This is a genomic window from Leifsonia sp. EB41 (assembly GCF_041262565.1).
Lineage (GTDB): Bacteria > Actinomycetota > Actinomycetes > Actinomycetales > Microbacteriaceae > Leifsonia.
Window position 1 is genome coordinate 1,125,890 of sequence record NZ_JBGCCJ010000001.1, and the last position, 57,278, is coordinate 1,183,167.

A 57,278-nucleotide genomic window follows, 5' to 3' on the forward strand; every position below is an offset into this window, starting at 1 on the left:
AGGTGACGCTCATCCCGGTGTTCATCGAGCTGTTCCACTTCGGCTGGCTGAACACCTACCAGGGGCTGATCGTGCCGCGCGCGACGAGCGCGTTCGGCATCTTCCTGTTCCGGCAGTTCTTCATCAGCATCCCCACCGAGCTGGACGAGGCCGCCCGGATCGACGGCGCCGGCCACTTCCGCATCTACTGGAAGATCATCCTGCCGCTGGCCAAGCCCGCCATCGCGACCGTCGCGATCCTCAACTTCATGAACCTGTGGAACGACCTGCTCTGGCCGCTCGTCGTCACCAGCGACCCCAACATGCTCACGCTGCCCGCCGGACTCACCTTGTTCGGAGGCCAGCACGTGACCGACCATGCCGTCCTCCTCGCGGGCGCCACCATCTCGCTCATCCCGATCGCCGTCGCGTTCTTCTTCGCGCAGAAGTACTTCGTGGCCGGCGTCGCCACGACGGGGCTCAAGTGACGGCCGCGGGGCTGGGGCCGGGCGAGTTCGCCTGGGCCGCCGGGATCGAGGACACCTGCGTCTACCCGCCGGAGCACTTCGCGATGGCCGACCTGGACGAGTACGACCTCACCGACCACACCGGCAACTGGCGGGACGACCTCCGCGCGGTCCGCGACCTGGGCGCGACTGTGCTGCGCTACGGCGTGAACTGGCCGCTCGTCCACACCGCGCCGGGGGTGTTCGACTGGACGATGCTGGACGAGCGCCTGCGGTACGCCTCCGAGGAGCTCGGGCTGACCGTGATCGCGGACCTCGTGCACTACGGCACGCCCACCTGGCTGCGGGCGTCGTTCGCCGACGCGCGCTACCCGCAGACCGTCGCGGAGTTCGCCGGCGCGTTCGCCGCACGCTACCGCGGAGTCGTGGACCACGTGACGCCCCTCAACGAGCCGCTCACCACCGCGTCGTTCTGCGGCCTGCGCGGCGTGTGGCCGCCGTCGCTCACCGGCTGGGACGGCTGGACCGCCGTGACCCTCGGCGTCGTGGAGGGCATGGCCGAGACGATCCGCGCCGTCCGCGCCGCGAACCCGGACGCCGTGATCGTGCACGTGGAGGCGACCTCCCAGTACAGCACCGACGACGCGGGGCTCGCCGAGAATGCGGGGCTCGCCGAGCACGCGGCGCTGCTGGAGTCGGTGGGGATGCTGCCGACCGACCTCCTGCTCGGCCGCGTCCACCCGTCCCACCCGCTGCACGCCTGGCTGCTGGAGCAGGGCGCTTCGCCCGAGCGCCTCGAACGCCTCACCGTCACCCCGCCGACCGTCGACCTGCTGGGCGTCAACTACTATCCGGACCTATCGCCGCGCACCCTCGTGCAGCGCGCCGACGAGGTGGCGCAGGTGGCGACCAACCGCTGGAGCGACGGCCTCGCCGACAGCCTGCGCGCGTTCTCCGCCCGGTACGGCCTCCCGATGCTGATCACCGAGACGAGCATCGAGGGCGACGACGAGCTCCGGTCCGCGTGGCTGGACGACTCGGTCCGCTCGATCGGCGAACTGCGTGCGCAGGGTCTGGACATCCGCGGCTACACCTGGTGGCCGGTCTTCGACTTCGTGGACTGGTCGTACGCGTCCGGCGGCCGCAACGTCGAGGAGTTCGTGGTGGACGACGACATCGTCGCCGCCCGCCAGCACTCCGGCGACGGCGCGGAGGACGGGCGGCGCGCGAAGACGCCGTTCCTGCGGCGCATGGGCGTCATCCGGCTGGACGAGCAGGAGGACGGCCGGCTGGCCCGGGTGCCCACCGCGGCGGCGGAGCTCTACGCGCGGCTGGCCAACTCGTCCGCTGCCGATCGCACCGGGACGGAGGTCGCCGATGAGCTCGCGAGCTGAGCCAGTCTACGACGGCTACTTCGCCGACCCGTTCCTCGCCCGCTTCGGCGGTGAGTTCATCGCCTACGGCTCCGACGACGACCGGGTGCTCGACGGCACCGAGACGCGCGCGTTCGAGGCGCTCCGCTCCCCCGACCTCGTCCACTGGACGAGCGCCGGCGGCGTCCTGGAGCGGCTGGACCCCGCGCTCGGCGACGCCTACTGGGCGCCGGAGGTCGTGGCGGACGGCGGCGCCTACTGGATGTTCTTCTCCGTCGGCCACGGCATCGCCGGCCACCACCTGCGCGTCGCCCGTGCGGACTCCCCACTCGGCCCGTTCGTCGATCAGGGCGTGAACCTCACCCCGGACGAGTCGTTCGCGATCGACGCGCACCCGTTCCGGGACGTCGACGGCGGCTGGTACCTGTTCTTCGCGCGCGACGTGCTCACCGGCGAGAGGCCCGGCACGCACCTCGCGGTGATGCGCCTCGACTCCCCCACGCTCCGCGGCTCCGACCCGGTCGCGGTGCTCGCGCCGGACGCCGACTGGCAGGTCTTCGAGCGCGACCGCGCGATGTACGGCCGCGCCTTCGACTGGCACACCCTGGAGGGCCCGACCGTCGTGCGGCGCGGCGACCGGTACCACCTGTTCTTCTCCGGCGGCCGGTGGGAGGGCGACGGCTACGGCGTCTCAGTCGCGACCGCTCCGCACCCGCTCGGCCCGTGGACCCACGAGGTGCGGGAGGCCGCCGACGTGCTGAGCACGGAGCTGACCGGCCTCCTCGGCCCCCGGCCACAACTCGGTGCTGCGGCTGGACGACGACGCCGACCTGATCGCGTTCCACGCCTGGGACTCCGTAGGCGGCAAGCGGCAACTGTTCATCGAGCCGCTGTCGTGGGAGGCCGGGGCGCCGAAGGTGGTACTCCCCGGGCCTGGTTCTGTCGCGGCCACCGGCGCAGGATGGAGGGCGTGAACACCACCGCCCCCACTGCACTCGTCACCGGAGCCACCAGCGGAATCGGGAAGGAGATCGCTCGCCAGCTCGCAGCGCAGGGCTGGAACGTCCTGCTCGGCGCCCGCGACCTCGCGCGCGGCGAACAGGCCGCCGCCGAGGTCGGCGGCGCCGTCCTCCCGCTCGACGTCTTGGACGCCGACAGCATTGCTGCAGCCGCAGCAGCCGTGCCGGCCCTGGACGTGCTGATCAACAACGCCGGCATCTCGCTCGACATCGCCGAGGTCATCACCGACGTGGACGTGGACGTGTTCCGGCGCACCTACGAGACCAACGTGTTCGGAGTGGTCGCCGTCACGAACGCGTTTCTCCCGGCACTGCGCCACTCCGCGCATCCGCGGATCGTCAACATCTCCAGCGGCACCGGCTCGCTCACCTGGAGCACCGGGCCGAACCCGCAGTTCGACTACGTGGCCGCCTCGTCCGGCCGCGGGGCCGCCTACCGGTCGTCGAAGGCCGCGCTCGACGGCCTGACCGTCTTCTACTCGCATGCCCTCGCGGCCGACGGGATCAAGGTCAACGCCCTGGCGCCCGGCCTGCGCGCGACCAACCTCAACACGCGGGCAGCGGGCCTGGGTGGCGACCCGGCCGAGGCGGCGGAGGGCGCCGTCCGTCTCGCGACGCTGCCCGACGACGGACCGACCGGACAGCTGTTCTCGTGGGACGGCACCGTCGCGCCCTGGTGATCCGCGTGCGGTTCGTCAGCGCACGTCGTACTGGGACCGCCCGAACAGCGCCACCCACTCCGCGTACGTGTGGTCGTGACCGATCGGGCACCAGCAGCGGACGCTGATCGTGCGGCTGTCGCCGGAGCCCTGGATCGTCTCGACGTGCGCGACGGGCGCGGGCCTCCTGATGGGGGTAATCGCTGCACCCATGATCGTTTCCTGTCTCGTTCGGTTTCCCCCACCTCTCGAAGAAGAGTAGGTCGGCGACCTGAGATGGATGCCCTGGATCAGCGAACTCGAAGCCTGGCGGCCGCCCCAATTCTCGGGTAGACGGAGGCGCTCATCCTCGGGCGGGCGGCGTCCCGTCGGTGCGGCGCGCGTCGGCACGCCGCGGGTGGTCGCGGGGTGGCCCAGCGCGTACCATCCACACCATCACCCGTTCGCCGACCGAGACGAGTCCGTCATGGAAACGCGCACCATCCCAACGCCCGGAGCCGAGATCGTCTACGACGTCGCCGACGCGGAGGCCGGCGACGGAGGCCATCCCCCGCTCGTCATGATCGGCCAGCCGATGGACGCGAGCGGCTTCCGCGCCCTGGCCGCCTACCTCCCCGACCGCGTCGTGGTCACCTACGACCCGCGCGGCCTCGGCCGCAGCACGCGCAGCGACGGCGAGGTGACCAACACCCCCACGACGCAGGCCGAGGACGTCCACGCCGTCATCGAGGCGCTCGGCGCCGGCCCGGTCGACCTGTTCGCGAGCAGCGGCGGCGCCGTGACCGCGCTCGCCCTGGTGACCGCCCATCCCGGGGACGTGCGCACCCTCGTCGCCCACGAGCCCCCGCTGCCCGGCGTCCTCCCCGACGCGGAGGCCGCCGAGCGCGGCCTCGACGCGGTGCACGCCGCCTACGACGCCAACGGCTTCGGAGCGGGCATGGCCGCGTTCGTGATGATGACCTCGTGGCGCGGCGAGTTCACCGACGACTACTTCGCCCTCCCCGCACCCGACCCCGCGATGTTCGGGATGCCCACCGCCGACAATGGCGACCGCACCGATCCTCTGCTCTCGCAGCGCTCGGTCGCGATCACCGGTTACCGCCCCGACATCGACGCCCTGAAGGCCGCCCCGACCCGCGTCGTCGTCGCCGTCGGCGAGGAGTCGGAGGGCGTGTTCACCGGCCGCACCTCGACCGCTCTGGCCGGCCTGCTCGGGACGTCGCCCGTTGTCTTCCCGAGCCACCACGGCGGTTTCGCGGCCGAGGACTCCGGCTACCCCGGCAAGCCGCGGGAGTTCGCGGCCCGCCTCCGCGACGTGCTCGACGAGTCGTGAGAAGCGACTTCGCTGGCACCACCGCCCAGTTCTACGCCGAATTCCGCCGCGACCTCCCCTCCGACCAGGCCGACCGCCTCGTCGCGGCGGTCGGCCTGCGCCCCGACGACATCGCGCTGGACCTCGGCTGCGGCACCGGCCAGCTCGCGGTGCCCCTCGCGGAGCACTGCGCCGCCGTGGTCGCGATCGACCCGGAGCCCGACATGCTCGCGGGCCTGCGCGCCCGTCGCGCGGAGCGGGTCGTGTGCGTGCTGGGCGGCGACCGGGACCTGCCGACGCTGGCGGTCCCGTTCGCGGCCCCGCTCGGCCTCGTGACGATCGGGAACGCCCTCCACTGGATGGACGAGCGCTCGACCCTGCGGACCGCGGCCGCGCTGCTGCGCCCCGGCGGCGCGGTCGCCGTCGTGACGCAGGGCCCGCCGCTGTGGCTCGGTCCCGCGCCGTGGCAACGGACGGTGCGGCAGGCGCTCGAATCGCTGTACGGGCCGGTGACGGGCAACTGCCGCACGGATTCGTCGGCTCTGGAGGAGCGCCGCGCGATGGCGACGGAGTTGGGGCTCGCCACGGAGGTCCTGACCTGGACGGCGTCGTACCCGGTCACGGTGGACTGGGTGATCGGGCATCTGGGCAGCGCGCTGGGCTCCGACAAGCTGAGCAGGGTGGAGGAGCTTCGGCTGCTCCTGGAGCAGCTTCGGGACGAGTCCATGGTGGAGGAGGTCACGACGAGCGTGCTGGTCATTCGCCCCGGCGGGTGACGGGCGATGCCAACGCACCGGGTCGTGCGCCACACTGACAGCGTGACAACCTCCGAGCGCACCCTCATCCTGCTGCGCCACGCCAAATCCGACTGGTCCGGCGCGCTCCCCGACGTCGACCGCCCGCTGGCCGAGCGCGGCCACGCGCAGGCCCCCCTCGCGGGTCGCTGGCTCGCGAGCCACGCCGGCGTGATCGACCTCGCCGTGGTGTCGCCCGCGCGGCGCGCCCGCGAGACGTGGGAGCTGGTGTCCGCCGAGCTCGCTCCCCCGCCTCCCGTGCGATTCGACGAGCGCGTGTATGCCGCCTCCGCGGACCAGCTCCTCGCCATCGTGCGGGAGGCGCCGGCCGACATCCGCACGCTGATCCTCGTCGGCCACAATCCCGGCATGGAGCAGCTCGCGTCGCTGCTCGCCCGGCGGGACGTGATCCTGCCCACCTCGGGAATCGCCGAGCTCGGCGTCGACGGACCGTGGTCCGGGCTCGACGCCACGTCGGCGGTCCTGGTCGCTGCGGGACGCGCGGACGGCCGCGACCTGAGCTGATCGGACCGTCTCGCCGAACGTCGAGGGGCATTTCATGCATTGACCGGGCGGTCAATCAATTCTAAAATCAGATATGACCCCCAGATCGGGAGCCAACTGACGAAGGGATGTTGGTGTCGATGAACAAGTGGACTCGCTGGCAGGACTGGGTGGCCGTCGCCGCCGGTCTCTATGTCGCATTGTCGACGATCTGGATCGCCCACACGGGCGCGTCCTTGCCGATCATGCTCGTCCTCGGTGTGCTGCTGGTCGCCGCGGGACTGTGGAGCCTGGCCATGCCGGGCCTCGTCTCGATGGAGTGGATCCACGTCGCTCTCGGCGTCCTGCTCGTCGTCTCGCCGTGGGTGGGCAACTACACCTCCAACGCCGCCGCCGCCTGGACATCCTGGATCGCGGGCATCGTCGCCCTGGCCGCCGGCCTCCTGGCCGTGCAACCGGCGATGAAGATGCATCACCCGCAGGCGACGCACTAGATCAACCGAGCGCGAGGGGTCGGTCGCCGGCCCCTCGCGCACCAGTGGAAGGACACCTGTGGAACAGCCGACGGAAGCGCGCACCCGGATCCTCGACGCGGCCGAGACCCTCTTCGCCGAACGCGGCTTCGACGCGACCGCGACCTCCGCCATCGCCCATACTGCGGCCGTCCCCAAAGGCCTCCTGTTCTACTACTTCCCCACCAAGAAGGACATCCTCGCGTCCCTGGTCGGCGAACGCCTCGGTCCCGGCCGCATCGACCCGGACCCCCTGATCGAACCGGGCAACCCGGTCAGGTCGCTGCTGAACCTGAGCCAGAAACTCTTCCGCGTGCAGGCCGACTCCGACGTGCTCCGCGTGATCGTCTGGCGCGAGCAGCACTCCCACCCGGAGGTCAAGGCCAAGCTGGCCGCGCACCGGCGCGCGCTGCACGCGACCATCGAGAAGGTGCTGGCGGGGAGTCTGCGCATCCCGGTCGGGGGGACGCGGCTGCGTGCTGCGGCGCTTGCATGGGGTGCGATCGTGACGGCGCCACCGCTGGAGGATGAGCCGCTCGACGACCTCGCCACCCTCGCGGAGCTCCTCTGCGCCGGGTTGCAGCATGGTTCCGCCGAGCCGAGCAACGGCTGACCCCGGCGCCCGACGTCCGCGGCGTCGCGCCCTATCGCTGACATCGCCCGTCTGGGAGAATCCAGTTATGCCGTCCACAGCGGCGACCGATGCTCTGGCGATCGCACGGGCTGCCTTCGCCGATCGGCGCTGGGATGACGCCTTCGTTCTTCTCGCCGCTGAGGATCGTGAGCGACCGCTCGAGATCGGCGATCTGGAGCTTTACGCGATGTCGGCGTCGCTGACAGCCCGCGACGATGAAGCGTTCGCGATCCTCGCACGCAGTTACGACCGCTGCCTGATCGAGGGCGACGAACACCGTGCGGCCGGCTGCGCCTTCTGGATCGGCTTCCGGATGATGTCCCTGGGCGAGTCGGGGCGCGCCGGCGCGTGGCTCGGGCGGTCGACCGCGATCGTCGACCGGCTGGAGGACTGCGCCGAGCGCGGCTACCTTCTCATCCCGCGCATTCACCAGGAGCTCCGCGCCCATCGAACGGCGGCGGCCCATGCCCTCGCGTTGCTGGCCGCCGACTCGGGCGACCGGTTCGGGGAGGCCGACCTGTCCGCTCTCGCACGTCAGCTCGACGGGCGCGCGCTCATCGAGCAGGGTGACATCGCCGACGGGATGCGGCTGCTCGATGAAGCGATGCTCGTCGCCACGACCGGCGCCGTCACCGAGCTGGGCCGCGGGCTCGTGTACTGCTCGGTGATCGGATGCTGCCAGCGGGTGTTCGCCGTGGACCGGGCCCGGGAATGGTCGGACGTCCTCGAAGCGTGGTGTCGTTCGCAGGCGCAGCTCGGCATCTTCAACGGGACCTGTCGGGTGCACCGCGCGGAGCTGCTCCGCTTCGGCGGGGCGTGGGCGGCCGCCCTGGATGAAGCGCAACTCGTGGCGGCGGGGATGAAGGCCGACCAACGCGAGCGAGCGGCTGCGACGTACGAGGAGGCCGAGATCCACCGGCTCCGGGGCGAGCTCGAGAAGGCAGCCGACCTGTACGAGCAGACCAGCCGGCGCGGTGTGGATCCACAGCCGGGGCTGGCACTGCTGCGGCTCGCGCAGGGGGACGTCGCGCGCGCAGCCGGGGCGATCCGACGGGCGGCGGAAACGACGGGCAGCGACCTCGGGCGGGCACGGTTCCTGCCTGCGGCCGTCGAGATCCTGCTCGCTGCCGGCGAGTCCGTCGAGGCCGAGAGTGCCGCTGCCGACCTCTCGCGCATCGCGGCGACCCACGAGACTCCTGTCCTCGCCGCTCTCGCCGACGAAGCGACCGGGCGCGTGCTGCTCGACGCAGGGAACGCGGTGGACGCCGCACAGAGACTCTCGGCCGCCCTGGAGGCGTGGCTGTCGCTGCGGGCTCCCTACGCGGCCGCTCGGGTGAGAGTGCTGCTCGCCACCGCTTTCACGTCCCTCGGCGACACCGAGGGCGCCGACTTGCAACAGGGTGCCGCGATGGCCATCTTCGTTCAACTCGGAGCGGCGACCGACCTGGCGACCCTCCGGTCGACGGGAGCGGACAGCGGCGCCGGCCGTCCGGTCGGCGCCCTCCTGAGCACCCGCGAACTCCAGGTGCTGCGACTCGCTGCCACCGGACGGACCAACAGGCAGATCGCGACCGAGCTGAACCTCAGCGCCCGGACGATCGACCGGCACATCGGCAACGTGCTCGCCAAGCTCGGCGTCCCTTCGCGTGCGGCCGCCACCGCCTACGCGTACGAGCACTCCCTCATCCGGAGCTGACGCGACTGGGTGAGAACACCCAGTCCTTCGTCCGGGCCGTGGCGCATTCTGCGGAAGCGGACGCCGGTCGCACCGTCATACGGTTCGCTCATGAACGCTGTGCAGAGCATCGACACCCTCGTCATCGGCGGCGGCCAAGCAGGCCTCTCCGTCTCGTACCACCTGCGCAAGCGCGGCGTCGAGCACCTGGTGCTGGATGCGGCGCCGCGCATCGGCGATGCCTGGCGCAACCGCTGGGACAGCCTCCGGCTGTTCACCCCGGCCCGCTACGACGGCCTGGACGGCCGGCCGTTCCCCGGGAACAAGGGCGCCTGGCCGACCAAGGATGCCATGGCCGACTACCTCGCCGACTATGCGGCGCACTTCGACCTCCCCGTCCGGAGCGGCCGTCGGGTCGACGAGCTTCGTCTCGTCGAGCCACATGACGACGACGACGGTTTCGGATTCGAAGCGCGCTCCGGCGACGAGACATTTCGCGCTCGCCATGTCGTCATCGCGATGTCCGACTATCAGACCCCGCGCCTCCCGGCCTTCGCCACCGACCTGAGCCGGAGCATCCGGCAACTGCACGCGCAGGACTACCGCAACCCTGCGCAGTTGGCCCCGGGGACCGTCCTGCTCGTCGGAGCGGGGAACTCGGGCGCCGAGATCGCGAGTGAGCTCGCTGCGACCCATCCGGTCGTCGTCTCCGGCCCGAACACCAGGGACATCCCCGGTTCCTTCTCAAGCCCCCTCAGCCGGCACCTCATCGTGCACATCCTCAACGGGTTCGTCTTCAACCACGTGCTCTCGGTGAACACTCCGATCGGTCGCAGGGCGCGCCGCACGGCCACGCACGCCGGGGTGCCGCTCATCCGGGTGAAATCGCGCGACCTGCTGCGCCTCGGCGTTCGCCGCGCCGGACGGGTGACGGGGGTCCAGAACGGCCTGCCGGTGGTCGATGGAGCGCCACTGGAGGTCGCGAATGTGATCTGGTGCACCGGGTACGCCCCGGGCTTCGACTGGATTCGGATCCCGGTCCTCGACGACAGCGGTGAGCCGGAACACGAGCGCGGAATCGTCGCCGCGGTCCCCGGGCTCTACTTCGTCGGGCTGCACTTCCTCACGTCGCTGTCCTCGGCGATGGTTCACGGCGTGGGCACCGACGCCGCCCGCATAGCGAACCGGATCGCCGAAGAGTACGTCCCCGTTACTACCGAGGGACGTGCGGTCCGCGTCTCTCGGTAGTCCTTCCACGGAATGGCCCGGGGGCAAGAGGATGATGGACCCATGCCCACCGTCCACCGCCCCGGCCTCCGCGTCGACTCCGGACTCACGATCCCCGAGTCGGAGCTGTCCTGGCGGTTCTCGCGGTCGTCCGGTCCCGGCGGGCAGGGTGTGAACACCGCCGACTCCCGGGTGGAACTCGTCTGGGACGTGGCGGCCTCCGCCGTCCTCTCGCCGGCCCAGCGGGAGCGGCTCCTCGACCGCCTGAGCGGTCGCATCGTCGACGGAGTGCTGACGATCGCGGCATCCGAGCACCGCGCACAACTGCGCAACAGGGACGCCGCGCGCCTCCGGCTGGCCGACCTCGTCGCCGACGCCCTCCAGCCGCCCGCGCCAGCACGACGGCCGACCCGCCCGAGCCGCGGCGCCAAGCAACGACGCCTGGAGGCGAAGAAGCGCCGCACCGACCTCAAGCGCCTGCGCCGGCCTCCCCAGGACTGACCCCACCCGCGGCTTCCGAAAGGAACGAGATGCGACCCCTCCGCTACGCCATCAACGTCACGCTCGACGGCTGCGTCCACCACGAAGCGGGCCTCCCGCCCGACGAGGACTCGATGCGCTTCTGGACCGCGGAGATGGAGCGGCCCGACGCCCTGATCTTCGGCCGGGTGACCTACCAGATGATGGAGTCCGCGTGGCGTCGGCCGGCGACGGGAACGTGGCCCGCATGGATGGATGAGACGCAGCTCCCGTTCGCCGAGGCCATCGACGCGGCGAAGAAGCACGTCGTGTCGAGCACGCTGACCGAGGTCGACTGGAATGCCGAGCTCCTGCGGGGCGACCTGCGGCAGGCGGTCGAACGTCTCAAGCAGGAGCCGGGCGACGGGCTGTACGTGGGTGGCGTGACGCTCCCCCTCGCGCTGGCCGATCTGGGGCTCATCGACGAATACGTGTTCGTCGTGCAGCCGGTGCTCGCCGGGCACGGGCCGACGTTGCTCGCCGGCCTGCGCGAGAGCATCCGGCTCGAGCTCGTGGATCGGCAGGAGTTCCGGTCAGGGGCGACAGCACTGCGGTTCCGACCAACAGCTTAACTTGCGCAATCACCCCACCCTCTCGCGCAAGAATCGCCCGATCCGCTCTGTCGCCTCGGCCGCCTCCGGGGTGCCGAGCATGAGCTGGTACACGTGGGGCAGCCCCTCGCCGATCTCCAGTCGGACGTCGAGACCCGCGGCGGCCGCGGCATCCGTCAAGCGCTCGGCGTCGCTGAACAGCAGATCGGCTGTCCCGACCTGCACGAGCATCGGAGGCAAACCTGCCAGCGACGCGAACAGGGGCGAGGCGAGCGGCGTTGTCGGGTCGGTCCCGGCGAGGTAGTCGGAGGCCAGCTGGCGCAGCAGGTCGGGAGTCGAGATCGGATCCTGGGCAACACGGTCCGTCATCGACCACCCGGAACTCGTCAGGTCGACGGTCGGAGACATCAACACCGCAGCAGCAGGGAGCTCTCCCCCGGCATCGCGGGTGGCGACGAGCAGGGCGACGGCGAGGCCGCCGCCCGCGGAGTCGCCGACAATGGCGATCGAGTCGGCGGCCACTCCCTGTTCGTCGCGTAGCCACCGCCAGACCGCGAGGACGTCGTCGATCGCCGCCGGAAAGGGATGCTCCGGCGCCAGCCGGTACTCCGGGAACAGCACCCGCATCCGGCCGGCGCGTCCCACTCGGGCGGCGAGCTCCCCGTCGCTGGCGAGCGACCCGAGCTGAAAGCCCCCGCCGTGCAGGAACACGAGGACGCGGCCGGCGTCGGCACCCGGAGCATCCAGCCAATGCGCCTCCACTCCCCCTGCCGTGACCTCGCTCACGCGCACGTCGTCCGGTATCGGATGCACCAGGCCGGCGGGAGCGAACGACGCCCGCGTCTCCGCCACCGTCTCGGCTGGCTGGCCGGCCGCAGCCCGCTGGCGATCGTGGAGCAATTCGAGCAGGTCGTCCATCGCGGGACTCGGCATTGTGGCACCCTCCTCAGCCGTGACGGCGTCAGTCCGAGACGACTTCGGTGAGCCGACCGGTGTTGACGTCGAAGACGAATCCTCTGACCGGGATGTCGGACGAGATCCACGGATGGGTCCTCACCTTGGCGACCTGCTCCTTCGTGTTCTGCTCCACGTCAGTGAAGCTGTAGAACCGGGCCGGTGCGATCGGCGTCGCTCCCGTCTCGGTGCGCAGCCGGGCCTCCAGTTCCTGGTCGACGAATTTCGACATCCCGCAGTCGTTGTGATTGATGATCATGATCTCCTTGGTGCCGAGGAGACGGGTGGAGACGATGAGGGATCGGACGGAGTCGTCGTCGATCACGGTGCCCACGTTTCTGATCATGTCGACGTCGGCATCGGGCAGGCCGAGCATCCTCACGATGCCGCTCAGCCGGGGGTCTGCGCAGGTGACGATTACGATCTTCGGCGCCGGGGGCGCCCCGTTGCTCGCGTCGTAGTCGGCGGCGTTCGCCGCGATGGCGCTCAGCGCCTCATCGATGATGGTCATGGCCCGTCCTCACATTGTTGCTTTGTCATCCGAAGGTGAAGCAGTACAGCTCCACCCCCGCCTGGTCGAACTCGATTTCGAACAGCTGATCGCGGATCGCATCCCGCGTCCGAATCAGTTGGTACGTGTCCTGACGGTCGACGACGCCGTGCCCTCGGCTGTCGACGTCCGTGCCGCAGGCCTCCCCCGGCGGCCGCCCGTCGATGAGCACCCGGAATCCGATGGGGTCGGCTCCGGCGGGGCCGCCCATCACCAGACTCACGTCGCGGGCGTGGAAGGCGTAGGCGACACGGCCGCCTGGCTGTCGGGAGACTGCGGCGTCCGGAGTCTGCACCCACTCACCGCCCAGGTCCCACCGGTTCCTCGGCAGATCGGGGTGGATGACGTACTCGAAGGCGCGGTCATAGCGGCCGGCGTTCTCGGATTCGAAGCCGCTGCTTTGCCGGTACCCCGGATACGTCTCCGGCGAGCGCAGCGAGGACCAGTCCGCGGCCACCTCCAACCCTCGCGCCTCGGGCTGCACCAGACCGAGATCCAGCTCGGGCGCGCCGGCGGCCATCAGCAGTTGTTGGATGGCCATCTCGGTCATCTCGTAGTCGCCCTCACCGAAGTGGTGGTAGCGGACGCGGCCGGATGCGTCCGCGAGGTAGACGGCCGGCCAGTAGTTGTTGGCGAAATCGCCCCACACCCCGTAGTCGTCGTCCAACGCGACGGGGTACTCCACGCCCAGCGCCTGAACGCGCGCCGCGACGTTGGCGTGGTCGTGCTCGAAGCCGAACTCCGGCGTGTGCACCCCGACGATGGTCAGCCCCGCGGCCGCGTACTTCGCGTGCCATGCGCGGAGGTACGGCAGCGTCCGGAGCCAGTTGACGCACGTGTACGTCCAGAAGCTCACGAGGACCACCCGGCCGCGAAGCGCCTGAAGTGTCAGCGGTTCGGAGTTCAGCCAGCCTGTGGCCCGGGTGAACGGAGCGAGCCCGCCCTCGTCGGGAAGCGCGTCGACCGTGTCGACGAGGCGATGGGCGACCGACCGGAAACGTCCCTCCCGCGCGTCAAGAGACATGGGGCGCCTCCGTCGCGTGCGCGTCGTTCCCTGCATCCCGGGCCATCCGCTCGGCGTCGATGACGGCCTGCGCGAACTCCTCCGGCGCCTCCTGCGGCAGGTCGTGGCCGATACCGCCGGCCAGGGTGCGGTGCGCGTACGGGCCGGTGAACCGGTCCCGGTAGGCGGCGGGGTCGGGATGGGCGGCGCCGTTGCTGTCTCCCTCGAGCGTGATCGTCGGCACGCCGATCGACGGCCGCTCGGCCAGGCGTCGTTCGACCTCGTCGAAACGGGCCTCTCCCTCCGCGAGGCCCAGTCGCCAGCGGTAGTTGTGGATCACGATCTGCACGTGGTCGGGATTCTGCAGGGCTGCGGCGCTGCGCTGGAACTCCTCCTCGCCGAACTCCCACTCCGGCGATGCGGTCCGCCAGATCAGACGGCCGAACTCCGTACGGTTCGCGTCGTATCCGAGCTCCCCTCGCCGGGTCGCGAAGTAGAACTGGTACCACCAGGCCAGCTCGGCCACGGGAGGCAGCGGCTGCGCGTTGGCGGCCTGGCTGCTGAGCAGATACCCGCTGACCGCGACGTGGGCACGACAGCGCTCCGGCCACAGTGCGGCGAGCACGTTGGCTGTCCGCGCTCCCCAGTCGAAGCCGGCGACGACCGCTTCGGCGACCTCCAGCGCGTCGAGCAGCGCGATGGCATCGGCTGCGAGGGCGGCAGGCTGACCGTTCCGTGGGATGTCCGCTGACAGGAACCGCGTCGTCCCGTACCCGCGCAGGTGCGGGACCAGCACCCGGAAGCCGTTGTCGGCGAGGATGCTCGCGGAGGCGCTGAAGCTGTCGATCGAGTACGGCCACCCGTGCAGCAGCAGCACCGCCGGACCGTCGGACGGACCCCGCTCGGCGAGGCCGACGCTCAGAGCGCCGGCCTCCACCTGGGCGGTCGCCTGGAGCGGCGTGGTCACCGCAGGGACCTGAACGTCGCGCGGACCTCCTCCGAGAACAGCTCGGGCTGCTCCCAGGCGGCGAAGTGCGTGCCACGGTCGAGGCGGTTGAAGTGGATCAGATTCGGGTACGCCTGCTCAGCCCAGGTCCGCGGTGCGGCATAGATCTCATCCGGGAAGACGCTGACACCGGTCGGAAGCTGCACACCCTTCGGAGCGAAGAACGCCAGCTTGCTCTCCCAGTAGAGCCGCGCAGACGAGACGGCCGTGTTGGTGAACCAGTAGAGGTCGACGTTGTCCAGGATGTCGTCGCGGCTGAGCCCTTCCGACCCGCCCAGGAAGACCCGCGCGATCAGGTCGTAGCTCGCCGCATCGTGGTCGAGCATCCAGGCGGCCAGTCCCACCGGCGAGTCCGCGAGAGCGTAGAGGGTCTGGGGCCGACCGGCCATCTCCTGGGCGTAACCGAGACCGTGCGCATAGAAGAAGGCGAGCTGGTCCCACGCGCCCCGCTCGTCGGCCGTCAGGTCGGCCGGCGGCTCCTCGTGAGCGTCCAGCGCGGCCTGGATGCTGTCCGGAACTGTTGCCGGCATGTTCGTGTGGATGCCGATGAGCCCCGGAGGTCGGAGCAGGGCGAGTTGTTCGGTGACGGCGTTCCCCCAGTCGCCGCCCTGGGCGACATAGCGGTCGTATCCGAGACGCGGCATGAGCTCAGCCCAGGCCCGCGCGATCCTGATCGGGTCCCATCCGGGCTTGTCGGGCTTCCCGGAGAACCCGTGTCCCGGGAGCGACGGGATGACGAGGTCGAACGCATCCGAGGCGTCGGCCCCGTACGCGGTCGGATCGGTCAGCGGCCCGATGATCTTGAGTTGCTCGATGACCGAGCCCGGCCACCCGTGAGTGACGATCATCGGAAGCGCGCCCTCGTGCTTCGACCTCACATGGATGAAATGGATGTCCACCCCGTCGATCCGGGTGACGAACTGCGGGAGCGCATTCAGGCGGGCCTCAACCGTCCGCCAGTCGTGCTGCTCGAGCCAGTACGTCGCGAGCGCCTGCATCACCTCCAGCCGGACTCCCTGGGACGTGTCGTCGACGGTCTCCTTCTCGGGGAAGCGGGTGTTGCGGATACGGCGCTTGAGGTCGTCGATGTCCTCCTGAGGGATGGAGACGGTGAAAGGGCGGATGGTGGTGTCGGGGGGTCGTTCAGTGACAGCCATGATGATGGTTCTCTCGTGACGGGTGTTGCTTTCCAGGGGCGTGCGCGATGCGCGAGCGTGGGTCAGGAGGAGGGAGCCGCAGCCGAGCAGCAGGGCAGTTATGAAAGACGAACGCTGCGACCATCGACAAGGTCCTCCGCAGTGGAATCGCCGCTCTCGGTGCGATTATCGCTCCTCGGCGCGCTGGTCGGCTAGACGGTGACCAGATGCGTCTCGGTCCTGCAATGTGACCGCACGGGACGCCTTCGCTCCCTGCGTCACATGACCGCTCTGACCAGAGCCTCTTCGTTCTCCTGCAGCCACGACTGCCGCCGGCGGATCGCGTCCCCGACGCCTTCCTCCCACATGCGGCGCCAACCGCCGCCGTCACGCTCCGCTCGCAGCTTCATCGTGTGCCATGTGCGCTCGGCCGCGTTTCGCGCCACCGGCACGAGCATCGGCCGCGAGCCCGCGTCCAGCCCGTACGCATCGAGCATCTTCGCCGCACGGGCGAACGCGTCCACGCCCTTCAGGACTTCGGCGCGATCCTCCACCGGCTGCCACGGCGCCCACCACTGCAGCATGTTAGAGACGTCCTCAACCCGGGAGGACGCTCGCGCGAGGTCGAAGTCGATCAACGCGGATGCGACGCCGTCCCGGAAGACGACGTTCTCCAGCGTCACATCCCGGTGGCCGATGAGTTCCAGAGGCACAGGCACGGGCTCCGGCGCACCCTCCGGCAGGGCCGGAGCAGCATCGTCGAAGACCGCCGGGACGCCGAAGGACGCCACCGCGTCATGGTACGAGCGGAGGAGCCTGGCGACGCTCATCGCCCGGTCGTCCGAAGCCACCCACTCCGGTGCGGGGCGGCCGGCGACCTCACCCTCCATGAACGTGATGACGTCTCGGTCACGATCATCGACGCCGAGGAAACGCGGCGCACCGGCGAAGCCCACCCGCTCGAGATGCGTGAGCAACGCCCGCACCCGCTCGGAGGAGGCGCTGCGCGGCCTGCGCACGGTATCGCCCGAACGGACCACACCCACGGTGACGTCACCACCGAGGAGCGGCTCCTCGGGAGCGGAGGAATCCCATGGTTGGTCGCTACGATTCACGCCCCTATCCTTTAACACGCTCGCCGCACACGCACGGTGCCCCTTGAGGGACTCGAAAACTGCGACCACCCTTTAATCACCGTCGAGGAGGGCCCAAAATCCGCGGAATTATGCGCCTTTTGACCTCCTAGAGATGACTACGATCTCATAGGATCTCACCCGATTGTGGGCAAATTGTGGGCAAATTTGCCATCCAGGTCGTCGACGTCTGTATAAAACTGACGGAGGTTATTGACAGTCGGGTCTTCCACTTGGGAGGAAGACTGCATGACGAAAGTACTCTCCGCTGCAGCTCAGCGGGCGATCGAACGGCGGGCGAATCACAAGCTCGCGGTGCTCCGACATGTCGAGGAAGTCAGCGGGAACATCGCCGCCAGCTGCCGCTATTACGGCGTGAGCCGGCAGGCCTACTACCACTGGCTGAAGCGTTATGAGGCGGAAGGGTTTGAGGGGCTGAAGGACCGCTCCAGTGCCCCGCACCATTCACCGACGGCAACGGACGGGGAGGTGGTGGAGAAGATTCTCTGGCTGCGTCAGCAGTATCACTTCGGGCCGGAGAAGATCGCGATGTATTTGAAGCGGTATCACGACGTCACGATCAGCGTCTCCGGGGTTTGGCGGATCCTGAAGAAGGTGGGCCTGAACCGGTTGCCGGCTTCGCAGCGTTACAAGCGGCGCGAGATCCGGTGGAAACGCTACGAGAAGCAGCGCCCCGGCCATGCCCTGCAGGTGGATGTGAAGTTCATCGAGCCGCTGGGCCAGACGGGCAAGAAGAAGCGTTACTACCAATACACCGCCATCGATGACTGCACCCGCCTGCGCGTGCTGAAGGCCTATCCGACGCACGATCAGAAGACCGCGATCCGGTTCGTCGATCACGTGCTCTCCAAGCTGCCGTTCAAGGTCGAGAAGGTTCAAACCGATAACGGCAGCGAGTTCGGCCAGTCCTTCCACTGGCACCTGCTCGACAAGGGCATTGACCACATCCGCATCAAGCCGGCGACCCCGCGCCTGAATGGCAAGGTCGAGCGCTCGCACCGGATCGATGCGGAGGAGTTCTACAGGCTCCTCGAGGGGCAGGTGATCGACGACGTCAACCTGTTCAACGACCGCCTCCAACAATGGGAGGACTACTACAACTACGATCGACCACACGGAGCCCTCGCAGGCCAGACACCCTACGAGCGGCTCAAGCAGAAAACACAGGACCCGCTGTCATAGGCCTCCCTCAGTTGCACAAGTCCGGACTGCTCAAGCGCCGCTCGCACTCCGACCGCTCGTTGGACGACATCATCAGCGACCCTCGACGGGCTGCTGCGCGGCCGTCTCGACCGCGGCTCCAACGCCGCCGCCGGCCCTTCCTCCACTGCCCGTTTCCGGATCGCGTAGAACGTCTCCCGCGAGATCCCATGCTCGGCGCAGAACGTCGTGACCGACCCGCGCGGCGCATCCGGCGGCCACTGAACGATCGCGAGACGGACACGAGGATCAACAGGGTCAACACGGCTCATCCCTCAAACATTGAGGGCAACTGTCAGGACCAAACCCGGTTGGAACGTCAGAGCTCTATTGATGCAGCTTCGTCAGAGATGTCCTGATGGATCACAGGTCGTCGACGTCTGCCGGTGGCGGCTGCCTGGCCGCCCCGCTCCGACTCCCTCACTCCCCATCTCGGCCTACTAGATGTTGAGATACAGGATCATAGACGTAATCAGTTATCTCTCCGGAGATGATCATGTTAATTGCCTGGTTGATCACGTTCCTGGGCGCGATAAACCACTCGGACGGATCGTAGTTGCGGCCTTTGCGATCTACCTGCGTGAGATCGAGCCGGACCTCAGCGAAAACGCGATGGATCAGATGCTCCAGCGCGGACGCTTTGAGATTGTACGTTCGGTAATCCTCAACAATCTTGACCGGCGCCATGAGATACGTAGGGGACTTGGCAGCGTTCTTGACCCTGGTCTCGACGCTCGTCGTCGAAAAGCCGATCTTGTGCAGGTCCTGTATGCGAGAAATCAACGGGTCGTCGCTCAACGACTCGAGCACGTAGATATGCCCCGTCGCAGCATCGCCATCGAGGATCTCATCGGCGCCGACACCAGCGCGAACAAGCGCCTGCCCCTCTTGCTCGTGCAGGCGGATTGATAGCGACTGGCGGTACATGGACGACTCCGTGCCATTCTCGAAGATCACCCGGAGGCGTTGCTTCTGCTCAGCCTTGCCGCCGACTATCAGTGACTGCGACTCCCCGACCTCCGCGACGAACAGCACTAACCCATTGAGCACGAAGAAACGCCCCTCGTGGATGGTGTGCACACCCTTGAACGGCGCTAGCACCATCGCGCCTTCAGCCAGCTCAGCGTGCTTTGCTTTGAAGAATGGCTCGAACAGATCAAAGTCCAATGCGCGTTTGCGCTTGGCGACGGAATCCGGCGCATCGGCAACGCGGCGGACGGGCAGATCGGAGACGTCCAGAACGCCCGAGGCATCACCGAGCAGCTCGTCGAGCTCGTCGCTTGCGAGCAAATCGTTGAGTGAATCAGGCGCCGCTGGAATTGCCAGCAGCCCGAATTCCGAGTCGAGGTGCGCGAGTGCCGACGCTTTCTCGTCGTCGGCCAGGATCCCATCAAGCCGAGCTCCGAGCTTCCGCTCGGAAATCTGACGAGTATCCGAGCTGGGCACGCGACCGTGTTGCCGGCGGAACTGAACAATCTCGAGGAATGCGTTCTCTAGCCGATCGGACGCGTCGAACTTCCTCGGCTTCTCCAATGCATCGAGCAGACCATCAATGTCTGCGTCGAGCATCGCCTGAAATCGTCTGGACGACTCTGACTCCACGGGGCTGAGATCAGGGTCGCCGCTCATACGCGTTCCTCTGTCGCTGCCGATCGACTCTCTGCCTCGCGCTGCTGCTTGAGTCTCTGCAGGAAGAGCAACGCAGATGCAAGATTCTTCTCGTTCGGATCAGCTGCGCGGATGTCAGGACGGCGTCCGTTCACTTTGACCCAGTTCTGGATTCTGGGAAACAGCGCGAGGGCCTCCTCCTCGCTGAACTCCACTCGCGTGGCAGCGATCGAGTCCTGGATGATCCTTAGCACCGAAGGCGTCACCGACTTCGACATGATCTCGAAAGCCCGCTGAAATGGGTTCACCGAGTCGATGAGGTTGATATTGAGATCATCGATATTTACAAACTTTTCAGCCATCTTGATAAAACGCTTGTCGCCGACATCGCGAACCTCTCCGTTCTTGATCACGGAATCCACGACAACCTGCTGGCGCACCTCTTCGATTTGCGATTCGGTGAGGTCTGGGTATTTCTCACGAATGATCTTAGGAATAAGCACTCTGTTGGCGGTTTCGGCGTCGATCGAACCTGCGGCCGCGCGTGCGAAGGTGTCATCCTGGAGGATCGTCGCCTTCAGGTCATTCAAATCCGTCTCGACGATCTGCTTCACGCGCTCGCTCGACGGCTCTTTGAAGCCCTTGATCTTCAGCTCGCCGGGGACCTTCGAGTCGTCGCCCTCAAACTTCTTCGTCTTGAACGTGAAATTCTGAGCCAGCACTTGCTCCATCAATAGCGAAGCTGTGATCGCTTTAAGCATGTTATTTACAGATACCTTCACCTCGCCTTGAGTGGCATCCGGCTCCGCAACGAGGTTAGTGAACTGTGCGTGAGACTTGCCTACGCTGTCACGTGTCACTCGCCCGATGATCTGGATGACCTCAGTGAGCGACGCCCTGTAGCCAACCGTCAGCGCGTGTTCTGCGAAGGGCCAGTCGAAGCCCTCCTTCGCCATGCCTAGGGCAATAATGATGTCGACTGCATCACGGTCACTGGACGCGGTATGCGATAAATAATGAAGAATATCCCCCCTCTTTTTCAGGTCGGTGTCATCAACGAGGTCGGCCACCCGCAGGATGGCACCATTGTCGTGCCGGCGCACACTGATGATCCCTGTGTCGGGATCAGTCCCCTGAACGTGTCCGATCGTGTCGATGATGAATCCAACCTCATCGAGCTTGTCCTTCGTCGATTCGCCTGAGTTGACGTTCGGGATGTGAATGATCGTCTTCTTGTTGAGGTCAAGGACAGCGCCAATCGCATCGGTGTAGCGGCCTTGGTAAAAGTGGTGCCCGATGCCGAGAGAATGCAGATATTCGTAGCCGTTGAGTTGGTCATAGTAGTTGAAAGTGACCGGTGTGAATTTCGCTTCATCGAGAGCTGACAGTACCGGCACCGAATCACCCCGGAAGTACGAGCCAGTCATTGCGACGATGTGCACGTCGGAACCGTTCATAACATCGCGCAGGAGCGCGCCGAGCCGACTCGACTCAACGTCTGCGGACACATGATGGAACTCGTCGATCGCGAGCACGGTTCCATTGAAAGCCTCAGGCGCTAATTTCTCGAAGGCGAACCGCAATGTCGCATGGGTGCATACAAGCGTGGCGTCGGACCCTTCCAGGAACCGAATGAAGGCATCGACCTTGCCTGCAGATGACCCCGCGTCACAGAGGTTGTGCTCGTCTTTGATTTCCCAGTCGGCAAAGAACCCATATTTGGAAAGGTTCGTCGATGCGAAGGAGGCCCCGATCGACCGCTCTGGCACGGCGACGATGACCTTCTTTCTATCCTGGTTGTAGAGCTTGTCGAGCGCTACGAACATCAGCGCGCGCGATTTACCTGACGCCGGCGGGGCTTTAACAAGAAGATGCTGCGCGTTGCGCTTGGCGAAGACACGCTGCTGCATCTCGCGCATGCCCAGCTCGTCGATGTTCACCGACTCTCCGGTCTGAGCGTAGGTGACGTCAACGATGTTGACGGGCTTCGTTGGAGCGTTCACTTTGCGAGCCTCCGGGTCTTGGTAGCCGAGGCATGCGCCGCCTCTTGGGTGGTCATGTGCTCGTACAGCACAAATAGGTCGGAGAGACGCTGCTCGTCGGTCTCGTAGCCGCGTCTCGAGTAGATCGAGTCGACGAGGGCATCCACCTCGGAATGCGCGGCACGCAGATCAGCCGGCATCTTGTCCGGGTCGTATAGTTCAGCCAACGTCTGCTCGCAGTGATACTCGCGAACGTCAAGAATCCGGAGCGCCGCAACGTTCAGCTCCTCCTTCGCCACATCGCTAAGCGGTGGGACCGGGAAGTTGTTGTAGACCGTCGTACCCGAGTACCGATAGTCGGTCTTCATCCGACTACAGACAGCGCGTGTCCACGCCATATGCACAGCAGACGTCAAGAGAGCGAACACCCATGGTTCCGCATCGTAGACGGCGTTCGCAGCGTTGGAAATAACGGTGTCAGGCCCGAGATAACCCATTGGGATGTACTCTCGTCGCTCGGAGGAGACGATCGGGACGATGATCGAGTCCGTCGCCTTGAAGCGCACCTCTTCAAACCGGTGGGGCGCGTCCACCAGCTTGAGTGTTGCCGCCCGATCGCTCTCACTCCGCCACCGATGCATCGCGTCAAGACGACGAGCAATTGCTGGGATGGATTGTGCGACTGGGAGGTCCTGATCGCGAATCCAGAGGCAGTACCGCTCGATTCCGTTTATGAATTCTGTAGCACCGATATAACGCTTGATCATGCTCGCAGCTTCGGGATGCGAGTCGACAATATCCTCGCGTTCGTGGGGGTAAAGGAGAAGGTGACCATCGTCCCTTGGCGCGGAGCCATATGTCATCGCTGGCAAGGAAGTACTGATCGCGGCGGTTCGCCGATATACAAAAACTGACTCAGCGTCAGCGAGATAGCCGTTGATATGGGTGGCCTCAATCTGAAGCCCATCTTGAAAGATGAACTTTCGTCCGGGCTGCTTCGCCCTGAGACTGATGACCACTACGGTGACGCCCGCATTATGCCTAGCGTTGTTCTCCCATCTGAACGACGTATAGGCATAGCCGATCTCTACGCCCCTGCCGAAGATCATTGGGAACAAGAGCCCGACATGCTCACCCTGTGTCAGTGAATTTGTGGCAACAAACGCCAGTTGCGCTGCGGTATCTGCAATGTAGTCGACACCTTTGACGAACCAGAGCGCGACATAGTCGAGATTCTTGGAGTAAGACCGGGCCCCGAAAACAAACGGGTAGTCGGCCTTCATCTCCGTAGTCTGATACTTGCTGCCCTTGTAAGGCGGGTTCCCGATGATGTAGATCTCTCCACCGTCATTCGGGCAGACCTCGTTCCAATCGATACGGTTCGCATTGCCTGCGCGGATTTTGCCGGTCTCCTTGAGAGGAATCAGCGGGATTGCGACGTTGAACTTTTCTTTGAACTCCATATTCATCTGGTGCTTGGCAATCCAAAGGGAGAGTATGGCGACCTCCACGGCGAAGTCGTCGATTTCAATGCCGAAGAAGTTTTCGATGTTGATCCTCGACTCGGTGAACAGAAATCGGTGCCGATCGTCGAGATCGGCGAGTCGTTCGAGGATCGCATGCTCGAGCTTGCGCAGCTCCTTATACGCGATGACGAGGAAATTACCCGACCCACAAGCGGGGTCGAACACCTTGATCGCGCTAATCCGGTCCAAGAGCACCTCGAGCTTTTTTACTGAGTCGAAGTTCTCGTCGAGCTCGTCCTTTAGCGCATTTATGAATAGCGGTTCGATCGTCTTGAGGATGTTCGGAACAGAAGTGTAATGCTGCCCCAAGTCGCTGCGCTTGTCTGGAGTGACGATGGCCTGAAACATCGAGCCGAAAATATCCGGGTTGATCTCGCGCCAGATTAGCTTCCCGGAGTCGATCAGCTCCTGACGCGCTTTCCTGGTAAAGGTGGGCACGACGTGGTCATGAGCCATCGCGAAGAGGCGGCCGTTGACATAGGGAAATGCCGCGAGATGTCTCGGCTTCTCATCGATTTTCGCCGTGTCTAGGGCACCGAATAGTGCGGTCAGGAAGTCAGCCGTATCGGACCCGTCCTGCAACGTGTGCGAACCAACCGCGTTGGTGAACTGGTTCTCTGAGAAGATTCCGGTGTCTTCTGCGAAGAAGCAAAATAGAAGACGGGTGAAAAAGAGGTTGAGCGCATGACGACCGTGGGGCTGGTCCAGGAGACTTGGATTTGCATTGAGCAGCTCGTCGAAGAGCTTCCCCATCCGCTCGGCGGCCTTTACATCAGCGTGGGCTTCTGCGACGTAACGGGCCTTTTCCATACCGGCCCAAGGCAGGAAGAAGGTGAAGTACTGATCGATGTCCTGGATGGGGAAACCGATCGTCTCACCCGTCTGGGTGTCGGCCGCAACCAACTCCGCCCAGTCCGTGACCACGATAAAGCGGGTGCCAAAACGCACCACATCGGGCGATGTCTTTAGCTCCTCCAGCGCCTCAAGCGGATCCCCAAGGACCTCCTTGAAATACAGGACCTTCTTCTGAGCGATCTCGCGGGTCTTATCCGCAGCGACGTTGAGATCGCCGTTGCGCAGTCTCGTGACGGTGCTTTGCGGCTTACCGTAGGCGAGCAGTAGATCGAAGACAAACTCGCGATCGTAGGACTGACGGCCAGCCAGCAGAGTGACCCTCTCCTCCACGGCCTTGAGGTTGAGCCTTGCCATATGTCCATCCTGTTCCCGCCGGAGCTGCCTTGGCTTAAATGCGGCAGGATCCAATGGATTCGAATCTCTCTCCGGGGCCGGCAAGTCGCAGCGTCCTTATCCTATATATGGGTGTGAGCTCGCCTGAGAGCGCCCGGCCGGAGTCCCGGGCGGCCACCGCGACTGACCGTTCACCACCCACGCGCGTCGATCCTGCCGAATGCTTCTGCGGTGCAACTTGCACACGAGTTGACCGAAAGAAATCGGCCCGCAAAACCAACTGCATAGGCGCCGAGGTTGATAGAAACCCATGGGCTTGTCAGGGGCCAGAACACGGATAACCGGCGTGACTTACCGGACTCGCGTGCGTGCTCCCTGAACGCGGGCTCGAGCCGTAAGGATGTCGAAGATTTCACGATAAACAGGGATGCCTTCTTCGGCTTCAAAGGTGACCGCTACTGCAAACGGTGTCCGCTCGAAGGGCAAGTTCGTTCCTTTCATTGAGTTCACCCGAATGAGAAGGTTAGTGTCGTTTTGCACGATCACCGGTCGCGACGCTTCCCAGACTTCGTGCTGGATGGTGCCCTTATCGGCCATATTGTTGTAGGCCTGCTCGGAACGGAAGCCGAGAGCGTCGGCGTTATCGAAGTCGAACCAGAGTCGCGAAACCCGATACCTCCGGTCAGCCGGATTCGTCGGCGTAAACCAGGCGAGCGTGATGATCGCACGGCGAAGGACCTCGGCCGCGTTAAGCGACCGAGGTATCGGTACTTCGATGATGCGGGAACCTTCGACGAACATCGTTCCGGAGGCCACTAAGGTTGCACGGTTGGCCGCGCCGACGCCAATACGTGCCGGGCGAAGGGCGCCGTACCCGAGGACGCGAGCAGCTTTACGTCGCCGCTCGTCTCGTCGAGTGAGGTTCAGCGCCGTCGCTACCTGCTCTTCCCCTTCTCCCCAGTCGGCCGTATTCACCAGGAGGGCCTTGGTCGCAATCCCTTGGTGCGTTCCCGGCACGAGCGGGGTGCCGTCACCGACCAGGAGTTCGAGGGTGCGGGCTGCTTCATGCCCAACGAGAGCTGCAGCGAAGGAAGTGCCCCGAAATCTGCGTTCGGCGTCGATTTGTCCCGCAGATCCAACCGAGGCAGCTCGGATACCGGGCAAGTACTGTCCGTCCTTAATTGCGGTGAACACGAGCTCGTCCTCACGGAGGCTTTGTCTATACAGCGTGCGGCCGCCGGGCGCTAGAAGTTCCGGCTTTAGCCCTCCACGATATCCTCCGCCGAGCGCACTTGTCGGGCTGGGAAGCGCCGCGCTTTTGACAAGGTCAACGGCCGTGGCCGGAAATTGAGCCACTTCCGCGTCGGTGTGCGACGAACCCACCGTGAGTGCGTTCACCGAGTCCGCTGGGGCCAGGATTCTGCGGTGGTGCGCTTGGGCAAGGAGTTTCTCCCGCGCCGCCGCTGTTAACTCGTCTCGAGTTGGCTCTGTTTCACCTGCTTCCCGGTGGCCAAAATCGAGCCGGCTATCGTGGTTGCCCGCACTGACGATGAAGAGCACTTGGTGGGAGACCGAGTAGTAGTCGAGAAGCTTGGCCCACGGGCTAATCCTGTGCCCAAACGGTTGTGCGGTGTGTCCGACTGCCATAACGACGACTTTGACGTCAGGACCTGCGGGCTCAGTGTCGTCAGCGCCAATCAGGAGTTCATCGAGAATCTCCTTCACCGCGTTCACCGTAAGTCGGTTGGGGTCCATCGTCGTCGTCGTTCCGATGGTGTCGGTAAAAATGGGCCGCAATAGAATGCGGCTATTCAACGGTTCGGGGGCGTCCTCGAGGTCACCCCAGATGACGGCTGAGGCGACGGCTGTCCCGTGGTCGCGGGCGTTGACCTTGATGTACCCGTTCATGTCCTGAGGATCGTGAAGCTCGAATCGACCTGCCAGCCTTTGGTGACCGAGCAAAGGGACTCCGTCGAGAACGGCGACCATCGGCGTCGCCTGTGTGGGCGCTGGAGCGGAAGCGCTTGTGTTATCCGGGAGGATCCCGCTAATGACGTCGTCGGTGCCACCCGCACTTTGGGGACGCACGAATGCTACCCAATCGTTTCGGACGAACGAGACCGTCCCCCGAATTGTCGCCGTCGCGGTTGCGGCGGGCATCTCGACCAGAATCGCGTGATAGGCGATCTCTTCGATCTCAGCGATGTCAAGGACGCGGCATCCGGCGGCTTCGAGTTGTTCGACGACTTCTTGCTGCGCCGCGGCTCTACTCGAGGCGGTCCGCCGGTACCAGAGTTCGACCTCGCCGCGCACCAGATCGCCATGCTCGATGCTTGGTGACCAGGCTTCAGTCAAACCACCTTCACGAATCCGGTCTTCTGGACTCCACTGACGAACGTCTTTGAGAGTGTCGAACACCTCTTTCCAGGCTCCGTAGCCCCAGGCGAAAGCCTCGCCGCGTTGGTACCGCTTCCACAATCGCATGAGCTCTTGGAGCGCGGCCTGATTCTGGGCGATCACGAAGAGGGTGGGCGATACACGAGTGGCACCGCTGCTGAGGGTGAAACCCTCTGGGAGGTCTTCAGCGTCTTCATCGAGCGCCGCGAGAAACTCTAACCCAGGGACTCGCTGCGCAGCGTTGCGGAAAGAATCGAGACTCTTCAAAACCTCCAACACGACAACCATCTCCGGCTCATGTCCGTCTATGTTGTCCGTGAGAACAAGCCTGTGGCTGTTCATTGCTTCGACCAGCGCTGCAAACTTCGGGTCGAACTTTTCGCCCTGCGCCGTTCGACCAGGACCGGATATAACCCGTCGGTCCGGTTGTCGACTCGATCTTCCACCACCATCGGCTGAGCCGACAGCTAGGAGCGGAAACAGGTCCGGTTCTGACGAGAAGGTTGCCACGAAGAATCCCCCAGGAAATGAAGAGTGCTCCAAGTTTCCCGGACGCAAGCCCGACGTTTGGCAGGCTCCGTCACCCCACTACAGGGGGTGATTCGAACTGGCTAGCCGACTGGACCGAGCAGTTCCTCCCTCCGCCGATCGAGCACCAAGTTCTCAATGTCGGCGAAGCTCGCTCCGTTTTCTTCAGCGGCTTCCCTCTCCAGCCGCCCGGGACTCTTGAGTCCAACCCTGGTGGCTACGCGTTTAGCGTATTCGCGCCGGCGATCGGCGTCTGGGAGCGGAAGCTCAATGACAACCTGGAAACGGCGCCAAGCGGCGCGGTCTAGAAGTTCGGGGTGGTTGGTCGCCGCGACCAGCAGGACGTGAGGCGGAAGAGCGTCTAGCTGGAGCAAGAGGGTGCTGACGACGCGCTTAACCTCGCCGGTGTCGTGCTCGTCTCCCCTTTCTTTAGCAAGCGTGTCGAACTCATCGAGAAACAGCACGCATGGTTCGGCCGATACCCGTTGGAACAGCTCGTGCAGTCGTGCCGAAGTCTCTCCGAGGTAGCTGCCGACGACCGACTCGTAAAGGATGACTTCATACGGAACAGCTAGCTCCGAAGCAAATGCCTCGGCGAGCGATGTCTTGCCAGTCCCGGGTGCACCGACGAGAAGTACTCGGTGCCGAGGCTCGATTCCCGCCGCTCTAAGTACACGCGCGTTCTGTTGTTCCTGGATGACCCGCTTCGCCGCGTGTTCTGCCGCCTGATCGAGTTCGAGGTCCCGCAACCGGCGCGTCGCCTCCCGCGTGTATGAACCGCGCTGCGCCCATGATGGACGATCGTCCCGTTCGAATCGACGGTTGGTGACTGCAGCGGCGTGCGTGTCGTGTTCAGCTTCGAGGAGCTGTTGAAGACGCATTGCCGCAGAACGGTGACCGTTCTTGCTCTCTTCGGCGATGAGCGTTTCGATGGCTCGGCCGACTCGCTCAGCATTGCCAGAGATCGCGGCCGCTGCAAGGCCCGCGATGCTTTCAGCGCGGACCAATCACATCATCTCCCTCATCACTAGTACGCCACCCAAGTGTTGTCGATACTGCCACGGACGCTGCCAACTAAACGTGAGTGCAAGTCGATCGCCTGATCCTCCGTGAGCGTCGCAATGTAATCCGCGACGCACCGTTGCAGTCTGGCCTCGTCCGAATGATGCTGCTCCTCCCGTTCGGCATAGCGGATCAGGTCCGACAGCCTGGTCGGAAGCCGTTGGCGCGATCTCTCCGTGCTCGCCCATTCGTAGAGTCGGGTGAACAGGGCGCCGATAATGCTCACCTGTCCTCGCTGAAGGCTGGCAAGCGCGGGGTCGTTCACAACGAATTGCCACGTGAGCTGCTTTAGCAGGTGCACTTCCCTTTGGTTGTCGACAGGGATGTCTAACCGTCCCGCTGTCGTGACCCGCGTCTCGCTGACGTAATGGTTGATGAACTCGGACGCGAAACGGTTCACGTTCTTGCGGTCGGTGACCGTGCCGGCGTATTCGTCTAGTCGCGGGGGAACGTAAAAAAGTAAGCGCTCGAACAGTTGATCGGCACCTTCAATCGTCCACTCGTCGTCTGGTTGATCGATGAGCGCCTTGGCGAGAAACTCTCGTCGGTAGACAGGGTCTTGCTTGAGACGTCGGAGGTTGATAAAGCCTGCACGGTAGAAGTCTTCAAGATCATGCACGGCATACGTGATGTCGTCGGCCCAATCCATGATGTCCGCTTCGATGCTCTTGTCTGTTGACTTCCCGTAGGGCGAGCGAATCCTGGCGAACTCTTGGGACTCCGTGAGGTACGCACCCCACTTGTTCTTCCGTCTAGCGTTCTTGTGGTCACTCTTCCACGGATACTTCAGGATCGCGTCAAGAGTGCGTGGGCTCAGGTCTAGACCAAAGCCATACCGACGCACGCTGAGTTTGGTCACAATGCGGAATGATTGAGCGTTTCCTTCATAGCCGTCGGTCGCCGTACAGAGCCGGTTTAGTTCAGTTTCTGCAATGTGACCGAAAGGCGGATGGCCCAAGTCGTGTGCGAGCCCAGCCGCCTCGGCAGCGTCGACATCGACGCTACCATCGACGATGGTGGATAGTCCCTCGGCGTTGCGCTCGTCCCAGTTGAGGTATTCCGCAATGCGCCGGCTTAACTGCGCGACCTTTTGTGTGTGGGTCATCCGGTTGTGAAACAACCGCATCTCACCCACGGCAACGACTTGTGTAACCCCGGCTAAACGACGGTAGGCAGACGAGTACAGTATTCGGTCAACATCGTGAGCACTTGGTGACCGGTAGTCCACCGCTCTCAAGCGGTAAGCCTGGCGAGACGGCGGTCGGCGGTAATCTCCGCTCGGCGGGCATCTAGTAGCCGCCACATTGCTTCTTGGACCGCATCTTCGTCCACTCCGCTATTCACAAACTGCTTGATCAGCTGTCCCGGGGTGACGGGCTCGTCTCCGATAAAGGTGTACAGACGCTCGCTGAGCGCTTCGACGGCAGTGTCGTAGTCCTCTTGAGCTCGAATACCCTGCGGAGTGACAAGGCTCATCTCTCTACCCCCTCGCGAACCTAGATGGCAAATGACTAACTTCTTCTATCATACGCAGGCGACATTCCACCTCCGGCGAACAGGCGGCGCTTCGTTTCGGGGAATCGAACGGTTTGTCCAATCGCTCGCCCAAGCCGCAGCCGCGGGATAGTAAGAGACGAAAGCGGCGCGGCCGGCAAGGCTTTGCCTTCACTCGCCGGGACCAACAAACGGAGCGAGCTTCGCCGACATTGAGAACTTGGCGCTCGATCGGCTGCACGACAAGCCGCCAACGACTCGGCAGTCCTGAAATACAGGCGGGTGAAGCGACGGGCGTGCGCACAAGGATCGAGTCGTCAGCAGCCGAAGCACAAGAGCGACTTGTCCAAGCGGGAATGATGGAGTGGACCTGGAACAAGAAAGGCAGGGATACAAGGATAAAGGAAGGCACAAGTCCCAACGGAATCAATCCCGAGACGGAAGGCGAGAGAACATCGAGCGGAAAACGAGAGAGCATGCACGTAGGCACTTAAGTGGAACCGGCTCCGTCGCGGTGGTTTGGTGCAGACCCTCACTGTGCCAGCGAGGACGCGTTCGGCCCTCGGGGGCTCGATTTGCTTCGGCGCCAGAAAGCCGGGTCGTTGATAACAGATCACCCGTTCTGGGGCACGCGTCTGAACGCGATCCGTCGGTAGCTTGATACGACGGCGCCACCACTCTGCCCGAGAGCTCGGTCTGAGCGCTCGCGAATGGGGAATCTGGTGACGGACGCTGTTCTACCGCCCGCCGGCTGGTACGAGGACCCGGACCCGAACCGGGTCGACGGCTCTCACCGTTGGTGGAACGGGACCACCTGGACAGAGCACGTGCGAACGGCCCCGCAGCCCGCACAACCGGCGGCGGCGTTGTCACCAAGCGGGCAGCAGCAAGTTCCCTCCGAGGGACCCACGGCTCCGGTGCAGGAAGACGTCCCGTACGTCCCGTTCGCGTCTCGACGCGCAGCGGTCGACGCCGAGTACCCGCGCCGTCAGTCCCCGACCGCGCGCAACTCTCAGGCGTTCGTCGGCCGAGGGCTGTCGCTGCTTGCGGTGATTGTCTCGATCGTCACCGTCATCATGCTGGATGTTGCCACGCATATCCCCGGCCAAGACTGGAGCGCGTACGTTTCTCTCGCCGGAGTGGTGATCGCGCCTGGGCTGGCCATCGCGGGGATCGTGTTCTCCGCGATTGGTCTCGCCCGGTACCGCACGCGCGGGAACGGCGGTGTCGCGGCTGCCGGCCTGACGCTCGGGATCCTATTCGTGTTCGCGCCCTTTTGGATCGGGCTCGTTCTCGGGATCATAGCGGGGCTCACAGGCCGCATCGCGAGTTGAGCTTCCAGTCGCCTGCCTCTGTGTAGCCTCGCCGGGGCCGACCGACGATTGGGCGGCCGCGTGCGCCCGCCCAATCGCGGACGCCGCATGCCGCGCAGCGTTGTTGGGATTTGAGGGCCTTTCCGTCGCCCGATCGTAGCTCCCTCCCGGCGCTCCGTGCCGGGCTTTCGCGGCGTATCCTCCTCCGCTGCGCTCCCCCGGTACTCCACGGTCCCAGCACTCCACACCTCCCACTCGCTCTCAATCACCCGCCGGAAAGGCACTCAAAAACGATCGACCTTGGGAGTGGGTGGGATGTGGGTATTCATCATCGACACCAGCAACATGGCGCCGGAACTGCAGGGCGGACTCATCGGCGTAGAAGGATCCTCCACCCCGGGCGCAGCTGAGAAGCAGGAGTGCGTGGAGACTGTCAGCCGCTACGTGGTGGACGGGTGGGCGATCGCGGCCGATCCGCACACGCCGATCGGATGGCTTGCCGCCCTCACCGCGGAGACGGCTTGTGTGCCGTTCGTCAACATCACCCGGATCGCTCACGACGAGCACCGGCCGCAGTCCGCTCCCGCAAGCGTCGGTGGTTAGTCGCACGATGGCCCCAGCGGTCCCCAACAGGGCTCGAATCGAAGCTCCGTCCATGCGAAGTTTTAGCGGGTTTCGGACATTTGTGGGGTAAGCGCGTCAAAACCGACTGCGAAACACAACGTGTAGGTATGAGGACATTCGAATCGGACACGACAGCACGGCGCGGCTCTCTGACAGCCGCGCCGGTCCTCCGTGGCGTGGGCCGCCGCCGCTCTGAGACGGACGGATTTGAAGTCAATGTGCGCTCGGTAATCGTCGCTGGCTGCAAATTCACAGGTGAGGTCGATTCCCGCGCCCAAAAGGCCGGAAACACAGGCCAGATCTGGCCGGTCACCGCCGTGCGGGGAGCTGGCGAGATTCGGAAGGAGAACGGGTGCGCGCCAAATGCGCGCGAAAACGTCCGCCGAACCGGAACTTGTAAGTAGAGGGAGTTTTTCTCGAAAGGACAAGTCTGTCCAGTTCGGGAAGCTCGAGATCAGGTGTGTGGGAGGTGAGTGCAGGTGCGTGGCGGAGTAGCCAGGTGGAAGCGGGGACGGTCCTCCCACGGGGTCAAGCAAGCGGTCAGCTATGCCTTCAGCGGTGTCTGTGACGCCACTCTCACCGCCAAGACCGCCGACGGGGTTATCGCCGCCGCCGGCTACGCCGCCGCCGTCATGACCCGGTACATCGTGGAGAACGGTGCCATCCGCGACGACCTCCTCACCCGCGACCAGCTCAAAGCCTGGGTCGACGGGCTCGACCCGCTCACCGGGGAGCGCCGTGGCCGGGACCTCGAGTCCCCGGTCGCGGACCTGATTCTGGATGCGACGATCAACGCGCCGAAGTCGTTCTCGATCGCCGCGATGCTCGACCCCGAGTTAGCCGCCGCATACGAGGACCTTCAAGATCGGCTCCGGGACCGGATTGTGAAGCTGTGGCAGACCGAGCTCAACGCCCGCCGCGGCAAAGGCGGCAGCATCCGTGAAGACCTCGCCCGGATCGAAGTCGTCGAACTCCGCCACGAACGCTCCCGCTCCCTGGACCCGCACAAGCACCGCCACCTCTGGCTGAATGTCAAAGTCCAAGGCCAAGACGGCAAATGGTCCAACATCGACACCCGGGTCGCGCTGCGGTTCCAGAACGTCATCAACGCCGAAGGCGACCTCGCCTCCCGCACCGACCCCACCTGGATCACCGCCCTCGCAGCTAAGGGGTTCACACTCAACGAGGCCGGCGAGATTACTCAACTGCAGCACCTGGTGCGACCGTTGTCGAAGCGGTCCGCGCAGATCGAAGCCAACAAGACCGCCCGCACCGCATGGTGGAAGCAACAGCACCCCGGGCAGGAACCCTCCCACGATGTGCTCAGTCAGATCGACCACTGGGCGTGGGCGGTCGGCCGACCCGACAAGCCAGGCGAGCTGGACGAAGACGGATGGGCGGCGCTCGTCCGGGAAGAACTCTTCACCGCCGACCCTGCGCTGGGCATGCCGCGTTCTCCCGCACTCCTGCCTTCTGTCGCCGTCGAGGATCTCGACCTCGAGTTGCTGGCAGCCAAGGCTGTTGTCGACGCGGACGCCCGATCGACCGGCAGCGGTGGCCGCTTCAGCTGGATGGACGTGCGCGCCGGTGCGCTCCGCGCGATCGCCGGGACAGGCGTCGTCGCCGACCGCGAAGGCCTCGCGAAGCTCGCTGAGGACGTCGTGGCGCGGTCGCGCACAGCGACGCTGATTTCCGAACCGAACGCGCCAAAGCACGTGAAGCATCTCATGGCGGTCTCTACTGCCACTCTGAAGGCCACGCTCGCTCAAAAGGTCGACGCGTTCTCCGCGCCCGGACAGATCCTCGACACGGCCGAGGTCGCCGCGATCGGCCACGCAATCGAACCCGACCGAGTTCTGGATGATGGGCAGCTCGATGGCGCGGCGGCGATCGGGGGCACCTCGCGCAGTGTCGTCGTCTCCGGGCCGGCCGGCACAGGCAAGACCACAATGCTCAAGGTGGCTGGGGCTGCTCTGCGGCGTCGCGGCCACAAGATGATCATCGTCGCACCAACCAAGAAGGCGTCCGCCGTCGCCGGGCGCGAAACGATGAGCGCATCGTCGTCCCTCCACCAGCTCCTTCACGACTTTGGATGGCGCTGGGCAGCTGACGCGTCCGGGGCGACCGTGTGGAAGCGCCTCTCGATCGGCGAGAGGGATCTGGTGACGGGGGCAATCTACAGCGGCCCACGGATCAGCATCGATCGGGGTGACCGCATCGTCGTTGACGAGGCTGGCATGCTGGACCTCGAGGCCGCGTCAGCCCTCCTGGATATCGCGCATGCCTCTGGCGCGGGAGTCGCTCTCGTCGGCGACGAGCAACAAGCGCTCCCGGTCGGGCACTCGGGTGCCATGGCGCTCTTCTGGCGCCGCTCACCTCAGCGTGTTGAGCTCACGACGACGCATCGATTCAAAGATCCCGAGTGGGCGGAACTTATGCTTCGACTACGGGATCCCGTAGACCAGGCAGCCATGTGGGGCGTGGCCACCGACATCATTCGTACTGAGCACGCTGTGATGGCAGACAGCGACCTCGCCGCGCGCGCGGCGATGGTCGAAGGATGGTTCGACGCCGCACGCGATCGAGAGACGATATCCCTGGTCACGGCGACTCACACTGAAGCGCAGGAGATTAGCGAAGCGATCCAGGCCCGCCGGATCGCATCTGGCGCGATCTCCGTGGGCCGCGCGGTTTCCGGACAGGGTGGACAGACAATCTTTGTCGGCGACGTAGTTCAGTCGCGCCGGAATGACTCGGTCGCCGACGTGCAGAACCGCCAGAACTGGGTCGTGAAGACCATCAGCAAGGACACCGTCATCCTTGCCGCCAGCACCGATACGACCGACCTTCGAAAAGTCAGCCTGGCCTACGCCGAGTCGCACATTCACCTCGCATACGCCACAACGGTCTACGGCGTTCAAGGCGAGACGACCGACCGATCCCTCGTCGGTCCGGGAGTTGACGCAGCGGGCCTCTATGTCGGTCTTACTCGCGGCAAGGAGCACAACTCCGTCGTGCTCGTTGCCCCGACGGAAGACGCTGCGAGATCAGAACTGGTCGAACTGATGCAGCGCCGAACGGTAGAAGAAACGATGGAGAAGTCTCGAGCGGCCGCCAGGTCGGAACTGCGGCGCGCTGCCCAGTCAGCCACTGGACCGATCGTCGAGGCTCCTGCGCGGCACGCCGCTTCGGTTGGCATCGAATGATCAAACTGAGGGCTCTACCGGGCGAGCCCCGTCGCCCACAGTTGACGGCCAAGGAAATTGACGCCGTCCAACGTCCCGCCCCGCGGATCGAACCCGAATATCGCGATACCCAGCTGATCGGCGCGATCAATCGCTCCGGGACGAACGCCGCGGCGAACAAAGATCAGTCCCCGACGTCCGTCGGACGTGACGAGCGACGCCGCACGCTCAACGAGTTCCAAGCCAATGTTCCCCCGCCCGTTCTCAACCCAGCCGAGGTAACGAGAACCATACAGATCGCAGATCTGGTGCGGTTCACCTCTGGCCACGACAGCGTCTACCTCACCGAGGTATCGCATCCACTCGGCGCAAAGCTCGACCGCTTCGTCGTCCGATGCTCCCCGCGGTCTTGGTTCTGGTGTCGCTCGCACAGGTCCAGAGTGCACCCAACCTCAGATAGCCGTCGAACTTGGAGTTCCTGCATAACGCCTCCCGGCGCCGTCGGTGGCGAGAGTTAGGTTCTGCGAGTGGGAAACATCGACGCTTACGAGTCGGCCAAGGGCCGTCGCTATCGCGTGCGCTGGCGCGACCCTGAGCACCAGCAGCGCGAGAAGCGAGGGTTCCGCACGAAGCGTGAAGCGGAGCTCTACAACGCAACCGTCGAAGTAGCGATGGCGAGGGGGACCTACTTCGAGGCGTCTCAGTCCAAGATCACTGTCGGCGAGCTCGCTGAAGAGTGGCTCGCCAACAAGGAGCAAGCCCTCAAACCATCAAGCTTCTCCCCCATCCGCATCGCATGGCGCGTCTACGTCGAGCCACGCTGGGCCGCGACACCGATCGGCGCGATCCGGCCATCCGCCGTCGAAAAGTGGATACGAGAACTGAGCCAGGGCAAAGCGCTAACTGTACGAGTCCGCCAAGGCAACGCTGGCAAGCCCCGATCGGCTGGGGTCGTCCTCCGCGCGGTCGGGATCCTCGCGGGGATCCTCGACGTTGCGGTACGCGATGGCAGGATTCCCGCGAACCCGGCACGGGGCGCGAGCAATCTCCCGCGGAAGGCGAGCAAGAAGCGCCGCCGGTATCTGACCAACGAGGAGGTCTTCCGCTTCGCTCGAGCCGTACCCGACGACAAACGCAGCGTCCTGGTGTTGACACTCGCCTACACCGGCATCCGCTGGGGCGAAGCTGTCGCGCTCAGCGTGAACGACATCGATCTTGACCGTTGCCGTCTGGCTATCCACCAGACCGCGACCGAAGTGGACGGGCTCATTCACGTCGGACCGCCAAAAAGTTGGGAGGCTCGTTCCGTACCTTTCCCGGCGTTTCTGGCCCCTCGCCTCGCAACGCTCATCGCTGGGAAGAAGGGAACCGAGCTCGTGTTCCCCGCCCGCGCGGGCGGCTATCTTGCGCGGCCCGACACTGCCTGGAACCGGCAGTCCTGGTGGCTGACCGCGCTGCGCGACGCCGGACTCGAGCACATGACCCCACACGACCTCAAACACACTGCCGCGAGTCTGGCCGTTAGTGCCGGCGCAAACGTCAAAGCGCTGCAGCGCATGCTCGGGCACAAGTCGGCCGCGATGACACTGGACACCTACGCCGATCTCTTTGAGGACGACCTTGGTTCCGTCGCAGATCGACTCAACGAGCGAGCCCTCGCAGAGAGCAATGGGACACTCTGGACAGCCTCATAGGTCGACAGTGCGTTCGGCAACGGCCATAACCTGCGTTCCCAGCCATTTGCGTCGGGCCAGAAGAGATCTTGCTGCGATCCTGATCAGTCGCCACCCATCTGATACTCAAACGCTTGACGAACCAGGCCGAGGATGTAACTGAAATCAGCGTCTTCATCCATCCCCACTTCGCTCAGCCCGTTCCCCCAGTGACCCTTGTTACTAACGTCGAACGCCAGGCCGCGTTCGTCACGCAGGTTCTCCATCGGGATGTTAAGGCTGAGCAGCATTCGCGCCTTCTGCGGAATGATGTCAACGAAATTGGTCTCCGCCTTGAAGGCGACGTAGAGCTTCAGAAACTGGCGACTGATGCTTGGATCCAAGGCGAGAGTCTCTGCGCTGAACCTCTCGAACAGCTGCCGCCGCGGACTGGAGAGCAAATACGGGTGATCCTCAATAGAGAAGTCCGCCACCTCACGCTGTTGGAATTCCGCCACAACAGAGTCTGGAATCTCGGGTCGTGACCAGATGAAGAGCGCATCATTCGCCAGCGTATGAGCGCGCAGTTCAATCTCGTCAACGTTCCACTCGTCGAGCTTGCCCAATCCGCGATTCAGCCGAAGGGGGCTGTCTTTGAATCCTCCCTCCATGTCGCGCTTCTTGGCGAAGGGATGGTCGGAGTATTCAGAGTTGTACCCGGTGAGAGTCAGGTTGCCCAGCGTGTGCAGGTATTTCTGTTGAATCTCCTGCCAGTCGGGGCCGAGCGCCTCCCGCCATTCCCTCGACAGGTTCTCGTTCTGAGGAAGGATGTGCTCGATCGTGTAGTCCTCGATCGTGACGTGTTCCTTCCGGCCATGGTTCTCAAGCAAGCGCAGCAGGTACGAACGGCGCCGAAAGTTGTACAAATCAGTCGACACGAGCGCGCTGCGGAACTCGGCGTCGGACGGGAATGAGCGGTAGCTCTTCAGCCCGACAAAGTGCGCCTTCACGCTTTCGAGATATCGATCCTTGCGAATGGTCGAACTGAACCCCGCGAAGGTCTTGTTGAGCGAGTTGGTTGGAATTCGGCAGACAGCGCGCCTGAATACGTAGGAAATCACCATCTGGACGATCTCGTACATTTCATCGCGACTGATCGTTTCAAGTTCATAGTCGGTATACGCCTCGAGCAGGAACGGATAGACAACGTCCGCCTTGACCTGATCGAGGTCTTGAAACGCCCGCCGAAGCCGCGCATCGCTTTCCCTGCCCAGCGCAATGGCGCAATAACGTCGGGCGTACTGGCGGAGCTCGATAACGAGCGCCTGGGTGGTTTCATCGCGCTGTTCAAGGGCGGTCGCGTGCTTCTTGAAGGCTTCGTAAATGTCGTCGAGACGGGGGATCTCGCCGGTCGCGATCGTCAGGTAGTGACGGACGAATTCGTCGAACTGCTCGTCGCTGGCGCCTGCGAACTCGAGTTCCATCGGCCGCCAATACCGCGTGTACAGCATGTCCTGCTCTTTCGGAGACAGATCCATGAGCACATAGTTGCGAATCAGATCCGCCTGCGAAAGCTTCTTGCCAGTCGAGTTCATCGCCTCGAAGACCAACTGCGGATTATCGGTACCCCGTTCGAGCTTGACGTCCACGACAACAAGCTTGTCGAGTCCGCGGCAGACCACCGCGAGATCCAAATTCGGGTTCGCCAACTTCTGCTGAAAGAAGGCGAAGTTGCTAAGAACCCGCGAAACCACATCCCCGGCAGGATCAGCGCCCGCGACGATCGAAATCAGCGCATCCTTATCGCTCTGCGAGAGGATGAGCTTGTATTGACGTTCGCCCTCTTCGTCATCATTTGTGAGATAGCGGTTCCGGATCTTCTTCGGTGAAAATCCATCCCACGGTTCACGCTGGCCGTCGGGCCGCTTCTCGAGCGCGCGTACGAGCGCCGCCAGGATAAGCGTCACGGTAGTGACTCGCTGTTGACCATCAATAATCAGGTCCGGCTCGGCCGACGTGTTCGTCCGCTGATCCCTCGCTATGTAAACGATAGATCCGGTGAAATGCGCTCCTAGCTTGTCATCGGTGCCTGCCCGAACAACGTCAAGCCAGAGCTGCTCGCACTCCGAGTCTTGCCAGGAATAGAGACGCTGATAGATCGGCACAACGAACTGGTTGCTCGCCTTGAGCAGAGTGAGGAGGTGGGAGTCGACGGCCTTCATTCAAGCTCCGTTGCATTCGAGAGTGTGGTGATGTTTGCGACCTGGGGGTCGTGTGAGGCTGAGCGGCTATTCGCTTATCGCGTGGACGCGCCCTGTTTCGTCGCAAATCGATCCGACTGTTACGAGGAGAAAGCACTCAGTGCACTCCATCTCGCGAACGTCGACTCCGTGAGCGTTATCGCCTCGCTGCCATTCCCTGTCCGGTAGGTGGGCGCGGCAGTATGTCCAGAGAGGGCCTGGATATTCTTCGCGTGTTTTCTGGCGGACAATCCAGAGCTCTGTTCGTGCCCCTCTTGCGGAATTCTTGCCGCAAATCGAGCAGTACATCCACTTGCCGTAGTCGGAGAAGTCGCCACTCTGAGGATCAATGTCGGTCAGGGGGACGGGAACGTTTGGCGGAACATCAGCAGCTCGCATCAATGCACTGTCTTCGGATTGCATCTCGCCACCGTTGTCCGTCCCGTCCCCTAACGCGTGCATGAGGTCGAATCTAGCTGCCGGGCCAGCGCTCTCGCTGCTCCCAAGAAGGGGCACCCGAACCGATCCGGCGGGTCGACGCCGGATCGCTACAGTCTCACTTCTTCTTGTCCAGGTCGCTCCCCGCGACACTCTTCTCCGCCGGACTCGACTTCGGATTCGACAGAATCTTGGCGGCCTTTGATGCGTCGGATTTGGACGTTGCCATGCGCTTCACCTCCCCTCCCGCCCGCTGCGCGCGCCTCTTTCCTCCGACTTCGGGCAGTGGAGGCCTGCAGTCCTCGACCTGATGTAGCTCACGCGATCTTCTGGCGGCCGAGCTCCCCGCGGGCGCGTGGGCGGCCGTAACCCTTCGGCTAGTTGGTCCCGCTGCAGTTCACGCTCGCGAAGCTTCCCGAGCTGGTCTGGCTAGCGATCGTCCTGCCGTCGACCGTGACCGTGCAGGAGATCGTGCCGGTGTCAGCGGCACCGTTCATCGCGCTCAGGTCGAACGAGTTGAAGGAGAGGCTGTCCTTTGACCCCTTCACGGTGATGGTCTTGGTGAACGGCAGCGGCGTGCTGCTGGACTGCTCGGTTCCCGAGGTGCCGTTGGTGAAAGTGGAATAGGTCACGTCGGCGTCCTGCGCTGCGCCGCTGACGCTGTAGACGACCGTGTGAGTGGTGGCGGCCGCCTTGTTGGTGTCGTCAACCGCCTTGGAGATCCCGAAGAAGATGGCGGCGTAAAGCGTCGTCATCACGATGGCGAGTACGAGCCCGATCACCCCGGTGACTAGGCCGGCGACCGATGTGCCGCGCGAGCGGAACTTCCTGGTCAGGCCGATGACGGCGAGAACCACGGCGATCGCCCCGGCGAAGATCGCCGCGTAGCTCACGAAAGGCACGAACGCAAAGACGAGCGAGAAGATGCCGAGGATCAGCGCGGCTACGCCGAATCCGTTGCCCCTTCTCGCGGACGGTCCACCGTCGGGGTGGAGGCCTTCAGATGCTGCGACGGGCTGGGTGTTGGACATGGGAACCTCTTCTTGGTCTGATGGGTGCTGATCTGCGAATGGTGTGATCGGCTGGATTCAGGACACCAGGCGCGCCATCCGCTGGGCCACGTCAATCCGGTCCGGTGTGGGCGACCGAAAGTACGGTCTGGCGCGGGCGACACCCGACCGAAAGATGGTGGTTGGTGAAACCGCCCCGCCCTACGATCAACACATGACCGTCGCTCCCCCACCGCCCGCCAGTGGCTGGGATGCCCCGACGATCCCCGAGCCGTCCGCACCACCGCGATCACGCGCACGACGAGCCTGGGCGCTCACCGGTTCGATCACGCTCGCAGTGCTCTGCTCCCTGCTCGCGATCGCGGTTGCCGGGAACGACGGAACCGAGGGGACGACGTTTCCACCGATCATCCGTGCTGTGGCGGGGCTTGGTGCGTTCCCGATGATCGCGGTCTCGGTCCTCTTGGTCTGGCGGCATCGCATGCCTGTCCTTGTCTCGTCACTTGCGACGGGCGTCGCGCTTCTTGTGCCGACCACTCCGCTGCCGGCTCTGATCGCGTTGGCGGCGCTCGCGGCGGCACGTCGCGGCTGGCTGCTCTGGACGATGGTCGCGGCGACCTATGTTGCGACTGCTGCGGCTTTCTGCTGGGACATCGCCTCCCCGACCTCGTCCCTATCCGACTTCGTCGGCTCGCCGATCGCGGGCTCCACGGCGCGGCTCAGCCTCCTCTGGTCGGTACCCGTCCTAGCCGCTTTCGCTGTTGCGCCGTTCGCAGGGTTCGGGATCGCGCGCCGCGTGCGGCTCGAAAGGGATGCGGCCCGGCGCGGAACCGCCACCGCCACACGGAACATGGCCGCCCTGCATCAGGAGGTGTCGCTCGAACGGGAGCGGCAGGAACTCGCGCGGGAGATCCACGACACCCTCGCTGCGCGCCTGAGTGCAGTCTCGTTGCAGGCTGGAGCTCTCGAGCTCACCGTCGGCGAAGAGAACGTCCAGGCGGCGGAGGCCGCCCGCGCTGTCCGGCAGTCCGCGCAGACGTCGCTGGAGGATCTGCGGAACGTGGTCCGGGTGCTCCGCAATCCCGCCGCCGCCTCGGCGTCCAGCACGGGACTCAACGACCTCGGACAGCTGATCGACTCCTCCCTCCGCGAAGGAACGGATGTCCGAGCGCAGATCCTGGTCACCGATCCGGGCTCGTGCGATTCCGAGGTCGCACACGCCTGCTACCGCGTGGTGCAGGAGTCTATCTCCAACGTGCGCCGGCACGCTCCGGGCGCGACGCTATTCGTCGAAGTCCGTGGCGGCCCCGAGACGGGGCTGACGATACGGGCCGTGAACTGGCTGATGCCCGATGCTCCCCGTGCGTCGTCATCGGGAGGTCACGGCCTCACGGGGATGAGTGAAAGAGCCGAACTTGTGGGCGGCACCTTCCAGGCCGGACCGACCGCGGAAGGATCGTTCGGTGTCGTCGCGTGGCTGCCGTGGGCGCGTCGCTAAACTGACGCAGTGACCGACCTCCACCATCCGATCCGGGTGCTCGTCGTCGACGACGACCCGATGGTGGTCACTGGCATCAGCACCATCCTCTCCACCTCCGCGGAACTTGCGGTCGTCGGTCGATGCGCCGACGGAGACGAGGTTCCTCGCGCGGTCGCCGCGCTGAATCCCGACGTCGTGCTATGCGACGTCAACATGAAGAGGGTGAACGGCATCGAGGTCGCGGCCACGCTGGCGGAGATGCCCGACGGACCGAAGGTGCTGATGATGACGGCACTGGACGACGATGGCCTCGCCCTCGATGCGATCACCGCCGGTGCGACCGGATTCCTGCTCAAGGACGAAGACCCGCAGCGTTTCATCGAGGCGGTGCACCAGGTGGCCAGAGGCGAAGTCACGTTCTCGCAGCGCGCAGCGCGGCAGCTGACCGACTGGGTCCGCAGCTCCCAGACCGCCGAGGTGCGCCGAGCCGCTCAGCAGCGACTCGCGATGCTCACCGATCGCGAGCGGGAATTCGCCGTCGCGCTCATGAGCGGCGCTTCCGACGCGGAGCTCGCCGCCACATTCTTCGTGGCAGAGACGACGGTCAAATCGGCGCTGACGTCGATCAAGACCAAGTGGGGCATCCGGAACCGGACACAGCTCGCGGTGGTCGTGGCACAAGCCGGGGTTTCCTGACGACATATCTCTGGCGAGGATTCGAGCGCGTTTCTCTCTCCTGCCAGGATGCCGCTCGCGCCTGGATTGGTAACCCGCCAGCGGTCATGCGCCGGCGTGCGCGACCTCCTTCGCCACGATCGCAGCATCCCGTCCTACTCCGAACATCAAGGCTGACCTTCGAGCCCGCATGAAGTGGACGCCACAGAAATACAGGCCGCGCATCACGAGGCTCGCCCCGTCCAGAGTCACGGGGAAGCCGAGCTCATCGCAGACCTCGCCGTCGATCCAGCCATAGTCAGGCCGGAACCCCGCCGCCAGCACGACCGCTCCGACGTCTCGCAGGCTCACCTCGTCCACCGGTTCAGGTAGAAAGGGAGGGGGGATGGGCATGTCGGGGATGCCGAATCCTTTGGCGGGAAGCTGCGCGCGCATGATGGCACGCATGTCGGCCCACCATTCGTCAGCGAAGGCCACCGAATCCGCCACGTCATCGACGAACCCGATTCGTGTCCCGTCGCAGCCGGCGACATGGCCCGCGAGTCGGACCCCGAGCGTCTGAAGGGTCCGGAAGCCGAGGTCGCGCCCTCCCCCTGCTCCCGTGAGCTGCGGGTTGGCCAGGAACCTGCTCGCGGGGGACGGCAGACTGGCGACCGTCGTATCGAAGAACGTCGTCCGATCGAGCCACGTGATAATGTCCATGCCGTCGAGACGCCGCGGCGCCCAGGGCGCTCGCCCACACGCAAGCACCACATCCCGGCCCGACCGGATCAGTTCTTCGGCGATCTGGCAGCCGGTCTGGCCGCTGCCGACGATCACGACCTTCCCGGCCGGGATCTGATCCGGATTCCGGTACTCGCTCGACGACAGGATCAGCGGACCGGGAACGGCAGCGAGGACGGACGGGCGAAACTGTCTGGCGAACGAGCCTGTGCATACGACAACCGCATCCGCCACCAGCTCTCCGTCGCTGGTTTCAGCAAGCAGACCGCTGCCGTTGACACTCAGCCGCGTGACCTCGATGCCCTCCACGATCGGCGAACTTACCGAGCGTGCGTAATCGTCGAGGTAGCCCACGATCGCGTCGCGAGGTACGTGGCCTTCCGGTTCCGATCCGGAATACGGGCTCCCCGGGAGTGCCAACGTCCAGTTCGGTGTGACAAGGGTGAAGCTGTCCCACCGGTCCCGCCATGCTTGGCCGGGCTTCGCCCGCTCGAGCACGACATGGTCGACGCCCAGCGCCTCCAGTTCATGGCTGACGGAAAGACCGGCCTGTCCTGCACCAATCACGATGGCGGACATGACCAGATGATAGATCGGCGACGTAGGGGCGCGAAAGCTGCGACCGCCCTTTTACTTGCTGTTAGAGAGGGCCAAAATCCGCGGAATCATGGGCCGACCGACTCAACGAGCGGGTTCTTGCGTAGAGCGGAGATAGCTTGTGGACCGACCGGCACCCTGGCCCGCCGGGGTTGGGTCTATACTGAATTGAGTATAACGTGAGGAGGTGATCGGCATGGCATTCGCGGATCTCATTCGCGCTGCGCGTTCAGCGGCCGGATATAGCCAGGCGGAGATCGCCGACCGAGCGGACACGTACCAACCGATCGTCTCTGGTGTGGAACGCGGCAAGCGAGACACTGGGGTCGCCTCCGCAGCGCACCTCGCCCGCGCTGCCCAGCACCGCCTACTTCTCATTCCAACCACACATCCGAGCGCCGTGGAGACCGCGGCGAGAATCGCGGACGCCCTCGAGGAAGACAGCAGAGACGGCGCGTTCCGGGCGCTTCTCGACCTCTCCGATGGGCTAGCCAAGGAAGCTCCCTTGGTCGTCGCCGCGCTCGTCGTCGCCCAGCCGCGAAGCACTGGCAGCCGAGAGTGGGACGCCGCGCTGTCCGGAGCTGTTGCCTATCGACTTCGTCAGGCGGGCCTCCCCGCCGCCAGTTGGACCAAGCAAGCAATTACCGATGACCGTGAGCTACGAGCCCCGCACCTGCACCCGCTGGATGATGCGCCAAACGTCTCCCGTGTCCCGCCCGAGTTCCTGGAGCGCGGCATCCTGATCGAGGAGGGAACGCTGGCAAGTGTCTGATCAAACTCCGGGGCTCGACCGCGAGTCACTCATTTCCGGACTGAACGATCTCATCGAGCGAATACGGGCCGCGGAGATCGGGCCCGTTCGGATCAGTATCGTCGGCGGCGCCGCTCTCGCGCTCTCCCATGTGGACCGCCGACGAACGGTCGACGTCGACGCGCGATTAGACCCGCACGATGCACTCGTTCGTATCGCAGAGCGGATAGCAGTCGAGCGGGATTGGCCTGCAGACTGGCTGAACTCGAATGCCTCCCAGTTCTTCCCCGACTGGGGCAAGTCCGTGGACTGGAGACCGCTTTACGACCGCGACGACATCCGCGTCGAGGTGGCGCCGGCGGACGCACTCCTCGCCATGAAACTCCGCGCCGCGATGAGCCGGCCCCGGACGCGACACCGCCGACATCGTCAGCCTCGTCGCCGAGCTTGACATCGAAAGCGCCGACGACGCCGAATCCATCTTCGCGGCCTACTATCCTGGCGACGCGCTGAACGACCGTGTCTACGCGCTCGTGGAACGCGCCGTGGCCCACCGCTCAGAGTTCCGGACCACGGCACTACCGGACGTGCGCCTGAGCCCCGGGCCAGACTGACTGCAACGCGCACGCGCTAATGAACAGTTTTCCTGGGGTGCCAGCGCGCTCGCGATTCTTCGCGCTGAAGGGCTCCTCCTTGCCATACTCATCAACATGGGCGATCTTGGCGCGTTCTTCTCGACGTTCGAGGCGAAGGACTGGGTTACTAGCGGGCTGGCGGTTGTTGCAATCCTTGTCTCAGTCATAAGCACGTTCTTTACTCTTCGGCACAATCGGTTGTACTTCCCGAGGCCGCTATTCGTCGGGCTCGTCTATGTACGCGAACCGTTCAGGGACGGAGATAAGCCGATGACCGTCCGGCAAATAAGCAACCGCGGCAACGGCGACGCGCACGATGTCACGGTCTCCCTATTCCATCGGGGCAACCCCGGGGTGCGGCTGCCACTCGACCACGTTGACGTCCTGAAGGCCGGTGAGCCGATGGCAGAGGCGATGTCGGGCGTGACGAAAAACACTCCGATCGAGCGCTACATGGTCACGTGGCGTCAGCCGCCTCGAATGTCGAAGTTGAACACGCTGGTCCTCAAGGTGAAGCTTCCGAAGAAGGCCGTGGACGGCTGAGCGGGGGTCAGGTCGCGAATTTCGTTTCTCCCATTTCGTCGTCGTCCTTCGCCAAAGAATCGGCAATCTCGGTGAGCTGCCTCCTCGAAGAAGTCGTCTCAGTTGCTATCGTCTTTAGCGAATCCGCGATCGTCTTCATTCGCCCGGGCATCGACGAGCTCGATTCGGAGGTTGTCTGGAGCCCCATCCAATCAGCATCCAGCGCGGTGACTTCTTTGTAGCGGAACCACCAAAACGCCTTGTAGGTGATGGTGACCTTGACCTTATCCGGTGTCTTTAGATTGTTGACAAGTTTGCCCATCGGCGCATTGGCACTTGTCCCAGACCAGTACACGTTGGTGATCTCGACAGCCGGTGGCAGAAGCGGTATTGGCTTGTCGTAGCGTTCGGCAAGATACTTCGTCGTAATTTGTTGGCGTCTCTCGTCGTCCAACGGAGGGTCGAACTCGACTATCACGTTTCGCGCGGCCGACTGCCCATAATTCCGCACAACGAAGTCGAACGAAGTGTCACTATTCTCGGCAAGCCGAAAATGCGCCATAACGATTGGGCGGCTGCGTGCTCGACTGTCGCGAGCGGTTGCCGTCAACGCGAGAATGGCAACAATCGCAGTCAGCAGAGTTGCTGCCGCAGACACTGCACCTGCCTCCGTCGACAGCCATGCCCACACAAAGCTCAGAGGGTCAAACGACGAGCCCAATGGGGAGGGCGCCAGAGTCGGAGTCGGTATTGGGGTCGGAGTCGGCATGAGCTGAGGCTAGCGGGAGCCGCGACATTCATCTAAACCCCTTCGTCGGCGTTTATGCGATGGCCTATACCACTCTCAGTTCTGTCCCGACATCGCCGTCCCTGAAGCGTCCCACGAAAACGACCAGATCAGATCAGCTGTAATCACAGCGACGACCATAGAGTTTCTTAGAGTTCTTCGGTGTCCCTGTGGGCAAATTGTGGGCAAAAATGAAAATCGGCGATTTCCACATTTGTGAAAATCGCCTCTGACCAGCTATTTCAACGCACCCGCAAAGTGCCCCTGGAGGGACTCGAACCCCCAACCTTCTCCTTAGGACGGAGCAGCTCTTCCATTGAGCTACAGAGGCCAGCCCTTCCAGCCTACCCGAGGCCGTTGGGGCTCAACGTCAGGCCGCCAGGTAGTCTTGCCAGTCCGCCTGGCCGCCCTCCACGCCACGCACCACCCACGAGCTGTCGTGCGGGGCGCGCGGGGTGAGCTTCAGGGTCCAGCCCATCTCGGCCGGGGTGCGGTCGCCTTTGACGTTGTTGCAGCGGAGGCAGCAGGCGACCAGGTTCTCCCAGCTGTCGGCGCCGCCGCGGGAGCGTGGGAGGACGTGGTCGATCGTCGTCGCCGTCTTGCCGCAGTAGCCGCAGCGGTGGCTGTCTCGGCGCAGCACACCGCGGCGGGAGACCGGCACCTGCCGGCCGTGCGGGATGCGCACGTACCGGGTCAGCAGTATCACCGACGGGCGGTCGTAGCGGCCCGAGATGCTCCAGACCGGGTGGGCCGCGTCGCTCGACAGCACGGTGGCCTTCTGATTCATCACCAGGACGATGGCGCGTTTGAAGGAGACGACCGCGAGGGGCTCGTAGCCGGCGTTGAGGACGAGGGTCTTCATCTGCGTCCTTTCGGGTGGACGGGGTGGACGGGGCGAACGGGTGCCAGGGAAACAAAAAGGGCACTGTCCGAACGGACAGCGCCCTGGAAGACGGCGGCATGGTGGCGGCAGGCCACATGGTGGCGCTGGCAGGCCTCGAAATGGTGGCGGCAGGCGAGGAAGTCGCGGTGGCGCGGAAGCAGCTCGTGCTCGGCGCTGAGGCCGCGACCCACCTCGGTGGTCACCCTCGGTGACCGCACGGTGGTCGACTCGGCCATCGGAAGCTCCGATCTGCACGGCTGCCTGGCAGTTGCGCCAGGGCATCAGAGTAACGCAGAAATGGCGCGCCACCTATTCGTGGCGCGCCATCGCTGGTGCGTGGACCGCAGTGTTCACCGCGGGTTCGGCTGTCAGATACCGAGCCGGACGACGTAGTAGTCGCTGGTCCAGATCGGGCGAATGGAAATGGAGCGGCCCGAGTCGGGGGCGTCCATGATGTTGCCGTTGCCGGCGTAGAAGCCGATGTGGCCGGGCATCACGATCAGGTCGCCGGGCTGGGCGTCGGCGATCGAGATCTTCGTGCCGCGGGCGGCCTCCCCCGACACCGAGTGCGGGAGGGAGATGCCGAACTGGGCGTAGACGTACATGACGTAGCCGGAGCAGTCGAAGCCGCTCGGGCTGGAGCCGCCGTAGACGTACGGGGTGCCGATGTACTGCTTCGCCACCGAGAACACCTGCGCGAGGCTGAAGCTCGGGTAGGGCGGGTTGGCCAGGAAGTCGGAGACGGACGGGCCGGAGTAGCTGGCGTAGTTCGCGAGGGAGACCGCGGCTCGCTGGCGGGCGGCCTCGGCGGCAGCGGTGGCGGCGGCTGCCGCCTTCTGCGAGTCGAGCTGCTGCTGGCTGGTCGCGGTGGCGACGTCGCGGCTGACGGCGGAGGCGGTGACGCTCTGGCCGACGGCGACGGACTGCGCCTGCGCCTTCTTCATGCTGTCGGCGGCGCTGGGGCCGAAGCTCGCGGAGTCCGCACCATTGGGATTGAACGCGAAGGCGGGGAGCGACATGGTCGCGATGATGCCGGTCGCGACGGTGATGACGCCGACGTTGAGGATCCAGCCGCCCTTGCGCTTCGCGACGGGCTTGGCGGACTCCTTCGTCGCCGGGGCGGGAGCCTTCGCGACAGCCTTGGGGGCCGCTGCGACGGGCGCCTTCGCCGTGCGGAGCGACCGCCTGGAGACGATGTGGGACCCGGGCGCGGACGTCATCGACGTCGTTGAAGCAGCGGTTTCCGGGTCTTCAGGGGTCCGCTCCTGGGCAGGATCGGACGAACCAGAGTGTGCCAAAGTGCAACCTCCTGCGCTCCAGCAGCACTAGGGAGCTGCTCCCGTCCGATGCGATCGGCATTCGGTTCACCGGCCTGGGAGACGGGCTTCAGGGGGGTTGGAGCGTCCCGGTCGGGGTCCTATTGGGCCGGCTTCTGGCCCGTTCGAACTCGTAAGAGACTACGGGACCACCCGGCGTTTGTCACTTCGTTTCGCGCACTTTTTAACGAAACGGTAACGGAGATCAGGCCTCGACGAAGATGTGCGCTGCGAGCTCGTTCGGGAGTTCGAGGCCGGCCTCGAAGCCCTCGATCTGCACGGTGACGTACGAGCCTGCTGCAGCGAAAGTGCCGGTCGAGCCCGGAAACACCCCGGCCTGCTTGAGCTGGAGGAGCAGCTCGGGGTCGACCTGCGCCGGCTCGCCCAGACGGCGGATCCTGGCAGTCACCTCAGAATCGGGGCCGCGCACGACGTCGACGAGGTTGACGAGATTCTCAGTGGAGGCTGCGTCAGGGGCGCCCAGTTCGGCGAGCCCGGGGATGGGGTTGCCGTACGGGGACTCAGTGGGGTGGCCGAGCATGGTGATGAGCTTTCGCTCGACCTGCTCGCTCATGACGTGCTCCCAGCGGCACGCCTCCTCGTGCACGTACTCCCACTCCAGCTCGATCACGTCGCTGAGCAGGCGCTCGGCGAGGCGGTGTTTGCGCATGACGTGCACGGCCTTGCGGCGGCCGTCGTCGGTGAGCTCCAGGTGGCGGTCGCCGGAGACGACGACGAGCCCGTCGCGCTCCATCCGGCCAACGGTCTGGGAGACGGTCGGGCCGGAGTGGCCGAGACGCTCGGAGATGCGCGCGCGCAGCGGGACGATGTTGTCCTCCTCCAGCTCCAGGATGGTGCGAAGGTACATCTCAGTCGTGTCGATCAGGTCGGTCATGAACCCCTCCGTGCAGGCCGCGCGATTCTGCGGATACGAGCCTACTTGCTGCCGGCGACGCCGAGGTGACGGCACCCCGCGTAGGACGCCGTCATGGACCCGCCTCACCCGTTCAACAGCCAATACACTTCAGTTATGCCGGACGTGACCATTCCCACCGACCTCCTGCCCGCCGACGGACGATTCGGCTGCGGCCCGTCCAAGGTCCGCCCGGAGCAGGTCGCCTACCTGGCCGGCCCCGGCGCGGAGCTGCTCGGCACCTCCCACCGCCAGGCGCCGGTGAAGGACCTGGTCGGCCGTGTGCGCTCGGGGCTCGGCGAGCTGTTCCGCCTCCCGGACGGCTACGAGGTCGTGCTCGGCAACGGCGGCTCCAGCGCGTTCTGGGACGCCGCGGCGTTCTCGCTCATCGAGCAGCGCAGCCAGAACCTGGTCTTCGGCGAGTTCGGCGGCAAGTTCGCCAAGGCGGCGACGACCCCGTGGCTGCAGGCCCCGCACGTCATCGAGGCTCCGGCAGGATCCCGGGCGGAGGCCGAGGCCGTGGCGGGCGTGGACGTCTACGCCTGGACGCACAACGAGACCTCCACCGGCGTGATGGCACCGGTGAAGCGCGTGCACGGCGACGACGGCGCACTGACCGTGATCGACGCGACCAGCGCAGCGGGCGGCGCCGACTTCGACGTCACCGAGACGGACGTCTACTACTTCGCGCCGCAGAAGAACTTCGCCTCGGACGGCGGCCTCTGGCTCGCGCTGTTCTCCCCCGCCGCCATCGAGCGGGTCGAGCGGATCGCGGCGAGCGGCCGCTACATTCCGGAGTTCCTCAGCATCACGAACGCGATCGACAACTCGCGGCTCAACCAGACGCTGAACACCCCGGCGGTCGCGACGCTCGCGCTGCTCGAGAACCAGATCGAGTGGATGAACGGCAACGGCGGCCTCGCCTGGGCCGACGCCCGCACGAAGGAGTCGTCCAGCGCGCTCTACACGTGGGCGGAGGGCGTCGAGTACGCGACCCCGTTCGTCTCCGACCCGGCGCACCGCTCGCAGGTGGTCGTCACGATCGACTTCGACGACCGGATCGACGCGGCGGCGGTCGCCAAGACCCTCCGCGCGAACGGCGTCGTGGACACCGAGCCGTACCGCAAGCTCGGCCGCAACCAGCTCCGCGTCGCGACGTTCACGGCCATCGAGCCGGACGACGTGCGCGCGCTGATCGGCTGCGTCGAGTACGTGGTCGAGCGGCTGGGCTGAGCCGGACGCAGGACCGAGGACGAAGGGACGGACCGATCGTGCGACTGTGGCTGCGCGACGACGAGCGCCGTCCCGACCCGGTGCCCGTGCCGACGGACAGCCGCCGGGCGGTGCTCGTCGGCATCGGGCTCTGGGTGCTCGCGCTGATCCCGACGCTCGTCTTCGCCGGCCCGATCACCGCCGCCGGTGGCGGTTGGTGGATCTGGACGGTGGTCGTCGGGATCGCGCTAGGCCTGCTCGGGTTCCTCTACCTCAGCATCAGCCGCGCCTGCAGGCGCCGGTGAGTCGCTGACGGCGTCGCCGTCGTCGGCGTCCGCCTCGTCGGCCTCGGCGTCGTCGGCCTCGGCGCTGTCGTCCGCGAGCGCCGCGGCCTCCTCCGTCGCGAGGTCGAGCTCTGTGTCGACGTCGGTGTCCTCGTCGAACGCCACATCGACCGAGTCGATGTCGACGCCGTCGAGGTCGTCGTCGGCGTGGAGGTCGTGGACGTCGCGGTCGTCGTCCGAGTCGTCGTCGAGGTCGGACTCGTCCGAGTCCTCGTCGTCGTCGTACTCGTCGTCGTCCTCGTAGTCGTCGGCGTCGTCCTCCACGTGGGCATCGTCGCCCTCGGCTCCGGCCGCCTCGGCCTCGGCGGCGAGCGCCTCCTGGGCGGCCTGGTACTCGGCGAGACGCTCCGACCACGGCACCCAGTCCGGCGCGAGGAGGGCGTCCTCGCCCGGCATCAGCTCGGCCTCCAGCACTGTCGGCTCGGTGTCGCCGTCGGCGCGCCCGACCGTGACGGTCCAGTGCCAGCCCGGGTAGCCGGCCAGCAGCGCGGCGAACTGCAGCGAGACCGCGCCGGTGGGCTCGACGACGTGCCCGATCGGCTCGCCGATCGTGCTCTCCGGGGTGATCTCCGCGAGCCCCGCCCGCGCGAGCGGGAGCGCGGCCAGGAGGTCCGCGACCTCGGCCTCGCTCAGCTCGACGACGGCCGGCGCGGAGACCTCCGGCTCGGCGTCGGTCGGCTCGGCGTCGGTCGACTCGGCGTCAGTCGACTCGGCGTCGATCGACTCGGCAGCGGCCGACTCCTCGACCTCGACCGTCTCCTCGCCCGCCGTCGACTCCTGCGTCGGCTCCTCGGTGCTCTGGTCCTCAGGCATCCAGGTCGTCCGCAACCCGGCGCAGCACTGCCGCGATCTTGGCGCCGTGCGCCTTGTCGGGGTACTTGCCGCGGCGCAGGTTGGCGCCGATGCCGTCGAGCAGCTTCACGAGGTCCTCGACGATGATCGCCATGTCGTCTGCGGACTTGCGCTTCATCTTCACCAGGCTCGGAGGGGCCTCCAGCACGCGCACCGACAGGGCCTGCGCGCCGCGCTTGCCGTCGGCGATGCCGAACTCGAGCCGCGACCCCGCCTTCACGACGGCGCCGGCGGGCAGCGCCGAGGCGTGCAGGAAGACCTCCTGGCCGTCATCGGTGGCGATGAAGCCGAAGCCCTTCTCTTCGTCGTAGAACTTGACCTTGCCGGTTGGCATGGGAACCTCACTTCACATGGGGGATCGAATGACCAACCTCAATTATCCTTGATTTCGTGACCCAACAGACCCCACCGCCGGCATCGCGGCTCCAGCGCGTCCTCTCCTACATCGCCGCGGCGCTCGTGATCGTCTCGTTGCTGTGCATCGCAGCGATCCTGATCGGGTCCGCGCTCGGCGGGATGCCGCAGCAGGGCGCAGGTCAGGGACTGTGGCCGGCGGTCATCGTCTTCCCGCTCATCGCGTTCCCGATCGCCTTCGTGCTGGTCATCATCATCATCGTCTCCAGCAGTCGCCAGCGCAGCCGGGCAGCTAAAGCCGCAGGGCCGAAGGACCGACGCTGACCTCCCCCTCCGGACCGCCGCGATGACGACGACGCTCGCTCTGGCGGCGAGGCTCCGCGCGCTGCCGAACGACGAGCTCGCCGCCCTGCTCCGTACCCGTCCGGTGCGCCGGGCCGGCATCTCCGACTTCTTCGATCTGGCCGAGGCGCTGCTGGACCCGGAGTCCGTGCAGCGGGCGCTCGCCCCGCTCGACCGGCTGCGGCTCGCCACCCTCGCGGTGCTCGGCGAGGCGGACGGCGCCCAGACCGTCGATGGGATCGTCACCCGGCTCGGCGGCCATCCCGCGACCGCCGGCACGACGACGGAGGCTGTCCGCGGCACCGTCGACGCGCTCGCCGCCCTCGCCCTCCTGCACCCCACGGACGACGGCGCCGCCGCCTATGACGCCGTCACCGCTCGGCTCGCCGCCTGGCCGGCGCTCGGCCTCCCCCGGCCGGCGACCTTGCTCGACACCGCGCCTCCCGCCGTCCCGGAGCCGCTCACGGCCGCTGAGCTGGCCGCATCGGAGCGGCTCGCCGCCGAGCGCGCGTTCGAGGCCGTCGCGGGCGTGTCCGAGTTGCTGACCGAGCTCGGCCGCGAGGGCGCGCGGGAGCTCCAGAAGGGCGGCCTCGCCCTGCCTGCTGCCAAGCGCCTCGCGGACGCGCTGGCGGTCGACGCCGCCGTCGTCCCCGTCGCGCTCTCCGTCGCCGCCCGCGCCGGGCTGGCCGCGGTCGCGGACGGGCTCTGGCTGCCGACCGCCGAGGTCGCCGCCTGGCAGCACTCCACGACAGCGGACCGCTGGCGCGACCTCGCCGGAGCCTGGCTCGCCGGCCTCCCCGCCGACGTGCGCGCCCTGCTCACGGCGCGCAGCCGGTCGCCGTGGGGCGAGCCGCTGCGCGCCCACCTCGCCTGGCTCTACCCTGCGGCGGTCGCCGAGACCGAGCAGCGCGTCGACGAGTACATCCGGGAGGCCGAGTGGCTCGGCGTCACAGCGGACCGGTCCCCCGGCGACGCGGGAGCCCTGCTCCTGGAGGCCGGGCCCGCAGCGGCCACCGCCGCGATGGTCGTGCACTTCCCCGCCGAGGTGTCCCAGGTCTACCTGCAGCACGATCTGAGCGTCATCTCGCCCGGCCCGCTCGCGCCCGACGTGGAGGCCCGGCTGCGCACGATGGCCGACCTGGAGAGCAGGGCTCTCGCCTCCACGTTCCGGTTCTCGGCGGCCTCCATCGACCGCGCGGTGACCGCGGGCGAGACGGCCGCGAGCATCCACGACTTCCTCGCGGCGGTCTCGCTCACCGGGGTGCCGCAGCCGCTCGACTACCTGATCGCCGACGCCGTCGAGCGCCACGGCCGGGTCCGGGTGCGCGACGCCGCGGCGGGCGCGGAGGTCCAGGCGGTGGTGCGGTCCGACGACGCCACGCTGCTCGGCACGATCGCGGTCGACCAGTCGCTGTCGTCGCTGCGCCTGCTGCGCGCCGGCGAGCGGACGCTGGTCAGCCGGTTCCCGCGCGACGTCGTGTACTGGGCGCTCAGCGACGCGCGCTACCCGGTGGTCGCCGAGGACGCCTCCGGCGCGCTGGTGACCCCGCAGCGCCGGAGGATCGCGGAGCGGACGGCGGCCGCCGCGACGCGTGACCCCGCCGCCGAGCTCGTCGCCCGGCTGCGCTCGGCGGACGCCACCGAGGAGGACACGGGAGAGCAGTGGCTCGCCCGCCAGCTCGACCAGGCGGTCCGCGCGCGGCAGACGGTGGTCGTGCAGGTCGCGATGCCGGACGGCCGGCTGGTCGACTACCTCCTGGAGCCGACCGGCATCGGCGGAGGACGGCTGCGCGGGCGCGACCGGGCCGCCGACATCGAGCGGACCCTGCCCCTCTCCAGCGTCAAGGGGCTGCGCAGCGTAGACTGAGCGGTCATGTCCGATGGCCCCCTGATCGTCCAGAGCGACCGCACCGTCCTCCTCGAAGTCGCGCATCCCGCGGCCGAGGACGCCCGGCACGACCTCGCCGTCTTCGCCGAGCTGGAGCGCGCGCCCGAGCACATCCACACCTACCGCATCACGCGGCTCGGCCTGTGGAACGCCCGCGCAGCCGGTCACACCGCCGAGGACATGCTCGGGACGCTGGAGAAGTACTCCAAGTTCCCGATCCCGCAGACGGTGACGGTGGACGTCTCGGAGACCGTCGCCCGCTACGGCCGCCTGGTCATCGAGCGCGACGACGAGGGCGCCCTCGTGCTGCGCTCCTCCGACCGGCCCGTGCTGCTGGAGGTCGCGACCGCCAAACGCATCGCCCCGCTGCTGCTGGAGCGCCGCGATGAGACGACGTTCGCCGTGGAGGCCTGGGCGCGCGGCCAGCTCAAGCAGGAGCTGGTCAAGCTCGGCTGGCCGGCGGAGGACCTGGCCGGTTACACCCCCGGCACCCCGCACCCGATCGAGCTGGACGAGCGCGACTGGGCGCTGCGCGACTACCAGCGCAAGGCGGTCAGCAACTTCTTCGACGGCGGCTCCGGCGTCGTGGTGCTCCCCTGCGGCGCGGGCAAGACCCTGGTCGGCGCCGGGGCGATGGCCACGGCCAAGACCACCACGCTCATCCTGGTGACCAACACCGTGTCGGCGCGGCAGTGGCGGGACGAGCTGCTCAAGCGCACCTCCCTCACCGCGGAGGAGATCGGCGAGTACTCGGGCCAGGTCAAGGAGGTCAAGCCGGTCACGATCGCGACCTACCAGATCCTCACCGCCAAGCGGAAGGGCGAGTACGCGCACCTGGCGCTGCTGGACGCGCTGGATTGGGGCCTGGTCGTCTACGACGAGGTGCACCTGCTTCCCGCGCCGGTGTTCAAGCTGACGGCCGAGCTGCAGGCGCGCCGCCGCCTCGGCCTGACCGCGACGCTGGTGCGCGAGGACGGCCGGGAGGGCGACGTGTTCAGCCTGATCGGCCCGAAACGCTTCGACGCACCGTGGAAGGAGATCGAGTCGCAGGGCTTCATCTCCCCCGCCTCCTGCTTCGAGGTGCGGATCGACCTGCCGGCGTCCGACCGGCTGAGCTACGCCGCGGCGGCTGACGACGAACGCTACCGCCTCGCGGCGACGGCCCCGGCGAAGCTGGACGTCGTCCGGCAGCTCGTGGACAGGCACGCGGGCGAGCGCATCCTCGTCATCGGGCAGTACCTCGACCAGATCGACGAGCTCGCGGAGGCGCTCGGCGCGCCGCAGCTGACGGGCGCGACGCCGGTGGACGAGCGCGAGCGGCTGTACCAGGAGTTCCGCGAGGGGACGACGCCGGTGCTCGTGGTCAGCAAGGTCGCGAACTTCTCGGTCGACCTCCCGGAGGCGACGGTCGCCATCCAGGTCTCCGGCTCGTACGGCTCGCGGCAGGAGGAGGCGCAGCGCCTCGGCCGGCTGCTGCGCCCGAAGCAATCAGGGCTTTCGGCGAACTTCTACACGCTGGTGTCGCGCGACACCGTGGATCAGGACTTCGCGCAGAACCGGCAGCGGTTCCTCGCGGAGCAGGGGTACTCGTACACGATCCTGGACGCGCACGCGCTCGCGGCGGCGTAGGGCGAGCCACGGCTCTGCGCGACATTCGGCACGAATGTCGCCATCGGCGAATCCATTGATTCGGCACGAATGTCGAATTTCGCTGCGTCATTCGCGACATTCGGCACGAATCTCGGCTCGGTCAGACGCCGGGGTCGGCGGCGAGGCGGGCGAGGGTGCGGCGGGAGGGCGTGTCGTCGGGGCTGTCGCGCACGGTGATGAGCGCCTTCCAGAGGGCCCACGCGCGCGCCCGCTGCTCGGTCGCCGGGTCCAGGCCGATCGCGTCGAGGAAGGCGCGCCGGGCGTCGCCGTCGAACATCGTCCAGGCGGGGACGAGGTCGCAGGCCGGGTCGCCGACCCCGGAGGTGCCGAAGTCGATGACGGCGGAGAGTCGCGCGTTCCGGACCAGGAGGTTACCGGGAGCCGCGTCACCGTGCAGCCACACGCCCGGCTGCTCCCACTCCGACGCCTCGGCGGCGTCCCAGATCCGCCGCGCCAGCCGCGGGTCGATGGTCGGCGCGCCGGCGGACATCGCCGCGAGCGCCTCCTCCCGGTAGACCCCGGGAGGCGCGCCGCGGTGGAAGTTGTGGCTCCCGGCCACCGGACCGCCCGACGCGTCCACGTGCCGGAGCGCCGTCAGGAAGGCGCCGAGCTCTGTCGCGAGCCGGACGGCGTCCACGTCGTCCACCAGCCCGAGCGGAGTGCCGGGCAGCCACCGGTAGATCGACCACGCGAACGGGTAGCCCTCGCCCGGCTCCCCCTGCGCGACCGGCTGCGGGATCGGGAGCGGGAGCTGCGGCGCGAGGCGCGGCAGCCACTCGTGCTCCTTCGCGACCTGCTCGACGTAGCCGCGCGCGCTCGGGAGGCGCACGCTGAGCTCCTCCCCGAGCCGGAAGGTGCGGTTGTCCCAGCCGCTCAGCT

At 65.9% G+C, this 57,278-nt stretch carries 52 protein-coding genes, 1 tRNA gene and 2 pseudogenes (2 of these 55 running past the window's edge); 29 read left to right on the forward strand and 26 right to left on the reverse strand.

Annotation, left to right across the window (positions count from 1 at the left end; genetic code table 11):
* The 3 genes in view from ABH923_RS05490 to ABH923_RS05500 are tightly spaced (each overlapping or abutting the next) and all read left to right on the forward strand, a layout consistent with a single transcriptional unit that may run on beyond the window.
* Positions 1–467 carry the 3' portion of a carbohydrate ABC transporter permease gene (locus ABH923_RS05490; RefSeq protein ID WP_370054357.1) on the forward strand. Its footprint begins 391 nt before the window's first position, so only the last 467 of its 858 coding nucleotides appear in the window; the start codon falls outside the window, past its left edge; the stop codon is at positions 465–467.
* Positions 464–1,840, forward strand: coding sequence for a family 1 glycosylhydrolase (locus ABH923_RS05495; protein ID WP_370054358.1), 1,377 nt, complete (start codon positions 464–466; stop codon positions 1,838–1,840). The genes ABH923_RS05490 and ABH923_RS05495 overlap by 4 nt, the downstream gene beginning before the upstream one ends.
* Positions 1,824–3,518, forward strand: a complete 1,695-nt coding sequence (locus ABH923_RS05500; RefSeq protein WP_370054359.1) for an SDR family NAD(P)-dependent oxidoreductase — start codon at positions 1,824–1,826, stop codon at positions 3,516–3,518. The genes ABH923_RS05495 and ABH923_RS05500 overlap by 17 nt, the downstream gene beginning before the upstream one ends.
* A gap of 15 nt (positions 3,519–3,533) precedes the next feature.
* On the opposite strand, the gene ABH923_RS05505 is transcribed toward ABH923_RS05500, so the two are convergent.
* On the reverse strand, positions 3,534–3,710 hold the full coding sequence (locus ABH923_RS05505) for a hypothetical protein (RefSeq protein WP_370054360.1): 177 nt from the start codon (positions 3,708–3,710) through the stop codon (positions 3,534–3,536).
* A gap of 253 nt (positions 3,711–3,963) precedes the next feature.
* On the opposite strand from ABH923_RS05505, the gene ABH923_RS05510 reads away from it, so the two are divergent.
* The 9 genes from ABH923_RS05510 to ABH923_RS05550 all read left to right on the forward strand — a co-directional run bounded on the left by ABH923_RS05510 (position 3,964) and on the right by ABH923_RS05550 (position 11,246).
* Complete coding sequence (locus tag ABH923_RS05510) at positions 3,964–4,830, forward strand: alpha/beta fold hydrolase (protein WP_370054361.1); 867 nt, start codon at positions 3,964–3,966, stop codon at positions 4,828–4,830.
* On the forward strand, positions 4,827–5,585 hold the full coding sequence (locus ABH923_RS05515) for a class I SAM-dependent methyltransferase (RefSeq protein WP_370054362.1): 759 nt from the start codon (positions 4,827–4,829) through the stop codon (positions 5,583–5,585). The genes ABH923_RS05510 and ABH923_RS05515 overlap by 4 nt, the downstream gene beginning before the upstream one ends.
* A 42-nt stretch (positions 5,586–5,627) precedes the next feature.
* The gene (locus ABH923_RS05520; RefSeq protein WP_370054363.1) at positions 5,628–6,128 is read left to right on the forward strand and encodes a histidine phosphatase family protein; all 501 of its coding nucleotides are present in this window, start codon (positions 5,628–5,630) and stop codon (positions 6,126–6,128) included.
* Positions 6,129–6,247: 119 nt separating this feature from the next.
* Positions 6,248–6,601 carry an SPW repeat protein gene (locus tag ABH923_RS05525; RefSeq protein WP_370054364.1) on the forward strand — a complete coding sequence of 118 codons (354 nt, stop codon included), beginning with the start codon at positions 6,248–6,250 and terminating at the stop codon, positions 6,599–6,601.
* A 58-nt stretch (positions 6,602–6,659) separates the two neighbouring features.
* A complete protein-coding gene (locus tag ABH923_RS05530; protein WP_370054365.1) occupies positions 6,660–7,232 on the forward strand; it encodes a TetR/AcrR family transcriptional regulator in 573 nt (190 codons plus the stop codon).
* A 67-nt stretch (positions 7,233–7,299) separates the two neighbouring features.
* Positions 7,300–8,949 carry a LuxR C-terminal-related transcriptional regulator gene (locus ABH923_RS05535; RefSeq protein ID WP_370054366.1) on the forward strand — a complete coding sequence of 550 codons (1,650 nt, stop codon included), beginning with the start codon at positions 7,300–7,302 and terminating at the stop codon, positions 8,947–8,949.
* 90 nt (positions 8,950–9,039) lie between these two features.
* Positions 9,040–10,176 (forward strand): flavin-containing monooxygenase, encoded by a 1,137-nt coding sequence (locus ABH923_RS05540; protein ID WP_370054367.1) that lies wholly within the window; start codon positions 9,040–9,042, stop codon positions 10,174–10,176.
* A gap of 42 nt (positions 10,177–10,218) precedes the next feature.
* Positions 10,219–10,656, forward strand: a complete 438-nt coding sequence (arfB, locus tag ABH923_RS05545) for an alternative ribosome rescue aminoacyl-tRNA hydrolase ArfB (protein WP_370054368.1) — start codon at positions 10,219–10,221, stop codon at positions 10,654–10,656.
* A gap of 29 nt (positions 10,657–10,685) precedes the next feature.
* Positions 10,686–11,246, forward strand: coding sequence for a dihydrofolate reductase family protein (locus ABH923_RS05550; RefSeq protein ID WP_370054369.1), 561 nt, complete (start codon positions 10,686–10,688; stop codon positions 11,244–11,246).
* 9 nt (positions 11,247–11,255) lie between these two features.
* Here ABH923_RS05550 and ABH923_RS05555 read toward each other — a convergent pair whose 3' ends face one another.
* From ABH923_RS05555 to ABH923_RS05580, 6 genes are all read right to left on the reverse strand, one after another.
* Positions 11,256–12,158, reverse strand: coding sequence for an alpha/beta hydrolase (locus ABH923_RS05555; protein ID WP_370054370.1), 903 nt, complete (start codon positions 12,156–12,158; stop codon positions 11,256–11,258).
* A 28-nt stretch (positions 12,159–12,186) separates the two neighbouring features.
* Positions 12,187–12,690 carry a beta-class carbonic anhydrase gene (locus ABH923_RS05560; RefSeq protein ID WP_370054371.1) on the reverse strand — a complete coding sequence of 168 codons (504 nt, stop codon included), beginning with the start codon at positions 12,688–12,690 and terminating at the stop codon, positions 12,187–12,189.
* Positions 12,691–12,715: 25 nt separating this feature from the next.
* On the reverse strand, positions 12,716–13,753 hold the full coding sequence (locus ABH923_RS05565) for a redoxin domain-containing protein (RefSeq protein ID WP_370054372.1): 1,038 nt from the start codon (positions 13,751–13,753) through the stop codon (positions 12,716–12,718).
* Complete coding sequence (locus tag ABH923_RS05570; protein ID WP_370054373.1) at positions 13,743–14,699, reverse strand: alpha/beta fold hydrolase; 957 nt, start codon at positions 14,697–14,699, stop codon at positions 13,743–13,745. Before ABH923_RS05570 ends, ABH923_RS05565 begins: the two co-directional genes overlap by 11 nt.
* On the reverse strand, positions 14,696–15,895 hold the full coding sequence (locus ABH923_RS05575; protein WP_370054374.1) for an epoxide hydrolase family protein: 1,200 nt from the start codon (positions 15,893–15,895) through the stop codon (positions 14,696–14,698). Before ABH923_RS05575 ends, ABH923_RS05570 begins: the two co-directional genes overlap by 4 nt.
* A 257-nt stretch (positions 15,896–16,152) precedes the next feature.
* On the reverse strand, positions 16,153–16,989 hold the full coding sequence (locus ABH923_RS05580) for a phosphotransferase (protein ID WP_370054375.1): 837 nt from the start codon (positions 16,987–16,989) through the stop codon (positions 16,153–16,155).
* A 267-nt stretch (positions 16,990–17,256) separates the two neighbouring features.
* Here ABH923_RS05580 and ABH923_RS05585 point away from each other — a divergent pair, with 267 nt between their 5' ends.
* Positions 17,257–18,210 (forward strand): IS481 family transposase, encoded by a 954-nt coding sequence (locus ABH923_RS05585; RefSeq protein ID WP_370054376.1) that lies wholly within the window; start codon positions 17,257–17,259, stop codon positions 18,208–18,210.
* Positions 18,211–18,227: 17 nt separating this feature from the next.
* Here ABH923_RS05585 and ABH923_RS05590 read toward each other — a convergent pair.
* The 8 genes and pseudogenes from ABH923_RS05590 to ABH923_RS05625 all read right to left on the reverse strand — a co-directional run.
* Positions 18,228–18,500 (reverse strand): annotated as a pseudogene (locus ABH923_RS05590) (helix-turn-helix domain-containing protein); the annotation flags it as partial.
* 148 nt (positions 18,501–18,648) lie between these two features.
* A complete protein-coding gene (locus ABH923_RS05595; protein ID WP_370054377.1) occupies positions 18,649–19,857 on the reverse strand; it encodes a GIY-YIG nuclease family protein in 1,209 nt (402 codons plus the stop codon).
* Entirely contained in the window at positions 19,854–21,839 is a 1,986-nt protein-coding gene (locus ABH923_RS05600; RefSeq protein ID WP_370054378.1) for a DEAD/DEAH box helicase, read from the reverse strand. The genes ABH923_RS05595 and ABH923_RS05600 overlap by 4 nt, the downstream gene beginning before the upstream one ends.
* Positions 21,836–24,553, reverse strand: coding sequence for a DNA methyltransferase (locus ABH923_RS05605; protein ID WP_370054379.1), 2,718 nt, complete (start codon positions 24,551–24,553; stop codon positions 21,836–21,838). Before ABH923_RS05605 ends, ABH923_RS05600 begins: the two co-directional genes overlap by 4 nt.
* A gap of 330 nt (positions 24,554–24,883) precedes the next feature.
* Complete coding sequence (locus tag ABH923_RS05610) at positions 24,884–27,439, reverse strand: S8 family peptidase (RefSeq protein ID WP_370054380.1); 2,556 nt, start codon at positions 27,437–27,439, stop codon at positions 24,884–24,886.
* Between the two features lie 101 nt (positions 27,440–27,540).
* Positions 27,541–28,464, reverse strand: a complete 924-nt coding sequence (locus tag ABH923_RS05615) for an AAA family ATPase (RefSeq protein WP_370054381.1) — start codon at positions 28,462–28,464, stop codon at positions 27,541–27,543.
* Between the two features lie 20 nt (positions 28,465–28,484).
* Positions 28,485–29,822 (reverse strand): deoxyguanosinetriphosphate triphosphohydrolase family protein, encoded by a 1,338-nt coding sequence (locus tag ABH923_RS05620; RefSeq protein WP_370054382.1) that lies wholly within the window; start codon positions 29,820–29,822, stop codon positions 28,485–28,487.
* Positions 29,753–29,995: a hypothetical protein gene (locus ABH923_RS05625; RefSeq protein WP_370057411.1), complete on the reverse strand. Its 243-nt coding sequence runs from the start codon at positions 29,993–29,995 to the stop codon at positions 29,753–29,755. The genes ABH923_RS05620 and ABH923_RS05625 overlap by 70 nt, the downstream gene beginning before the upstream one ends.
* Positions 29,996–30,723: 728 nt before the next feature.
* Here ABH923_RS05625 and ABH923_RS05630 point away from each other — a divergent pair.
* The 5 genes and pseudogenes from ABH923_RS05630 to ABH923_RS05650 form a co-directional block, all read left to right on the forward strand.
* Positions 30,724–30,855: pseudogene (locus tag ABH923_RS05630) on the forward strand (DUF2510 domain-containing protein); the annotation flags it as partial.
* 75 nt (positions 30,856–30,930) lie between these two features.
* Entirely contained in the window at positions 30,931–31,347 is a 417-nt protein-coding gene (locus ABH923_RS05635) for a hypothetical protein (RefSeq protein ID WP_370057412.1), read from the forward strand.
* A gap of 294 nt (positions 31,348–31,641) precedes the next feature.
* On the forward strand, positions 31,642–31,929 hold the full coding sequence (locus tag ABH923_RS05640) for a hypothetical protein (RefSeq protein ID WP_370054383.1): 288 nt from the start codon (positions 31,642–31,644) through the stop codon (positions 31,927–31,929).
* 494 nt (positions 31,930–32,423) lie between these two features.
* The gene (locus ABH923_RS05645; RefSeq protein ID WP_370054384.1) at positions 32,424–35,156 is read left to right on the forward strand and encodes an AAA family ATPase; all 2,733 of its coding nucleotides are present in this window, start codon (positions 32,424–32,426) and stop codon (positions 35,154–35,156) included.
* 506 nt (positions 35,157–35,662) lie between these two features.
* Positions 35,663–36,829, forward strand: a complete 1,167-nt coding sequence (locus tag ABH923_RS05650) for a tyrosine-type recombinase/integrase (RefSeq protein ID WP_370054385.1) — start codon at positions 35,663–35,665, stop codon at positions 36,827–36,829.
* 83 nt (positions 36,830–36,912) lie between these two features.
* Here the strand turns inward: ABH923_RS05650 and ABH923_RS05655 are convergent, their stop codons facing one another.
* Together ABH923_RS05655 and ABH923_RS05660 are read right to left on the reverse strand one after the other, a co-directional pair.
* Entirely contained in the window at positions 36,913–39,009 is a 2,097-nt protein-coding gene (locus ABH923_RS05655; RefSeq protein ID WP_370054386.1) for a DUF262 domain-containing protein, read from the reverse strand.
* A gap of 833 nt (positions 39,010–39,842) precedes the next feature.
* Complete coding sequence (locus ABH923_RS05660; RefSeq protein WP_370054387.1) at positions 39,843–40,496, reverse strand: DUF4190 domain-containing protein; 654 nt, start codon at positions 40,494–40,496, stop codon at positions 39,843–39,845.
* A gap of 43 nt (positions 40,497–40,539) precedes the next feature.
* On the opposite strand from ABH923_RS05660, the gene ABH923_RS05665 reads away from it, so the two are divergent.
* Positions 40,540–41,973 (forward strand): sensor histidine kinase, encoded by a 1,434-nt coding sequence (locus tag ABH923_RS05665; RefSeq protein ID WP_370054388.1) that lies wholly within the window; start codon positions 40,540–40,542, stop codon positions 41,971–41,973.
* A gap of 9 nt (positions 41,974–41,982) precedes the next feature.
* Positions 41,983–42,651 (forward strand): response regulator, encoded by a 669-nt coding sequence (locus ABH923_RS05670; protein ID WP_370054389.1) that lies wholly within the window; start codon positions 41,983–41,985, stop codon positions 42,649–42,651.
* Between the two features lie 84 nt (positions 42,652–42,735).
* Here ABH923_RS05670 and ABH923_RS05675 read toward each other — a convergent pair whose 3' ends face one another.
* A complete protein-coding gene (locus tag ABH923_RS05675) occupies positions 42,736–43,932 on the reverse strand; it encodes an NAD(P)-binding domain-containing protein (RefSeq protein ID WP_370054390.1) in 1,197 nt (398 codons plus the stop codon).
* A gap of 205 nt (positions 43,933–44,137) precedes the next feature.
* Here ABH923_RS05675 and ABH923_RS05680 point away from each other — a divergent pair, with 205 nt between their 5' ends.
* The 3 genes from ABH923_RS05680 (at position 44,138) to ABH923_RS05690 (ending at position 45,879) form a co-directional block, all read left to right on the forward strand.
* On the forward strand, positions 44,138–44,722 hold the full coding sequence (locus ABH923_RS05680; RefSeq protein ID WP_370054391.1) for a helix-turn-helix domain-containing protein: 585 nt from the start codon (positions 44,138–44,140) through the stop codon (positions 44,720–44,722).
* On the forward strand, positions 44,715–45,152 hold the full coding sequence (locus ABH923_RS05685) for a hypothetical protein (RefSeq protein ID WP_370054392.1): 438 nt from the start codon (positions 44,715–44,717) through the stop codon (positions 45,150–45,152). The genes ABH923_RS05680 and ABH923_RS05685 overlap by 8 nt, the downstream gene beginning before the upstream one ends.
* A 259-nt stretch (positions 45,153–45,411) precedes the next feature.
* Positions 45,412–45,879 (forward strand): hypothetical protein, encoded by a 468-nt coding sequence (locus tag ABH923_RS05690; protein ID WP_370054393.1) that lies wholly within the window; start codon positions 45,412–45,414, stop codon positions 45,877–45,879.
* 7 nt (positions 45,880–45,886) lie between these two features.
* Here the strand turns inward: ABH923_RS05690 and ABH923_RS05695 are convergent, their stop codons facing one another.
* The 3 genes from ABH923_RS05695 to ABH923_RS05705 all read right to left on the reverse strand — a co-directional run bounded on the left by ABH923_RS05695 (position 45,887) and on the right by ABH923_RS05705 (position 47,507).
* Positions 45,887–46,516, reverse strand: coding sequence for a hypothetical protein (locus tag ABH923_RS05695; protein WP_370054394.1), 630 nt, complete (start codon positions 46,514–46,516; stop codon positions 45,887–45,889).
* A gap of 388 nt (positions 46,517–46,904) precedes the next feature.
* Positions 46,905–46,976, reverse strand: a tRNA-Arg gene (locus tag ABH923_RS05700).
* 39 nt (positions 46,977–47,015) lie between these two features.
* Positions 47,016–47,507, reverse strand: coding sequence for an HNH endonuclease (locus tag ABH923_RS05705; protein ID WP_370054395.1), 492 nt, complete (start codon positions 47,505–47,507; stop codon positions 47,016–47,018).
* Between the two features lie 23 nt (positions 47,508–47,530).
* On the opposite strand from ABH923_RS05705, the gene ABH923_RS05710 reads away from it, so the two are divergent.
* Positions 47,531–47,740: a hypothetical protein gene (locus ABH923_RS05710; RefSeq protein WP_370054396.1), complete on the forward strand. Its 210-nt coding sequence runs from the start codon at positions 47,531–47,533 to the stop codon at positions 47,738–47,740.
* 156 nt (positions 47,741–47,896) lie between these two features.
* Here ABH923_RS05710 and ABH923_RS05715 read toward each other — a convergent pair whose 3' ends face one another.
* Positions 47,897–48,748 carry a C40 family peptidase gene (locus ABH923_RS05715; protein WP_370054397.1) on the reverse strand — a complete coding sequence of 284 codons (852 nt, stop codon included), beginning with the start codon at positions 48,746–48,748 and terminating at the stop codon, positions 47,897–47,899.
* Between the two features lie 301 nt (positions 48,749–49,049).
* Complete coding sequence (locus ABH923_RS05720) at positions 49,050–49,739, reverse strand: metal-dependent transcriptional regulator (RefSeq protein ID WP_370054398.1); 690 nt, start codon at positions 49,737–49,739, stop codon at positions 49,050–49,052.
* Positions 49,740–49,874: 135 nt separating this feature from the next.
* On the opposite strand from ABH923_RS05720, the gene serC reads away from it, so the two are divergent.
* The gene (serC, locus tag ABH923_RS05725; RefSeq protein WP_370054399.1) at positions 49,875–50,990 is read left to right on the forward strand and encodes a phosphoserine transaminase; all 1,116 of its coding nucleotides are present in this window, start codon (positions 49,875–49,877) and stop codon (positions 50,988–50,990) included.
* A 38-nt stretch (positions 50,991–51,028) separates the two neighbouring features.
* Positions 51,029–51,274, forward strand: a complete 246-nt coding sequence (locus tag ABH923_RS05730) for a DUF2530 domain-containing protein (RefSeq protein WP_370054400.1) — start codon at positions 51,029–51,031, stop codon at positions 51,272–51,274.
* On the opposite strand, the gene ABH923_RS05735 is transcribed toward ABH923_RS05730, so the two are convergent.
* Entirely contained in the window at positions 51,218–52,126 is a 909-nt protein-coding gene (locus tag ABH923_RS05735) for a DUF3027 domain-containing protein (RefSeq protein WP_370054401.1), read from the reverse strand. The genes ABH923_RS05730 and ABH923_RS05735 overlap by 57 nt on opposite strands.
* Positions 52,119–52,499 carry a cold-shock protein gene (locus tag ABH923_RS05740; protein WP_185276707.1) on the reverse strand — a complete coding sequence of 127 codons (381 nt, stop codon included), beginning with the start codon at positions 52,497–52,499 and terminating at the stop codon, positions 52,119–52,121. Before ABH923_RS05740 ends, ABH923_RS05735 begins: the two co-directional genes overlap by 8 nt.
* A 56-nt stretch (positions 52,500–52,555) precedes the next feature.
* On the opposite strand from ABH923_RS05740, the gene ABH923_RS05745 reads away from it, so the two are divergent.
* Genes ABH923_RS05745 through ABH923_RS05755 form a run of 3 tightly spaced genes read left to right on the forward strand, consistent with a single transcriptional unit; the run spans position 52,556 to position 56,378 of the window.
* The gene (locus ABH923_RS05745; RefSeq protein ID WP_370054402.1) at positions 52,556–52,843 is read left to right on the forward strand and encodes a hypothetical protein; all 288 of its coding nucleotides are present in this window, start codon (positions 52,556–52,558) and stop codon (positions 52,841–52,843) included.
* A gap of 22 nt (positions 52,844–52,865) precedes the next feature.
* Entirely contained in the window at positions 52,866–54,728 is a 1,863-nt protein-coding gene (locus ABH923_RS05750) for a helicase-associated domain-containing protein (RefSeq protein WP_370054403.1), read from the forward strand.
* A gap of 6 nt (positions 54,729–54,734) precedes the next feature.
* Positions 54,735–56,378: a DNA repair helicase XPB gene (locus tag ABH923_RS05755; RefSeq protein ID WP_370054404.1), complete on the forward strand. Its 1,644-nt coding sequence runs from the start codon at positions 54,735–54,737 to the stop codon at positions 56,376–56,378.
* 121 nt (positions 56,379–56,499) lie between these two features.
* On the opposite strand, the gene ABH923_RS05760 is transcribed toward ABH923_RS05755, so the two are convergent.
* Positions 56,500–57,278 carry the 3' portion of an aminoglycoside phosphotransferase family protein gene (locus ABH923_RS05760; protein WP_370054405.1) on the reverse strand. It continues 94 nt past the right edge of the window, so 779 of the gene's 873 nt are visible here — the last part of the coding sequence; the start codon falls outside the window, past its right edge; it ends in the stop codon at positions 56,500–56,502.

Bases quoted from the DNA above. Each gene is read 5' to 3' on its own strand.
- ABH923_RS05500 (WP_370054359.1), top strand. From the start codon at position 1,824: ATGAGCTCGCGAGCTGAGCCAGTCTACGACGGCTACTTCGCCGACCCG.
- ABH923_RS05505 (WP_370054360.1), bottom strand. From the start codon at position 3,710: ATGGGTGCAGCGATTACCCCCATCAGGAGGCCCGCGCCCGTCGCGCAC.
- ABH923_RS05510 (WP_370054361.1), top strand. From the start codon at position 3,964: ATGGAAACGCGCACCATCCCAACGCCCGGAGCCGAGATCGTCTACGAC.
- ABH923_RS05525 (WP_370054364.1), top strand. From the start codon at position 6,248: ATGAACAAGTGGACTCGCTGGCAGGACTGGGTGGCCGTCGCCGCCGGT.
- ABH923_RS05535 (WP_370054366.1), top strand. From the start codon at position 7,300: ATGCCGTCCACAGCGGCGACCGATGCTCTGGCGATCGCACGGGCTGCC.
- ABH923_RS05540 (WP_370054367.1), top strand. From the start codon at position 9,040: ATGAACGCTGTGCAGAGCATCGACACCCTCGTCATCGGCGGCGGCCAA.
- arfB (WP_370054368.1), top strand. From the start codon at position 10,219: ATGCCCACCGTCCACCGCCCCGGCCTCCGCGTCGACTCCGGACTCACG.
- ABH923_RS05550 (WP_370054369.1), top strand. From the start codon at position 10,686: ATGCGACCCCTCCGCTACGCCATCAACGTCACGCTCGACGGCTGCGTC.
- ABH923_RS05555 (WP_370054370.1), bottom strand. From the start codon at position 12,158: ATGCCGAGTCCCGCGATGGACGACCTGCTCGAATTGCTCCACGATCGC.
- ABH923_RS05560 (WP_370054371.1), bottom strand. From the start codon at position 12,690: ATGACCATCATCGATGAGGCGCTGAGCGCCATCGCGGCGAACGCCGCC.
- ABH923_RS05565 (WP_370054372.1), bottom strand. From the start codon at position 13,753: ATGTCTCTTGACGCGCGGGAGGGACGTTTCCGGTCGGTCGCCCATCGC.
- ABH923_RS05575 (WP_370054374.1), bottom strand. From the start codon at position 15,895: ATGGCTGTCACTGAACGACCCCCCGACACCACCATCCGCCCTTTCACC.
- ABH923_RS05585 (WP_370054376.1), top strand. From the start codon at position 17,257: ATGACGAAAGTACTCTCCGCTGCAGCTCAGCGGGCGATCGAACGGCGG.
- ABH923_RS05595 (WP_370054377.1), bottom strand. From the start codon at position 19,857: ATGAGCGGCGACCCTGATCTCAGCCCCGTGGAGTCAGAGTCGTCCAGA.
- ABH923_RS05605 (WP_370054379.1), bottom strand. From the start codon at position 24,553: ATGGCAAGGCTCAACCTCAAGGCCGTGGAGGAGAGGGTCACTCTGCTG.
- ABH923_RS05625 (WP_370057411.1), bottom strand. From the start codon at position 29,995: ATGAGCCTTGTCACTCCGCAGGGTATTCGAGCTCAAGAGGACTACGAC.
- ABH923_RS05640 (WP_370054383.1), top strand. From the start codon at position 31,642: ATGTGGGTATTCATCATCGACACCAGCAACATGGCGCCGGAACTGCAG.
- ABH923_RS05655 (WP_370054386.1), bottom strand. From the start codon at position 39,009: ATGAAGGCCGTCGACTCCCACCTCCTCACTCTGCTCAAGGCGAGCAAC.
- ABH923_RS05660 (WP_370054387.1), bottom strand. From the start codon at position 40,496: ATGTCCAACACCCAGCCCGTCGCAGCATCTGAAGGCCTCCACCCCGAC.
- ABH923_RS05675 (WP_370054390.1), bottom strand. From the start codon at position 43,932: ATGTCCGCCATCGTGATTGGTGCAGGACAGGCCGGTCTTTCCGTCAGC.
- ABH923_RS05690 (WP_370054393.1), top strand. From the start codon at position 45,412: ATGGGCGATCTTGGCGCGTTCTTCTCGACGTTCGAGGCGAAGGACTGG.
- ABH923_RS05705 (WP_370054395.1), bottom strand. From the start codon at position 47,507: ATGAAGACCCTCGTCCTCAACGCCGGCTACGAGCCCCTCGCGGTCGTC.
- ABH923_RS05715 (WP_370054397.1), bottom strand. From the start codon at position 48,748: ATGACGTCCGCGCCCGGGTCCCACATCGTCTCCAGGCGGTCGCTCCGC.
- ABH923_RS05720 (WP_370054398.1), bottom strand. From the start codon at position 49,739: ATGACCGACCTGATCGACACGACTGAGATGTACCTTCGCACCATCCTG.
- serC (WP_370054399.1), top strand. From the start codon at position 49,875: ATGCCGGACGTGACCATTCCCACCGACCTCCTGCCCGCCGACGGACGA.
- ABH923_RS05735 (WP_370054401.1), bottom strand. From the start codon at position 52,126: ATGCCTGAGGACCAGAGCACCGAGGAGCCGACGCAGGAGTCGACGGCG.
- ABH923_RS05740 (WP_185276707.1), bottom strand. From the start codon at position 52,499: ATGCCAACCGGCAAGGTCAAGTTCTACGACGAAGAGAAGGGCTTCGGC.
- ABH923_RS05750 (WP_370054403.1), top strand. From the start codon at position 52,866: ATGACGACGACGCTCGCTCTGGCGGCGAGGCTCCGCGCGCTGCCGAAC.
- ABH923_RS05755 (WP_370054404.1), top strand. From the start codon at position 54,735: ATGTCCGATGGCCCCCTGATCGTCCAGAGCGACCGCACCGTCCTCCTC.